The organism is Streptomyces sp. S.PNR 29, assembly GCF_030386795.1.
Lineage (GTDB): Bacteria > Actinomycetota > Actinomycetes > Streptomycetales > Streptomycetaceae > Streptomyces.
This window is the reverse complement of the sequence record NZ_JANUQM010000003.1, coordinates 570331-626319: the sequence shown is the minus strand read 5'-3', so window position 1 is coordinate 626319 and position 55989 is coordinate 570331. Positions and strand designations below refer to the sequence as shown.

General features: G+C 69.9%; 56 protein-coding genes and 1 riboswitch (2 of these 57 cut by a window edge). Of the genes, 22 read left to right on the top strand and 34 right to left on the bottom strand.

All coding sequences use genetic code 11. From position 1 onward, the window contains the following. The 3 genes from NW895_RS11695 to NW895_RS11685 all read right to left on the bottom strand — a co-directional run. Window positions 1–128 carry the 5' portion of a helix-turn-helix domain-containing protein gene (locus tag NW895_RS11695; RefSeq protein ID WP_289935355.1) on the bottom strand. Its footprint begins 82 nt before the window's first position, so only the first 128 of its 210 coding nucleotides appear in the window; its start codon is at window positions 126–128; its stop codon lies beyond the left edge, outside the window. A 103-nt stretch (window positions 129–231) separates the two neighbouring features. Continuing rightward, a complete protein-coding gene (locus NW895_RS11690; RefSeq protein ID WP_289935354.1) occupies window positions 232–1197 on the bottom strand; it encodes a zinc-binding dehydrogenase in 966 nt (321 codons plus the stop codon). 522 nt (window positions 1198–1719) lie between these two features. After that, window positions 1720–2952, bottom strand: a complete 1233-nt coding sequence (locus NW895_RS11685) for an NADP-dependent malic enzyme (protein WP_289935353.1) — start codon at window positions 2950–2952, stop codon at window positions 1720–1722. Window positions 2953–3717: 765 nt separating this feature from the next. Between NW895_RS11685 and NW895_RS11680 the strand changes: the two genes are divergently transcribed. The 3 genes from NW895_RS11680 to NW895_RS11670 are packed head-to-tail and all read left to right on the top strand — an operon-like array spanning window position 3718 to window position 6417. Continuing rightward, window positions 3718–4677 (top strand): ABC transporter substrate-binding protein, encoded by a 960-nt coding sequence (locus NW895_RS11680; protein ID WP_289935352.1) that lies wholly within the window; start codon window positions 3718–3720, stop codon window positions 4675–4677. A 34-nt stretch (window positions 4678–4711) separates the two neighbouring features. Further along, window positions 4712–5659: an amino acid ABC transporter permease gene (locus NW895_RS11675; RefSeq protein WP_289935351.1), complete on the top strand. Its 948-nt coding sequence runs from the start codon at window positions 4712–4714 to the stop codon at window positions 5657–5659. Continuing rightward, window positions 5656–6417 (top strand): amino acid ABC transporter ATP-binding protein, encoded by a 762-nt coding sequence (locus tag NW895_RS11670; protein WP_289935350.1) that lies wholly within the window; start codon window positions 5656–5658, stop codon window positions 6415–6417. The genes NW895_RS11675 and NW895_RS11670 overlap by 4 nt, the downstream gene beginning before the upstream one ends. 64 nt (window positions 6418–6481) lie before the next feature. Here NW895_RS11670 and NW895_RS11665 read toward each other — a convergent pair whose 3' ends face one another. Continuing rightward, the gene (locus NW895_RS11665; RefSeq protein ID WP_289935349.1) at window positions 6482–7252 is read right to left on the bottom strand and encodes a class I SAM-dependent methyltransferase; all 771 of its coding nucleotides are present in this window, start codon (window positions 7250–7252) and stop codon (window positions 6482–6484) included. Window positions 7253–7352: 100 nt separating this feature from the next. Between NW895_RS11665 and NW895_RS11660 the strand changes: the two genes are divergently transcribed. Continuing rightward, window positions 7353–7982: a CGNR zinc finger domain-containing protein gene (locus NW895_RS11660; RefSeq protein WP_289935348.1), complete on the top strand. Its 630-nt coding sequence runs from the start codon at window positions 7353–7355 to the stop codon at window positions 7980–7982. On the opposite strand, the gene sodX is transcribed toward NW895_RS11660, so the two are convergent. Continuing rightward, window positions 7886–8320, bottom strand: coding sequence for a nickel-type superoxide dismutase maturation protease (gene sodX / locus NW895_RS11655; RefSeq protein ID WP_289935347.1), 435 nt, complete (start codon window positions 8318–8320; stop codon window positions 7886–7888). The two genes, NW895_RS11660 and sodX, sit on opposite strands and share 97 nt — an antisense overlap. A gap of 145 nt (window positions 8321–8465) precedes the next feature. Here sodX and sodN point away from each other — a divergent pair, with 145 nt between their 5' ends. After that, window positions 8466–8861, top strand: coding sequence for a superoxide dismutase, Ni (gene sodN / locus NW895_RS11650; protein WP_289935346.1), 396 nt, complete (start codon window positions 8466–8468; stop codon window positions 8859–8861). A 160-nt stretch (window positions 8862–9021) separates the two neighbouring features. Here sodN and NW895_RS11645 read toward each other — a convergent pair whose 3' ends face one another. Both NW895_RS11645 and NW895_RS11640 read right to left on the bottom strand, forming a co-directional pair. Then, window positions 9022–9255: a hypothetical protein gene (locus tag NW895_RS11645; protein ID WP_289935345.1), complete on the bottom strand. Its 234-nt coding sequence runs from the start codon at window positions 9253–9255 to the stop codon at window positions 9022–9024. A 53-nt stretch (window positions 9256–9308) separates the two neighbouring features. Beyond that, window positions 9309–10466, bottom strand: coding sequence for an inorganic phosphate transporter (locus NW895_RS11640; protein WP_289935344.1), 1158 nt, complete (start codon window positions 10464–10466; stop codon window positions 9309–9311). 134 nt (window positions 10467–10600) lie between these two features. Between NW895_RS11640 and NW895_RS11635 the strand changes: the two genes are divergently transcribed. Next, window positions 10601–11344: a VOC family protein gene (locus NW895_RS11635; RefSeq protein ID WP_289935343.1), complete on the top strand. Its 744-nt coding sequence runs from the start codon at window positions 10601–10603 to the stop codon at window positions 11342–11344. Here the strand turns inward: NW895_RS11635 and NW895_RS11630 are convergent. The 7 genes from NW895_RS11630 to NW895_RS11600 all read right to left on the bottom strand — a co-directional run bounded on the left by NW895_RS11630 (window position 11331) and on the right by NW895_RS11600 (window position 16254). Next, on the bottom strand, window positions 11331–11594 hold the full coding sequence (locus NW895_RS11630) for a hypothetical protein (RefSeq protein ID WP_289935342.1): 264 nt from the start codon (window positions 11592–11594) through the stop codon (window positions 11331–11333). The genes NW895_RS11635 and NW895_RS11630 overlap by 14 nt on opposite strands. A gap of 10 nt (window positions 11595–11604) precedes the next feature. Next, window positions 11605–11760 carry a hypothetical protein gene (locus tag NW895_RS11625; RefSeq protein WP_289935531.1) on the bottom strand — a complete coding sequence of 52 codons (156 nt, stop codon included), beginning with the start codon at window positions 11758–11760 and terminating at the stop codon, window positions 11605–11607. Window positions 11761–11767: 7 nt separating this feature from the next. After that, window positions 11768–12181, bottom strand: a complete 414-nt coding sequence (locus NW895_RS11620) for a YciI family protein (RefSeq protein ID WP_289935341.1) — start codon at window positions 12179–12181, stop codon at window positions 11768–11770. An 84-nt stretch (window positions 12182–12265) separates the two neighbouring features. After that, complete coding sequence (locus tag NW895_RS11615) at window positions 12266–12511, bottom strand: hypothetical protein (protein ID WP_289935340.1); 246 nt, start codon at window positions 12509–12511, stop codon at window positions 12266–12268. A 150-nt stretch (window positions 12512–12661) separates the two neighbouring features. Beyond that, entirely contained in the window at window positions 12662–13270 is a 609-nt protein-coding gene (locus NW895_RS11610; protein ID WP_289935339.1) for a GNAT family N-acetyltransferase, read from the bottom strand. Window positions 13271–13646: 376 nt separating this feature from the next. After that, window positions 13647–14813 (bottom strand): family 2 encapsulin nanocompartment cargo protein polyprenyl transferase, encoded by a 1167-nt coding sequence (locus NW895_RS11605; RefSeq protein ID WP_289935338.1) that lies wholly within the window; start codon window positions 14811–14813, stop codon window positions 13647–13649. Window positions 14814–14847: 34 nt separating this feature from the next. Then, the gene (locus NW895_RS11600) at window positions 14848–16254 is read right to left on the bottom strand and encodes a family 2B encapsulin nanocompartment shell protein (RefSeq protein WP_289935337.1); all 1407 of its coding nucleotides are present in this window, start codon (window positions 16252–16254) and stop codon (window positions 14848–14850) included. A 291-nt stretch (window positions 16255–16545) separates the two neighbouring features. Between NW895_RS11600 and NW895_RS11595 the strand changes: the two genes are divergently transcribed. Both NW895_RS11595 and NW895_RS11590 read left to right on the top strand, forming a co-directional pair. Next, window positions 16546–17136 carry an N-acetylmuramoyl-L-alanine amidase gene (locus NW895_RS11595; RefSeq protein WP_289935336.1) on the top strand — a complete coding sequence of 197 codons (591 nt, stop codon included), beginning with the start codon at window positions 16546–16548 and terminating at the stop codon, window positions 17134–17136. Window positions 17137–17209: 73 nt separating this feature from the next. Next, a complete protein-coding gene (locus NW895_RS11590; RefSeq protein WP_289935335.1) occupies window positions 17210–18160 on the top strand; it encodes a pyridoxal-phosphate dependent enzyme in 951 nt (316 codons plus the stop codon). Here NW895_RS11590 and NW895_RS11585 read toward each other — a convergent pair whose 3' ends face one another. Continuing rightward, the gene (locus NW895_RS11585) at window positions 18161–19756 is read right to left on the bottom strand and encodes a Na+/H+ antiporter (protein ID WP_289935334.1); all 1596 of its coding nucleotides are present in this window, start codon (window positions 19754–19756) and stop codon (window positions 18161–18163) included. Between the two features lie 63 nt (window positions 19757–19819). Between NW895_RS11585 and NW895_RS11580 the strand changes: the two genes are divergently transcribed. The 3 genes from NW895_RS11580 to NW895_RS11570 all read left to right on the top strand — a co-directional run bounded on the left by NW895_RS11580 (window position 19820) and on the right by NW895_RS11570 (window position 21899). Continuing rightward, window positions 19820–20080, top strand: coding sequence for a UBP-type zinc finger domain-containing protein (locus tag NW895_RS11580; protein WP_289935333.1), 261 nt, complete (start codon window positions 19820–19822; stop codon window positions 20078–20080). A gap of 251 nt (window positions 20081–20331) precedes the next feature. Continuing rightward, window positions 20332–20745 carry an anti-sigma regulatory factor gene (locus tag NW895_RS11575; protein WP_004925829.1) on the top strand — a complete coding sequence of 138 codons (414 nt, stop codon included), beginning with the start codon at window positions 20332–20334 and terminating at the stop codon, window positions 20743–20745. A 17-nt stretch (window positions 20746–20762) separates the two neighbouring features. Continuing rightward, a complete protein-coding gene (locus NW895_RS11570) occupies window positions 20763–21899 on the top strand; it encodes an RNA polymerase sigma factor SigF (protein WP_289935523.1) in 1137 nt (378 codons plus the stop codon). 3 nt (window positions 21900–21902) lie between these two features. Here NW895_RS11570 and NW895_RS11565 read toward each other — a convergent pair whose 3' ends face one another. Next, window positions 21903–22349, bottom strand: coding sequence for a hypothetical protein (locus NW895_RS11565; protein ID WP_289935332.1), 447 nt, complete (start codon window positions 22347–22349; stop codon window positions 21903–21905). Window positions 22350–22465: 116 nt separating this feature from the next. Here NW895_RS11565 and NW895_RS11560 point away from each other — a divergent pair, with 116 nt between their 5' ends. Both NW895_RS11560 and NW895_RS11555 read left to right on the top strand, forming a co-directional pair. Beyond that, window positions 22466–23434, top strand: a complete 969-nt coding sequence (locus NW895_RS11560) for a diacylglycerol kinase family protein (RefSeq protein WP_289935331.1) — start codon at window positions 22466–22468, stop codon at window positions 23432–23434. 321 nt (window positions 23435–23755) lie between these two features. Next, window positions 23756–24013, top strand: coding sequence for a WhiB family transcriptional regulator (locus NW895_RS11555; RefSeq protein ID WP_003992873.1), 258 nt, complete (start codon window positions 23756–23758; stop codon window positions 24011–24013). A 219-nt stretch (window positions 24014–24232) separates the two neighbouring features. Here the strand turns inward: NW895_RS11555 and NW895_RS11550 are convergent, their stop codons facing one another. Together NW895_RS11550 and NW895_RS11545 are read right to left on the bottom strand one after the other, a co-directional pair. Next, window positions 24233–25699 (bottom strand): PAS domain-containing sensor histidine kinase, encoded by a 1467-nt coding sequence (locus NW895_RS11550; protein ID WP_289935522.1) that lies wholly within the window; start codon window positions 25697–25699, stop codon window positions 24233–24235. A gap of 420 nt (window positions 25700–26119) precedes the next feature. Then, window positions 26120–26857, bottom strand: a complete 738-nt coding sequence (locus tag NW895_RS11545) for a TetR/AcrR family transcriptional regulator (protein ID WP_289935330.1) — start codon at window positions 26855–26857, stop codon at window positions 26120–26122. Window positions 26858–26952: 95 nt separating this feature from the next. Here NW895_RS11545 and NW895_RS11540 point away from each other — a divergent pair, with 95 nt between their 5' ends. Beyond that, window positions 26953–27705 carry an SDR family oxidoreductase gene (locus tag NW895_RS11540; protein ID WP_289935329.1) on the top strand — a complete coding sequence of 251 codons (753 nt, stop codon included), beginning with the start codon at window positions 26953–26955 and terminating at the stop codon, window positions 27703–27705. A 156-nt stretch (window positions 27706–27861) separates the two neighbouring features. Beyond that, window positions 27862–28647, top strand: coding sequence for a glucosamine-6-phosphate deaminase (nagB, locus tag NW895_RS11535; protein ID WP_289935328.1), 786 nt, complete (start codon window positions 27862–27864; stop codon window positions 28645–28647). A 382-nt stretch (window positions 28648–29029) separates the two neighbouring features. Here nagB and NW895_RS11530 read toward each other — a convergent pair whose 3' ends face one another. The 4 genes from NW895_RS11530 to NW895_RS11515 all read right to left on the bottom strand — a co-directional run bounded on the left by NW895_RS11530 (window position 29030) and on the right by NW895_RS11515 (window position 34071). Further along, window positions 29030–30862 (bottom strand): glycoside hydrolase family 3 protein, encoded by a 1833-nt coding sequence (locus NW895_RS11530; protein WP_289935327.1) that lies wholly within the window; start codon window positions 30860–30862, stop codon window positions 29030–29032. Between the two features lie 9 nt (window positions 30863–30871). Next, on the bottom strand, window positions 30872–31720 hold the full coding sequence (locus NW895_RS11525; protein WP_289935326.1) for a carbohydrate ABC transporter permease: 849 nt from the start codon (window positions 31718–31720) through the stop codon (window positions 30872–30874). A 5-nt stretch (window positions 31721–31725) separates the two neighbouring features. Continuing rightward, window positions 31726–32712, bottom strand: coding sequence for a sugar ABC transporter permease (locus NW895_RS11520; RefSeq protein WP_289935325.1), 987 nt, complete (start codon window positions 32710–32712; stop codon window positions 31726–31728). 72 nt (window positions 32713–32784) lie between these two features. Beyond that, window positions 32785–34071, bottom strand: a complete 1287-nt coding sequence (locus NW895_RS11515) for an extracellular solute-binding protein (RefSeq protein WP_289935324.1) — start codon at window positions 34069–34071, stop codon at window positions 32785–32787. Between the two features lie 333 nt (window positions 34072–34404). Between NW895_RS11515 and NW895_RS11510 the strand changes: the two genes are divergently transcribed. From NW895_RS11510 to mctP, 3 genes are all read left to right on the top strand, one after another. Beyond that, window positions 34405–35169, top strand: a complete 765-nt coding sequence (locus NW895_RS11510; RefSeq protein ID WP_289935323.1) for a GntR family transcriptional regulator — start codon at window positions 34405–34407, stop codon at window positions 35167–35169. A gap of 110 nt (window positions 35170–35279) precedes the next feature. After that, entirely contained in the window at window positions 35280–35537 is a 258-nt protein-coding gene (locus NW895_RS11505; protein ID WP_289935322.1) for a DUF3311 domain-containing protein, read from the top strand. Continuing rightward, window positions 35534–37162 carry a monocarboxylate uptake permease MctP gene (gene mctP, locus NW895_RS11500; protein WP_289935321.1) on the top strand — a complete coding sequence of 543 codons (1629 nt, stop codon included), beginning with the start codon at window positions 35534–35536 and terminating at the stop codon, window positions 37160–37162. The genes NW895_RS11505 and mctP overlap by 4 nt, the downstream gene beginning before the upstream one ends. Before the next feature lie 100 nt (window positions 37163–37262). Here the strand turns inward: mctP and NW895_RS11495 are convergent, their stop codons facing one another. Beyond that, window positions 37263–40886: an ATP-binding protein gene (locus tag NW895_RS11495; protein WP_289935320.1), complete on the bottom strand. Its 3624-nt coding sequence runs from the start codon at window positions 40884–40886 to the stop codon at window positions 37263–37265. 140 nt (window positions 40887–41026) lie between these two features. Between NW895_RS11495 and NW895_RS11490 the strand changes: the two genes are divergently transcribed. The 3 genes from NW895_RS11490 (at window position 41027) to NW895_RS11480 (ending at window position 45221) form a co-directional block, all read left to right on the top strand. Continuing rightward, window positions 41027–41533, top strand: a complete 507-nt coding sequence (locus NW895_RS11490; protein ID WP_289935319.1) for a GNAT family N-acetyltransferase — start codon at window positions 41027–41029, stop codon at window positions 41531–41533. A 77-nt stretch (window positions 41534–41610) separates the two neighbouring features. After that, a riboswitch (cobalamin riboswitch) is annotated at window positions 41611–41700 on the top strand. A 144-nt stretch (window positions 41701–41844) separates the two neighbouring features. Beyond that, window positions 41845–44208 (top strand): ribonucleoside-diphosphate reductase subunit alpha, encoded by a 2364-nt coding sequence (locus tag NW895_RS11485; protein ID WP_289935318.1) that lies wholly within the window; start codon window positions 41845–41847, stop codon window positions 44206–44208. Next, window positions 44208–45221, top strand: a complete 1014-nt coding sequence (locus tag NW895_RS11480) for a ribonucleotide-diphosphate reductase subunit beta (protein ID WP_289935317.1) — start codon at window positions 44208–44210, stop codon at window positions 45219–45221. Before NW895_RS11485 ends, NW895_RS11480 begins: the two co-directional genes overlap by 1 nt. On the opposite strand, the gene NW895_RS11475 is transcribed toward NW895_RS11480, so the two are convergent. Then, entirely contained in the window at window positions 45134–45340 is a 207-nt protein-coding gene (locus NW895_RS11475; RefSeq protein ID WP_289935316.1) for a hypothetical protein, read from the bottom strand. The two genes, NW895_RS11480 and NW895_RS11475, sit on opposite strands and share 88 nt — an antisense overlap. A 92-nt stretch (window positions 45341–45432) precedes the next feature. Between NW895_RS11475 and NW895_RS11470 the strand changes: the two genes are divergently transcribed. Beyond that, complete coding sequence (locus NW895_RS11470) at window positions 45433–46398, top strand: helix-turn-helix domain-containing protein (RefSeq protein WP_289935315.1); 966 nt, start codon at window positions 45433–45435, stop codon at window positions 46396–46398. Between the two features lie 13 nt (window positions 46399–46411). On the opposite strand, the gene NW895_RS11465 is transcribed toward NW895_RS11470, so the two are convergent. The 10 genes from NW895_RS11465 to NW895_RS11420 all read right to left on the bottom strand — a co-directional run. Continuing rightward, the gene (locus tag NW895_RS11465; RefSeq protein ID WP_289935314.1) at window positions 46412–47782 is read right to left on the bottom strand and encodes a cytochrome P450; all 1371 of its coding nucleotides are present in this window, start codon (window positions 47780–47782) and stop codon (window positions 46412–46414) included. Beyond that, a complete protein-coding gene (gene cyc1 / locus NW895_RS11460; protein ID WP_289935313.1) occupies window positions 47779–48864 on the bottom strand; it encodes an epi-isozizaene synthase in 1086 nt (361 codons plus the stop codon). The genes NW895_RS11465 and cyc1 overlap by 4 nt, the downstream gene beginning before the upstream one ends. 299 nt (window positions 48865–49163) lie before the next feature. Next, entirely contained in the window at window positions 49164–49814 is a 651-nt protein-coding gene (gene def, locus NW895_RS11455; RefSeq protein WP_289935312.1) for a peptide deformylase, read from the bottom strand. A gap of 61 nt (window positions 49815–49875) precedes the next feature. Further along, entirely contained in the window at window positions 49876–50856 is a 981-nt protein-coding gene (locus NW895_RS11450; RefSeq protein ID WP_289935311.1) for a hypothetical protein, read from the bottom strand. A gap of 114 nt (window positions 50857–50970) precedes the next feature. Beyond that, complete coding sequence (locus tag NW895_RS11445; protein ID WP_289935310.1) at window positions 50971–52257, bottom strand: HD domain-containing protein; 1287 nt, start codon at window positions 52255–52257, stop codon at window positions 50971–50973. Further along, window positions 52254–53579 carry an HD-GYP domain-containing protein gene (locus tag NW895_RS11440; protein WP_289935309.1) on the bottom strand — a complete coding sequence of 442 codons (1326 nt, stop codon included), beginning with the start codon at window positions 53577–53579 and terminating at the stop codon, window positions 52254–52256. Before NW895_RS11440 ends, NW895_RS11445 begins: the two co-directional genes overlap by 4 nt. Before the next feature lie 152 nt (window positions 53580–53731). After that, window positions 53732–54043 carry a mycothiol system anti-sigma-R factor gene (gene rsrA / locus NW895_RS11435; RefSeq protein WP_289935308.1) on the bottom strand — a complete coding sequence of 104 codons (312 nt, stop codon included), beginning with the start codon at window positions 54041–54043 and terminating at the stop codon, window positions 53732–53734. Then, window positions 54040–54726 (bottom strand): RNA polymerase sigma factor SigR, encoded by a 687-nt coding sequence (gene sigR / locus NW895_RS11430; RefSeq protein WP_289935307.1) that lies wholly within the window; start codon window positions 54724–54726, stop codon window positions 54040–54042. The genes rsrA and sigR overlap by 4 nt, the downstream gene beginning before the upstream one ends. Window positions 54727–55002: 276 nt before the next feature. Then, the gene (locus NW895_RS11425; RefSeq protein WP_289935306.1) at window positions 55003–55632 is read right to left on the bottom strand and encodes an alpha/beta family hydrolase; all 630 of its coding nucleotides are present in this window, start codon (window positions 55630–55632) and stop codon (window positions 55003–55005) included. 119 nt (window positions 55633–55751) lie between these two features. Continuing rightward, window positions 55752–55989, bottom strand: partial view of an SOS response-associated peptidase gene (locus NW895_RS11420; RefSeq protein ID WP_289935304.1) — the final stretch only. It continues 578 nt past the right edge of the window; 238 of the gene's 816 nt are visible here — the last part of the coding sequence; its start codon lies off the right edge, out of view; it ends in the stop codon at window positions 55752–55754.

Below are 55989 nucleotides of genomic sequence, written 5' to 3'. Positions count from 1 at the left end.
TGACGCGCACTGCGCACCTGCACCGCCTCCAGCTGCTCCAGCAGCCTCCGCAGCGCGGCGACGGCCCGCAGCCCGACCCGCGGATCGCGGTCGCCGGCACGCTCGGCGAGATCTGTAGCTTCGGTCATACCGTCAACCTACGTTGACACACTTCAACAGTCAACCCCAGTTGACACACGCATGGCCGGCCCGGAGAGCCCGGACCGGCCATGAGCAGCAAGCAGTACGACGTCAGCCGTGGGTGAGCACGATCTTCCCGAACTGGTCCCCGGACGCCAGCCGTTCGAAGCCCTCACGGGCCCGCTCCAACGGCAGCACCTCATCGATCACGGGACGCACACCGGTGGCGGCGCAGAACGACAGCAGATCCTCCAGCTCGTCCTTCGTCCCCATCGTGGACCCGACAATCTTGAGCTCCAGGAAATAGATCCTGGTCAGTTCGGCGTGCGAGGGCCGGTCACCGCTCGTGGCACCGGAGATGACGAGCGTTCCGCCGGGCCGCAGCGACTTCACCGAGTGCGACCAGGTGGCGGCCCCCACCGTCTCGATCACGGCGTCCACACGCTGCGGCAGCCGCGCCCCCGGCTCCAGCGCCTCCACCGCACCCAGCTCCACGGCCCGCTTCCGCTTGGCCTCGTCCCGGCTGGTGGCGAAGACCCGCAGCCCCGCCGCCTTACCGAGCACGATCGCGGCCGTGGCGACACCCCCGCCGGCCCCCTGCACGAGCACCGAGTCACCGGGCCGTACTCCGGCGTTCGTGAACAGCATCCGATAGGCGGTCAGCCATGCGGTGGGCAGACAGGCGGCCTCCTCGAAGGAGAGCTCCTTGGGCTTGGGCAGGATGTTCCAGGTCGGCACGGCGACCTGCTCGGCGAACGTCCCCTGATAGCGCTCGGTCAGGATCGAGCGCGGCTCCTTGGGGCCGACCCCGTGCCCACTCTGTCCGACCACGGAGTGCAGGACGACCTCGTTGCCGTCCTCGTCGACGCCGGCGGCGTCACAGCCCAGGATCATCGGCAGCCGGTCCTCTGCGAGGCCGACGCCGCGCAGGGACCACAGGTCGTGGTGGTTGAGGGAGGCGGCCCTGACGTTGACGACACTCCAGCCGGGACGGGCCTCGGGGGCCGGGCGTTCCCCCAACTCCAGACCGGACAGCGGCTGGTCGCGGTCGATTCGGGCGGCGTAGACAGCGAACATGACCTTGACGATAGGGTCCGCGTCCGGCAACCGGAACCATGGAGCTCTGTGACACTCGCCCTCTTGTCAGCGCCGACGGTCACTGCCCGGGGAACGTCACCTGGTCCGGCGTGGCACCGCGGTGCCACCCGCACCCGCCCACGGCGAGAAGGGGCCGTGTCGGGGGGTGTCCGCCCGCAGCGGCCGGCGTCCCTCACCGCCCACCCTCCAGCAGACAGCCCCGCCGGACCGAGGACGGACACCCCCCGGCGCGGCCCCGACCCACCCCCCACCCGTAGGCGCAACGCGCACCCCCACCGAACCCACACAGGCCGCCGCAGGCATCCGCACCCCCACCGACCCCGCACAGGCCGCCGCAGGCATCCGCACCCCCACCGGCCCCGCACAGGCCGCCGCAGGCACCACATCCGCACCCCCCGCCCGCCCAAGCCCAGCCCAGCCCCCAGCCTCGCGTCTCGCCCCAGCCCAGCGCCCAGACACAAAAATGGCCCCGCCCCCACAGGGACGGGGCCACCCAACCCGTCACCGACGAGCAACGCCCTCCGCCCGAGCGGCCGCGGCCACCGCCGCAGTCACCGCCGGCGCGACCCGCTCGTCGAACGGCGACGGAATGACGTAGTCCGGCGCGAGGTCATCCCCCACCACGGCCGCCAGCGCCTCAGCCGCCGCGATCTTCATCCCCTCGGTGATCCGAGACGCCCGCACCTGCAACGCCCCCGCGAAGATCCCCGGAAACGCCAGCACGTTGTTGATCTGGTTGGGGAAGTCCGACCGCCCGGTCGCCACAACGGCCGCGTACTTGTGCGCGACCTCGGGGTGCACCTCAGGATTCGGGTTGGCCATCGCGAACACGAAGGCCCCCTCGGCCATCGAGGCCACGGCCGACTCCGGCACCGTACCGCCGGAGACCCCGATGAACACGTCCGCACCTTCCAGAGCCGCCTCCAGCGACCCGGTGATGCCCGCCTTGTTCGTGAACTCCGTCAGTTCCCGCTTGACCGGCGTCAGATCCTCCCGGTCCCGCGACACCACACCCTTGCGGTCCGCGACGGCGACGTCCCCGATCCCGGCCTCGACCAGCATCTTCGCGATGGCGACCCCAGCCGCCCCCGCACCGGAGATCACCGCCCGCAGCTCCCCGAGCGCCCGCCCGCTCAGCCGCGCGGCGTTCCGCAGCGCCGCCAGCGTCACGACAGCCGTACCGTGCTGGTCGTCGTGGAAGACCGGGATGTCCAGCCGCTCCTGCAGCTTCCGCTCGACCTCGAAGCACCGCGGCGCCGAGATGTCCTCAAGGTTCACGCCCCCGAAGGACGGCGCGAACCGGACCACGGTCTCCACGATCTCGTCGACGTCGGTGCAGTCGAGCGCGATCGGCACCGCGTCCACGCCCCCGAACTGCTTGAACAGGATCGCCTTCCCCTCCATCACCGGAAGGGAGGCCTCCGGCCCGATGTCCCCGAGCCCGAGCACCGCCGTACCGTCCGTCACGACGGCGACGACCGACGACTTCCACGTGTAGTCGTGGACCAGCTCCGGCTGCTCGGCGATCGCGCTGCACACCTTCGCGACGCCGGGCGTGTAAGCCAGGGACAGGTCGTCCTTGTCGCGGACCGGCACGGTGGCCTGCACAGCCATTTTGCCGCCGCGATGCAGCGCGAACGCAGGGTCGACCGGATCGAAGGAATCGAGGGGCTCTGCCCCGCTCTCCTGCTCCGTACTGCTGTCGCTGCGAGGATTGACGATCTCCGCTGCCACTTCGTTTTACCCCTTAAGTGTTCATTGGTTGAGGGTGGCCACTCCTGGTGAGGGGTGGGCGGGCACCGCGTACGGCCCTGGTCGTGACACGTACGGGATACGTACGGGCACATACGCGTCGGGCGCGCCGCACACGCGCCCTGAGCCCCGGATGAGGGGTGTAAAGAACCTTCTTACCCGACGGACGCCCCCGACGACGAGTCGAATAAGCGCAAGCTCACATGACGGACCCCGACAAACACCGAGACGCCCCCAGGACACACCCGGACCAAGCCCTCCCCACCCCCGGACCGAGGGCGCCCCACTCCCCAAATCGGACATGACCACCCCCAAGGCGCACACACGCCGCGCCCTGGACGGGCACCAAAAGATCACAACCGGTGACATGACTCATAGCTCAGCATCCGGACGCCCCTCGACAACGCCTTGACAGGTACTCAAGCAGTCGGGACACATCGGGCGCCGCCCGCCTCCGTCCCCGGATTCGCCGAAGATCTTCCGGCCGGAAGGGATGATTCCCGCAAACATTCGGTCGCGATCTACCGACCTACTGTGACGTAAGGGTCACCTGTTATCCGATTTTGACATGGCAGGCCCCCTGAATGGATCCGTCCGAATGGCAAGATGCCGTAATCACACGAGGTCGCGACACTCGAAGGTGTGTGTTCCGTCGACCCGCAAAACCCACGGCACCTGCCGAACCCATCGGCCGGAGCCCCCCCCTGCCCCATCGGCAACTCCACCCATCCGCCGGAGGAACCCACCATGACCGCACGCTCCACCCGTCGTACCACCGCCGCGCACTCACGGCTAGCAGCGGTCGGTGCGATCGCGGTCGCAGGCACTCTGCTGCTCACCGGATGCGGTGACCAGACCAAGGACAGCGGCTCGGACGGCGAAACGGCGACGACGACCTCGGCGCCGCTGGCCGACAAGCTGCCGAAGTCCATCCGTGACAAGGGCGTCATCAAGGTCGGTTCCGACATCGCCTACGCGCCGGTCGAGTTCAAGGACAGTTCCGGCAAGACGGTCGGTATCGACCCGGACCTGGCGGCAGCCATGGGCAAGCAGCTCGGTGTGACGTTCCAGTTCGAGAACGGCACCTTCGACACCCTGATCACGGGTCTGCGCTCCAAGCGCTACGACATCGCGATGTCCGCGATGACCGACACCAAGGACCGCCAGGAGGGCATCGACTCGGACACCGGCAAGAAGGTCGGTGAGGGTGTCGACTTCGTCGACTACTTCACCGCCGGTGTCTCGATCTACACCAAGAAGGGCGACGACCAGGGCATCAAGACCTGGTCGGACCTGTGCGGCAAGAAGATCGTGCTGCAGCGCGGCACGGTCTCGGAGGATCTGGCCAAGGCCGAGGCGAAGAAGTGCCCGGCGAACAAGAAGCTGTCCATCGAGGCCTTCGACAACGACCAGCAGGCCCAGACCCGCCTGCGCGCGGGCGGCGCCGACGCCGGCTCCTCCGACTTCCCCGTCGCCGCGTACGCCGTGAAGACCTCCGGCGGCGGCAAGGACTTCCAGATCGTCGGCGACCAGGTCGAGGCCGCCCCGTACGGCATCGCGGTCGCCAAGGACCAGACGCAGCTGCGGGACGCGCTGAAGGCGGCGCTGGACGCGGTGATCGACAACGGCGAGTACGAGAAGATCCTGCAGAAGTGGGGCGTCACGGACGGCGCCGTGAAGGAAGCCACCATCAACGGCGGCAAGTGACCGCGATCCCTGCGGGCACTGAAAGGCAACACCCGTGACTGTTGACATCGACAAGACGACGGGCCCGGCCGACACACCCCCGGCCGGGCCGGAGGCCATCAAGGCCATCCCGGTCCGGCACTACGGCCGGTACGTCTCCGCCGTCATCGCTCTCGCCCTGCTGGGCGGCATCGTCTACGCGTTCTCCCAGGGCAAGATCAACTGGGGCGCGATCCCGGACTACTTCTTCGACAACCGTGTCCTCGACGGTGTGGGCAAGACGCTCCTGCTGACCGTCCTGTCCATGGTGATCGGCATCGTCGGCGGCATCCTGCTCGCCGTCATGCGCCTGTCGAAGAACCCGGTGACCTCGTCGATCGCGTGGTTCTACATCTGGTTCTTCCGCGGCACCCCGGTCCTCGTGCAGCTCGTGGTCTGGTTCAACCTGGGCCTGGTCTTCGAGTACATCAACCTCGGGCCGTTCTACAAGGACGAGTGGTCGGACTTCATGACCCCGTTCCTGACGGCGCTGCTGGGCCTCGGCCTCAACGAGGCCGCGTACATGGCGGAGATCTGCCGCGCCGGCCTGCTCTCGGTCGACGAGGGCCAGACCGAGGCGTCGGCGGCGCTGGGCATGAGCCACGCCAAGACGCTGCGGCGGATCGTCATCCCGCAGGCGATGCGCGTGATCGTGCCGCCCACGGGCAACGAGGTCATCAACATGCTGAAGACGACCTCGCTGGTCTCGGTCGTCCAGTACTCCGAGCTGTTCCGCGTGGCCCAGGACATCGGCCAGACCTCCGGCGCCCCCGCCGAGATGCTGTTCCTCGCGGCCGCCTGGTACCTGCTGCTGACCTCGGTCTTCAGCGTCGGCCAGTACTACCTGGAGAGGTACTACGCCCGGGGTTCGAGCCGGTCGCTCCCGGCCACCCCGTTCCAGAAGATCAAGGCGAACCTGCTGTCCCTGTCCAACCGTTCGGCGTCGACGGGAGGCACCGCATGACCCCCATGGTCAAGGCCGAAGGCGTCCACAAGTCGTTCGGCCCTGTCGAGGTCCTCAAGGGCATCGATCTGGAGGTGAAGTCCGGCGAGGTCTTCTGCCTCATCGGCCCCTCCGGCTCGGGCAAGTCGACCTTCCTCCGCTGCATCAACCACCTGGAGAAGATCAACGCCGGCCGTCTGTACGTCGACGGTGAGCTGGTCGGCTACCGCCAGAAGGGCGACAAACTCTACGAGCTCAAGGACAGCGAGGTCGCGCTGAAGCGCCGGGACATCGGCATGGTCTTCCAGCGCTTCAACCTGTTCCCGCACATGACCGCGCTGGAGAACGTCATCGAGGCGCCGGTGCAGGTCAAGGGCATGAGCAGGGCCCAGGCCAGGGAACGCGCCCGGCAGCTGCTGGAGCGCGTGGGCCTGGCCGACAAGGCGGGCAACTACCCCTCGCAGCTGTCCGGCGGCCAGCAGCAGCGCGTGGCGATCGCCCGGGCCCTCGCCATGGACCCCAAGCTGATGCTGTTCGACGAGCCGACCTCGGCCCTCGACCCGGAGCTGGTCGGTGACGTCCTCGACGTCATGCGCGACCTCGCCGAGTCCGGCATGACGATGATCGTCGTCACCCATGAGATGGGCTTCGCCCGCGAGGTCGGCGACAGCCTGGTCTTCATGGACGGCGGCGTGGTGGTCGAATCGGGCCACCCGCGCGAGGTGCTGACGAACCCCCAGCACGAGCGGACGAAGTCCTTCCTGTCGAAGGTCCTCTGAGCACAGGCAGCGCGAGAAGGGGCGGTACGGAGTCTTTCGTACCGCCCCTTCCCATGTCACCCGCCTACTTCAGCGCCAGCAGCAAGGTGTCCGACGGCGAGCACCACACCGGCCGCGCCTCACCGAAGCCCTTCTCCCGCAGCACGCGCGCGTGCCACGCCGCCGACGGCATGTCCCCGTCCGCGTGATCGCCGTAGATCTCGAAGCGGCGAGCGGTCGGCTCCGCCAGCACCGGGTCCTTGGCCGCCAGCTGCCACCACTCGGACCAGTCCGGCACGCCGCTCTCCTTGGCCCGGTCCATCCGGGCGTGCCGCAGCGCGCGCTCCGCGGCGTTGATCCGGGGCGTCTTCTCGTCGATCATGTGGTCCGCGTTCATGAAGACACCGCCGTCGCGGACGAGCTCCGCGACCTGACCGTAGAGGGCCGCAAGGGGTTCGCTGTGCAGCCAGTGCAGGGCCGTGGCGGTCAGGACGGCGTCGTAGGAGTCGTACGGCAGCCTCGCCGGCCAGTCGGGGTCCTTGAGGTCGGCGGTGACGAAGGAGACCCGCTCGTCGCCCGCGAAGGTGCCCTCGGCGATGGCGAGGAGGGCGGGGTCCAGGTCGACGCCGGTGCTGACGGCCTCCGGGAACCGGGCGAGCAGCCGGGCCGTGATACTTCCCGTGCCGCACGCGAGGTCGAGCACGCGCGGTGCGGTGCCGACCAGGGCCTCGACCATGTCCAGCATGATCCGGAAGCGTTCCTCGCGGTCGGGCATGTACCACTCCTGCTGCCGGTCCCAGCTCTCCTGCCAGGCGTGCCAGTCGGCGGTGGCCGTGGTGGTGTCCGCGTCCGTCATCGAGCCCCTCCCTCATGTACGTCACGTAATACCCTGAAAGCACGATCAGCTGTTACCAGACCGCACCCATGACCATAGAGCCCCTCCGTAAGGACTACAAGTGGAACTGGCCTATTACTCGGACTACGCCGTACGTCTCGTCAACACCGAGGAACCGGCCCGGGGCAAGGACTCCCTGACCTCGATCGAGGCCGTCCGCGACCTGTTCGGCGTCAACCAGTCGGCGGCCCGGCGCGCCACCGACGCGGACGTGACGCGTTTCCGTTCGGTCCGGGCACGGCTGCGCGCGGTCTTCGAGGCGGCGGACGGCGGTGACGAGACACTGGCGGTGGACCTGCTGAACTCCCTGCTGCTGGAGTTCCCGGTGAGCCCGCAGATCTCCGGGCACGACTTCCGTGACGACGACGGCCGCCCCCTGTGGCACATGCACCTGGCGGACCACCCGTCCAACGCGACCGCGGGCTACGCGGCGATCGCGGCGATGGGCCTGGCCTTCCACCTCACCGAGTACGGCGTGGACCGTCTGGGCCTGTGCGAGGCGTCCCCGTGCCGCAACGCCTACCTGGACACGTCCACGAACCGCTCCCGCCGCTACTGTTCCGACCGCTGCGCGACCCGCGCCAACGTGGCGGCCTACCGTGCCCGCAAGCGCTTGGAGGCCGACCGGTCGGAGAAGACCGGCCTGGCGGCGGAGAGCGCCCAGCGGACCAGCCCGAACGGCGAGCGCTGATCGCCTCTGAGCGGCCGGTACCGGAACCTGACCTTGCCGAGGACCAGATCCTCGGGGACGACCCCGTAGTCCGTACTGTCGCCACCCGCGTACGCGTTGTCCCCGAGCACCCACCAGCCGCCCTCGCGCCGCTGTGCGGCCCGCTTGACGACCAGCAGGTCCTGCTGGAAGGGATGCCGCAGAACGACCACGTCACCCGGCCTGATCCGGGCTCCCCAGTGCACCACGAGCCGGTCCCCGTGCTGCAGCGTGGGCACCATGGACGGCCCGGTCACCTCGGCCGGCCCGAACGGCAGCAGCGCCCTCGCGCGCTCGTTCTCCTGCGACAGCTCCGGCATCCCCGGTACCTCCCCGGTCCGATCCTCCACCAGTCTCAGTCTCACCCCGGACTTTTGTCCTAAGCCCGTGGGGGCACTAGCGAAAACCGATCCCTCGAAGAGTAATGTCCCCCCTGAGAAGACGATCACGAGGAAGGAATGCTTCATGCTTTCCCGCCTGTTTGCCCCCAAGGTCAGGGTCAGCGCGCACTGCGACCTGCCCTGCGGTGTGTACGACCCCGCCCAGGCCCGCATCGAGGCGGAGTCGGTGAAGGCCATCCAGGAGAAGATGGCCGGCAACGACGACCCGCACTTCCAGGCGCGCGCCACCACCATCAAGGAGCAGCGTGCGGAGCTCGCGAAGCACCACGTCTCCGTGCTGTGGAGCGACTACTTCAAGCCGCCGCACTTCGAGAAGTACCCGGAGCTGCACCAGCTGGTCAACGACACCCTGAAGGCCCTGTCGGCCGCCAAGGGCTCGACCGACCCGGCCACCGGCCAGAAGGCGCTGGACTACATCGCCCAGATCGACAAGATCTTCTGGGAGACCAAGAAGGCCTGATCTTCGATCACGCCGATCGACCTACGGTCTCTTCGATCGCTTGGTCGTTCTGACCCGCACCCGGTCCGTATACCGCCGAGCACGGCGCCCATCACGGACCGGGTGCGGTCGTCTTCCCCCGCCGCCCCTCGGCGGCACCGCCCGCCGTGATCAGGGCTGCTCAGCGGAACTGCGGCACGATCAGATGGATCCCGTACGCCACCACGGCCGCGCACGCCAGGAAGCACAGGGCGGCCTGGACGACGGCGACGGCCGGAGTGCCGCCGCTGCGTTCGCGGGCTTCGTCGACCCGGGCGAGGCCCAGGATCCCGATGGCGAAGACGATGACGACGGCGACGGTGACGCCGATGCTCACCGCGGTGACCTGGCCGAGAGCGGTCCAGTCGAGATGCATTGCTTCAACTCTCCGTAACGCTGGGGGAACAGGGCTGCGTAGGGCTGCCGGTGTCAGGCGGCGGCCGCGCCGACCTCGGCCGGTGGTGCGGCGCTGAGGGTGACCTCGTGGGCGTCATTGACGTTGCGCGCGTGAACGGGGCTGCGGCGGGAGAGGGCCACGATGCCCGCGGCGAGGGCGACGCCGACCAGCGCGACGACCGCCGTGCCGAGGTCGCCGCCGTGCGTGACCACGCTCGCGGAGACGCCACCGACCAGCGCGGCGGCGGGCAGCGTGATCAGCCAGGCGACCACCATGCGGCCCGCGACGCCCCAGCGCACCTCGGCCAGCCGCCGGCCCAGCCCCGCGCCGAGGATGCCGCCGGAGGCGACCTGGGTGGTCGACAGGGCGAAGCCGAGGTGGGCGGAGGTGAGGATGACGGTCGTGGAGGCCGTCTCGGCGGCGAATCCCTGTGGCGACTGGATCTCCGTCAGGCCCTTGCCCATGGTGCGGATGATCCGCCAGCCGCCCAGATAGGTGCCGAGGCCGATGGCGAGGCCCGCGGAGGCGATGACCCACAGCGGCGGTTCGGCGGCGTTGCCGAGCGCACCCGCCGAGATCAGGGTCAGCGTGATGACGCCCATGGTCTTCTGCGCGTCGTTCGTGCCGTGCGCGAGGGAGACGAGGGACGCCGAGGCGATCTGCCCGATCCGGAAGCCCTTGGTCACGGACTGCTTGCGGGCGCGATCGGTCAGCCGGTACGCGAGGTAGGTGGCGAACAGCGCGGCGACACCGGCCACGACCGGCGAGGCCACCGCCGGGACCAGCACCTTCTCGACCACCTTGGCGAAGTGCACGCCGTGGGAGCCGGCGCCGACCCACACGGCCCCGATCAGCCCGCCGAACAGGGCGTGCGACGAACTCGACGGCAGCCCGACCAGCCAGGTCAGCAGATTCCACAGGATCGCCCCGACCAGCCCCGCGAAGATCATCCCCGGGGTGACCAGGGCGTCGTCGACGATGCCGCCGGAGATCGTCCTGGCGACCTCGGTGGACAGGAAGGCGCCGACGACGTTGAGGACCCCGCTCACCACAACCGCGGTTCTCGGTGTGAGCGCGCCGGTGGCGATGGACGTCGCCATCGCGTTCGCCGTGTCGTGGAATCCGTTGGTGAAGTCGAAAGCGAGGGCCGTGACGATGACGACCGCCACCAGGAAGGTGATGTGGTCCATTCCTGAATGCAAACAAGCGCAGGCCAATGCACGGCGAACCGAGGGCAAAGGCCGCTCCAGGATCACGCGCACGGCCGATGTGCATGGTGCGACGCCGGTGTGGAGAACGCCCGGACGATCTACGATCGCTGCCCATGGGCATCCGCTGGACCTACGCCTTCACAGACCGTCCCGCCGGGCTCGCCGACCGGACCCGGGAGTTCTGGACGGCCGTCACGGACACCCGGCTGTCCGAACCGCGCGGCGAGCAGGGCGAGTTCGTGACCCTGCTGCCGGACGGGGCCGACCCGTGCGTGAAGGTGCAGGCGGTCGCGGCGGGCGACGGCGGCGCGCACCTCGACTTCTGCGCCGACGACGTACCGGAGTTCGTGGCGTCGGCGCTGCGGCTCGGGGCGAGCGTGGTGGCCGGGCACGACGGCTGGTCCGTGCTGCGGTCACCGGCGGGGCAGTTGTTCTGTGCGGTGCCGTGGCACGGGGAGTCGGCCCGGCCCCCCGTCGTGCGCGGCAGCCGGCTGGACCAGGTGTGCCTCGACCTCGCGCCGTCGTCCTACGACGCCGAAGTCGCCTTCTGGAGCGCCCTGTTGCCGGACTGGGACTCCCTGCCCGGCGCGCTCCCCGAATACCACGTGGTCAAGCCGCCGCCCGGACTGCCCGTACGCATCCTGCTGCAGCGGCTCGGCGAGGACCGGCCCGCCTCGGCCCACCTCGACCTGGCCTGCGCCGACATCGACGCGACCCGCGCCGACCACGAACGGCTCGGCGCGGCCCTCGCCACCCCCGGCGTCCACTGGACGGTGATGCGCGACCCGGCGGGCGGGGTGTACTGCCTGACCGGGCGCGATCCGGAGACGGGCGGGCTGTCTCTCAGCGGGTCGTGACGATCAGACAGGCGATCGCCACCGGGCCGTCCTCGTCGGCTCCGGCCGAGGGGGTCGGGCACTGCGTCTCCCACCCCTCCGGCAGAGAAGGCGTCGAAGTGGCCTCCGCCTGCTCCCACCGGTACGGCCCCGGCGGCTTCACCGAGTCCTGCAGCCAGAGGGTGAACCCGCCCCCGACGATCACGGCGACCGCCCACACGGCCACGGCCCACCGCCACACCCGACGACGCCTCTCCCCCGTCATGCCCATGCCTGACAGGCTAGCCTCTGAGCCGCGCCGCCCGCGTCTGCAGATAGCGTCGCTCCGGGAGGCTGAGGGGCGCGGCGTCGAAGTGCCCGTACCGTCTGACCAGCGCCCCGAGGACCTGCGGCGCGTGCCGGCGCAGCAGGGCCTCGACGTCGGTCGGCTTGCGCACGGCCGTCTCAGATGTCCCCGGCCCCGTCCATCACGGGCCGGATCACCACGCCGTAGTCGGTGCTGCCCTCGGGGACGGGGCAGCGGCTGACCCGCTCGGCGATCTTTGTGACCCGCTCCAGGCTCTCGCACTCCAGGAGCCAGTAGCCGGCCATGACCTCCTTGGTCTCGCCGTACGGCCCGTCGGTGATCACCGGCTCGCCGTCCTCTCCCCGGCGCACCAGCCGGGTCTGCGCGGGCTCGCTCAGCCCCTGGGCGTCGATCAGCTCACCGGACTCGGCGAGGTCGTCGTTGATGGCGCCCATGTGGGCGTACATGGCCTGGATCTGCTCCTCGCTCCACGCAGGGGCCCCGGGCGACGCCTTGCCCTGCATCGCCTCGTAGTCCGCCTGGGTGCCCTGCACCATGACCAGGTACTTCATCAGTCCGCTCCTTCGGCTCGGGCCGCCCTTCGCGGTCGGTTCTCACAGGGAACGTCGGAGCCGGGCCGGGGTTCTCGACGCGGTTCAGGCATTTTCCGCGGTGGTTTTCCGGCGTTCGGCGCTTCCGCGCCGGGCATCGGGCTCGGTGCCTTCCGGGCCCACCACGCCCGCTGCGCCTTCCACGCCCTCCTCGCCGAATGCCTCGCACTCCGGATTGCGGCACGGGCCGGCGACCCATACCGGGACCCACGCGCCCAGCGTCTTGTGGCGCCGGACGACCGTTTCGACTGGCTGTCCGCAGACGGGACAGACGTGTGGTTCGCTGCCCATGCCCTCAGCGTAGGCCGGTCAGCGCTTGCGCGCTCAGGTACGGACCAGCGCGCCGGTGCCGGAGTGCGGACGTCCTGGAGGGCGAAGTCGGTGGCGGCCGGGCGACTGTCGCGGAGTGCGCGAGGCGAGGTACGGGCGCAGGCTGGTCCTTCAGCCCCTGTCGGCGGCCTGCGGCTCGCGCCACATCGGCCACATCTGCGGTCCGTCCGGCAGGTTCACCGCCTGGCCGGTGAACTCGAAGCCCAGCCGTTCGTAGAGCTTGCGGCTGCGGAGGTTGCTCGCCTCCAGGTAGGCGGGCAGCCCCTCCCGGTCGCAGCGGTCCAGAACCGACGCGATGAGCGCGGTGCCGAGGCCCTCGCCCTGCCGTCCGGGGGCCACGGCGATCATCCACAGGTACTCGTGGGCGCGGCCGGAGGGATGGACCTCCGCAGTGAGCCGTCCGATCAGCTCGGCACGCTGATTGTCCGGACCGACGGCCTCGCGCACCAGGGCCGGGCCGTCGCCCTCGGCGTCGTCGTGATCGTCCGCCGGTACGGACAACCACAGCGCACAGGCCGAGCCGTCCGCAGTGATGTCGATACGCCCCGCTGCGAGCACGATGTCGGTGAACGCGCCCATGAGCCTCGGGTGCGTGGTACGGAGGTACTCGTCGCCGGGGAGCACCCAGCGGCTGACCGGATCGTCCCGGAAGGCCTCGTCCAGCAGCCGGACGACCAGCTCCCGATCGCCCTCCCCCGCCGTCCGGATCGCCACGCCCATGTCCCGCCCCTTCGTCCCAACCGGCGCCCTGTATATGGCCGTTGCAGCCTAACCGGTGAGCGTGACAGGGACGTCGAGATCCTGCCGGTACCCGTGGGAGGCGGGCCCCGCACACCGTGGGGGATGCGCGGGACCCACCGAACCGGAGCCCTCGGGTACGGCCCGCGCGGGGTCAGGAACCGCACGGACCAACGAGGGCTCCGGGGTCTTCGTGCGCCCGGCGGGGGGCGACGGGCGGGCAGGCGGTTGGGAGCGCCCGGTTGCGGTGACGGGGCAGACGGCCGCGGGCGGCAGTGGCGGGGTGCGGCGCTGCGGCCCGTTATGTACCGCGCCCCCAGAACCGGCCAATGCCGCAGCACGCCCCGACAGCCAGCCCTCACCTGCTGCGCCGCGTGACGAACTCGGCCAGCGCGAGCAGGCCGCCCGCCGCCTCCGGCTCTGGCACCGCGCGGGCCAGCTCCTGCATCGCCCGGGCCATTCGGTCGGCCGCCTGGGCCTGGGCCCAGTCCCGGCCGCCCGCCCGCTCCACGGCCAGTGCCATGCGCTCCAGGTCCTCCTTCTCCGGCGGGTTCTCGTACAGCTCGGCGAGTTCCGCCGCAGCCGGCGTTCCGGAGGCGAGCGCGGCGACGACCGGCAGCGACTTCTTGCGGGCGGCGAGGTCCGCGCCGGCCGGCTTACCGGTGCGGTGCGGGTCGCCCCAGATGCCGATGACGTCGTCGATGAGCTGGAAGGCCAGCCCGGCCTGGCGTCCGAACGCGTCCAGCGCCTCGACGTCCTCCTCCGCCGCGCCCGCACACAGCGCGCCGAGGGCGCAGGCGCACCCCAGCAACGCGCCCGTCTTGGCCTCGGCCATGGCGAGTACCTCCTCCAGGGTGACCTCGGCGGGGCTGCGTCGCTCCAGCGCCGTGTCCGCGTGCTGACCGGCGCACAGCTCCACGATGCAGTCGGCGAGCCGCGCGGCAGCCGCCGGGGACGCCGGTCGCGGGTCCTCGGCGAGCAGCCGCAGGGCCAGCGCCTGGAGGGCGTCACCCGCGAGGATCGCACCGGCCTCACCGAACACGGTCCACGCGGTGGGCCGATGCCGGCGAGTGGTGTCCCGGTCCATCACGTCGTCGTGCAGCAGGGTGAAGTTGTGCACCAGCTCCACCGCCGTGGCCGCCCGCACCGCCGCCGCCCGCGCCGGGGCCCCGCCGAGCGCGGCGGCCGAGGCGAGGACGAGCGCCGGGCGGATCGCCTTGCCCGCGTTGCCCGCCGCGGGTGTGCCGTCGGCATGCTCCCAGCCGAAGTGGTAGAGCGCGATCCGGCGCATCGAGCCCGGCAGCGACATCAGCGCGGCACGCAGTTCCGGGTCGACCGACGCCCGGGCACGTTCCAGGAGTGCCGCCGCCTCGTGCCCGTCGGGCGGCCCCGGTCGGCTGTCCCCGTGCGTCCCGATGGCGCTCGCCCTTTCGCACGTGTCCGACGTTCCGGTGGGGCGCCGCCTCCCGGTGGAACGCCGGGTCTCGATGGTGCCCTGCTCCTGCTCCGTCAGGGGCTCGCCCATGGGACCGCCTCGGTCAGTGAGCGGATGGGGAGGATCATCGCCAGCGGCCGATCTCGACGTTCTCCAGGACGCCGAGCGCGTCCGGTACGAGAACCGCGGCCGAGTAGTAGGCCGTCACCAGGTACTTGATGATGGCCTGTTCGTTGATGCCCATGAAGCGCACGGACAGGCTCGGTTCGATCTCGTCCGGGAGGCCGGTGGCCCGCAGGCCGATGACGCCCTGGTCCGCCTCGCCGGTACGCATCGCGATGATCGAGGTCGTGCGGGCCTCGGTGACCGGGATCTTGTTGCACGGGAAGATCGGCACACCGCGCCAGGTGGGGATGCGGTTGCCGCCGACGTCGATGGTCTCAGGGACGAGTCCCCGCTTGTTGAGCTCGCGGCCGATCGCCGAGATCGCGCGCGGGTGGGCGAGCAGCAGCCTGGTGCCACGCCGCCTGCTGAGCAGCTCGTCCAGGTCGTCCGGACCGGGAACGCCGTCGTGCGGCTGGATCCGCTGGTCGTACTCGCAGTTGTGGAGCAGTCCGAAGTCGCGGTTGTTGATGAGCTCGTGCTCCTGGCGCTCCTTCAGCGCCTCGACCGTCAGCCGGATCTGCTGCTCGGTCTGGTTCATCGGCTGGTTGTAGAGGTCGGCCACGCGCGTGTGGATGCGCAGCACGGTCTGGGCGACACTCAGCTCGTACTCACGGGGCTTGGCCTCGTAGTCGACGAAGGTGTGCGGGATGTCCGGCTCGCCGGTGTGGCCGGCCGCGAGGTCGATCTCCTTCTCGCCGTACTTGTTGGTGCGCTGGGCGGGGATCGACCGCCGCTGCTGGAGGTGCTCGCGCAGGGAGTCGGTGCGCTCCGCGACCTGCTCGACGTCCTGGCGGGACAGCACGAGCACCGTGCAGGCGGTGACCGCGCGGGCGGTGTACTCCCAGATGGCGTCGGAGTCGAGCAGCGCCTGGTCGCCGAGGTAGGCGCCGTCGGCGAGGACGCCGAGGGACTCGTCCTCGCCGTACGGGCCTGTGCCGATCTTCTCCACCCGGCCGTGTGCCAGCAGGTACACCTCGTCGGTCTGGCTGCCGAAGGAGGCGATCACCTCCCCGGCGGCGAACTCACGCTGCTCGCAGCGCCGGGCGAGTTCCGTGAGCACCTCCTCGTCCTCGTACGACCGCAGCGCCGGCAGCTCGCCCAGCTCGACCGGCACGACCTCGACGCGGTCACCGGTCTTCACGAACGTCACCCGGCCGTCCCCCACGGCGAACGAAAGTCGCCGGTTCACCCGGTACGTACCGCCCTGCACGTCCACCCAGGGCAGCATGCGCAGCAGCCAGCGAGAGCTGATCTCCTGCATCTGAGGCGCGGACTTGGTCGTGGTGGCCAGGTTCCGCGCGGCCGCAGTGCCGAGGCTCTGCTGCGGCCTGGACTGCTCGGTGCGGACCTCTTCGCCTACCGACATAGAGAAATGCCCTCCCGTTTTGCCCCGGAGCCGGTCTGCGCCGGGGCATCGATGTGCACGGCCAAGCCTTCCTCACGGAGCGTGTTGGTGCTATTACCCGAAAGAGCGGGAATGGATCATCGACGGCCGGGGCACATATGGGTGCCCGCCCAGCCGTTCACGCGGACGAACATTGTCCGGATCGGCTCGTACAAGGCCCGAACGATTAGTCGCGGGCGCTCCGTTTCGGTACAAGCAGCGGTACGAGGCGGCCGCAACGGGCGACCGTCGCGCAGCATGAAGGAGCCGGCCATGGCATCACCCATGTCCGCGGGCAGCTTCTTGAAGGCGCTGAAGGCGGAGGGCCTCACCGTCGTCGAAGTCGGCGACTGGCAGACCCACAATCGCAACCACAAGGGCCCGTGGGGACCCGTCCACGGCGTGATGATCCACCACACCGTGACCAAGGGCAGCGCGCGGACCGTCGAGCTCTGCCGGAAGGGCTACGCGGACCTGCCGGGACCGCTGTGCCACGGTGTGATCACCAAGGACGGCACCGTCCACCTGGTCGGGTACGGCCGGGCCAACCACGCCGGGCTCGGCGACGACGAGGTACTGCGTGCGGTGATCGCCGAGAAGGGGCTGCCGAAGGACAACGAGGCCAACACCGACGGCAACCGGCACTTCTACGGCTTCGAGTGCGAGAACCTGGGCGACGGCGAGGATCCCTGGCCGGCGGCCCAGCTGGAGGCCATCGAGAGAGCCGCCGCCGCGGTCTGCCGCCACCACGGGTGGACGGAACGGTCCGTCATCGGGCACCTGGAGTGGCAGCCGGGGAAGGTCGACCCGCGGGGCTTCACGATGGCAGGGATGCGGGAGCGCATCCGGGAACGGCTGAAGTGATGGTGTGCCGCGGCTGGTGACGGATGACCGAGCGGGCCCGGTCCGCGTCCCACGGACGGCCCACAATGGTGTCGTGACCAGCACCGAATCCCCCGACCTCACCGCCCTGCGCCCGCGGCTGCCCTCGCCTTCGCAGGAGGTCCCGGACGAGCGCTTCGCCCGGCGGGGCGTCCGCCTGGTGCTGAAGCGGGACGATCTGATCCACCCGGAGTTGGTCGGCAACAAGTGGCGCAAGCTCGCGCCGAACCTCGCGGCGGCGGGTGGCCGGACCGTCGCCACCTTCGGCGGCGCGTACTCCAACCACCTGCGCGCCACGGCCGCCGCCGGGCGGCTGCTCGGTGTGCCCACGGTCGGCGTGGTGCGGGGCCAGGAGCTGGCCGACCGCCCGCTGAACCCCTCCCTGGCCCGGTGCGCGGCCGACGGCATGCGGCTGCATTTCGTCGACCGGTCGACGTATCGCCGCAAGACCGAGCCGGAGACCCTGGCGGCCGTCCTGCGGGCGGCGGGCGCCGAGGACGCGTACGTCGTTCCGGAGGGCGGCAGCAATGCCGACGCCGTCCGCGGCTGCCGTGCGCTCGGTGCGGAGCTGCGGGGCCGGGCCGACGTCGTCGCCGTCGCCTGCGGCACGGGCGGCACCTTCGCCGGGATGGCCGCCGGGCTCGCCGCAGATCAGCGAGCGCTGGGCATACCCGTCCTCAAGGGCGGCTTCCTGAGCGCCGACATACGGCGGCTCCAGGAACTGGCCTTCGGCGGTCCGCGCGGCGACTGGTGCCTGGTCGACCGCTTCCACTTCGGCGGCTACGCGCGCACCACCCCCGCACTCGACGCCTTCGCCGAGGACTTCGAGCACCGCCACGGCCTGCCCGTGGAGCGTCTCTATGTCGCCAAGTTGCTGTACGGCCTGGTGGCCCTCGTGGAGGAAGACGCCTTCCCACGCGGGACGACGATCGCGGCCGTCATCACCGGGCGCCCCTTCCCGGAGCCGGAGCGCCGCTGGACAGGCCCCAGGGCGGAGACCCCCTAGCTAGGCAGCTTCCCGGTAGATCGCCGCCTCCTCCAGGTCCAGCCTGCGCAGCAACGTCCGCAGCATCTCGTCGTCGATGTAGCGGCCGTTGCGCAGCTTGACGAAGACCTCGCGCTCGGCGCCGATCATCTCCCGGGACAGTCGCCGGTAGGTGTCGTCGACGGTCTCGCCGGTGACCGGGTTGACCTGGCCGAGGCGTTCCCAGACGGCGTTGCGGCGGCGCTCCAGGACTTGGCGGAGACGGTCGGCGAGCGGTGCCGGAAGGGCGTTGCGCTCATCGGTCAGGAGCTCGTCCAGGCGCTGCTCGGCGGCCCGGGAGGCCTGCGCCTGGGCGTTCGCCTCCGCGAGCGTCTCCGCCTGCGTGTCGCGCCCGGGGAACTTCAGGACGCGGATCAGCGGGGGCAGCGTCAGCCCCTGCACGACCAGCGTGCCGATGACCGTCGTGAAGGTCAGGAAGAGGATGAGATTGCGGTGCGGGAAAGGCTCGCCGCCGTTCACGGTGAGCGGGACCGAGAAGGCGATGGCCAGCGAGACGACGCCTCTCATGCCGGCCCAGCCGACCGTGACCGGCCCCCTCCAGGTGGGGTTCTCCTCACGCGCGCGGATGCGGGCCGACAGCGCGCGCGGCAGGAAGGTCGCCGGGAACACCCACACGAACCGGGCCGCCACCACCACCAGGAAGAGGGCGAGCGCGTACCAGGCGGCGTCGGCGCCCTCGTACTCCCCGAGTCCTCTCAGGACCACCGGCAGTTGCAGTCCGATGAGCGCGAACACGGACGACTCCAGGACGAACGCGACCATCCTCCACACCGCGTCCTCCTGGAGCCGGGTGGCGAAATCGACCTCCCACGCGCGGTGACCGAGGTGGAGTGCGACGACGACCACCGCCAGCACCCCGGAGGCGTGCACCTGCTCGGCCGCCGCGTAGGCCACGAAGGGGATCAGCAGGGAGAGGGTGTTCTGCAGCAGCGCTTCTTTCAGGTGGGTGCGCAACCAGTGGATCGGCACCATCAGCACCAGTCCGACACCGACCCCGCCGACCGCGGCGACCAGGAACTCGGTTATCCCGCCGGCCCACGTGGCGCCCTCCCCGACGGCGGCCGCGAGCGCCACCTTGTAGGCGGTGATCGCGGTGGCGTCGTTCAGCAGGGACTCGCCCTGGAGGATCGTGGTGATGCGCGACGGCAGGCCCACCCGGCGCGCGATCGCCGTGGCCGCGACGGCGTCCGGCGGCGCCACCACCGCGCCGAGCACCAGCGCCGCGGTCAGCGGCAGGCCGGGCACGATCAGATACGCGGCCCAGCCGACGGCGAAGGTCGCGAAGAGCACGTATCCCACCGACAGCAGTGCCACGGGGCGTGTCTGCGCCCGCAGGTCGAGGTAGGAGCTGTCGATGGCCGCCGTGTACAGCAGCGGGGGCAGCAGCAGCGGCAGGACGACGTGCGGATCCAGGGTGTAGTCGGGCACTCCGGGGACGTACGACACGACGAGCCCGGCCGCGACCAGCAGCAGCGGCGCCGGCACGGGGGTGCGCCGGGCGGCCGCGGCGATGGCGGCACTGCCCGCCACCAGCAACAGCAGTGGCATCACGTCCATCGGTTCTCGCCCGCCCCTCTTTTTTCGCGCGGTCATCCGCACAAGCGTCGTAATCTGGCAATCATGAAACAGTGCACGCACGCCGACGCGCTGCCGCACCCGGAACCACAGCCGCTGAGCGAGACATGTCCGGAGTGTCTGGCCGACGGCATGGATCCGGTGCAGCTGCGGCTCTGCCTCAGCTGCGGTCACGTCGGCTGCTGCGACTCCTCGCCGGGACGGCACGCAACGGAGCACCACAAGGACTCCGGCCACCCGGTGATGAGGACCTTCGAGCCCGGTGAGACCTGGCGCTGGTGCTTCGTCGATCACGTGCTCGTCTGAGACCCGGGAGCCGGACGGTTCGACCGTCTGACGTCTGGGTACGTCAATCCGGCGCGCGCTCTTCCCATTTGGGCCCGGCAAACCCCTAGCCACTGTGCGTATATGTATGTTTACTATGAGTGACAGCAGGGGGCTGGGGTCCCGGGGACAGTAACGTTCAGAGCGCGATAGCGTCACGCTGAACCACGTATCGCGTTCCCCGAGGGGGCGACCCTCGGCCCTGAAACGCTTGTACCACCTTGGAGGTGAGGGTGTCCCAGATCGCAGGCGAGCCCGCGACCCAGGACTTCGTGGAAGTCCGGCTGCCGGCTGCGGGTGCCTACCTGTCGGTGCTGCGTACGGCGACCGCCGGCCTCGCGGCCCGTTTGGACTTCACCCTCGACGAGATCGAGGACCTGCGCATCGCGGTGGACGAGGCGTGCGCGATCCTGCTCCAGCAGGCCGTGCCCGGCTCGGTACTCAGCTGCGTCTTCCGACTCGTCGACGACTCGCTCGAGGTCACCGTCTCGGCCCCGACCACGGACGGCCACGCCCCCTCGCGCGACACCTTCGCCTGGACGGTGCTGTCCGCCCTGGCGGGCAAGGTCTCCTCCGCCGTGGACGAAGACAAAACCGTTTCGATCAGCCTCTACAAACAGCGCGGCGCGGGACCCGGGCCGGCGTGAGGAACGGGGACGGGCCGGTGCGGGACGAAGAGCGCGGCACACGGGAACTGCCGGCCGAGGGCACGAGCAGCAGCAGCTCAAGCACATCCCGACGCATGGCGGACGGCATCGACGGCATCCCCGAGCAGGCCCGGCCGCATCCGGAGGACGCCTCCACGGCGAACGGACCTACGGATGCCGGCCGGCGGGATCGGGACGATGCCGTGCAGAGCACGCCTCCGGACGTACGGATCGGGGTCTCCCCCGTCCGTGGGGGCCCTCCCACCCGGGCGAAGCCGGGAGCGGGGGCGGAGGCGAGGGCTCGGGGAAGGGCGACGGGCGGGACGATGAGCGAGCACGAGCGATACGCCGGGGATGACGCGCTGGGCGCACAGAGCGTGCAGGGCACGCCGCACGGACCGCAGGATCGCAGCGGCGCACGCGCCATGTTCACCGAGCTGCGCGCCCTGAACCAGGGCAGCCCGGAGTACGCGGAGCTGCGCAACCAGCTGGTCCGGATGCATCTGCCGCTCGTCGAGCACCTCGCACGCCGCTTCCGCAACCGCGGCGAGCCGCTGGACGACCTCACCCAGGTCGCCACCATCGGCCTGATCAAGTCGGTCGACCGCTTCGACCCCGACCGCGGGGTGGAGTTCTCGACGTACGCGACTCCGACGGTCGTCGGCGAGATCAAGCGGCACTTCCGCGACAAGGGCTGGGCGGTGCGGGTGCCGCGACGGCTGCAGGAGCTGCGGCTGGCGCTGACGACGGCGACCGCGGAGCTCTCACAGCTGCACGGCCGCTCCCCCACGGTCCACGAGCTCGCCGAGAAGCTGTCGATCTCGGAGGAGGAGGTCCTGGAGGGCCTGGAGTCCGCCAACGCGTACTCCACGCTGTCCCTGGACGTTCCGGACACGGACGACGAGTCCCCGGCGGTCGCGGACACTCTCGGCGCCGAGGACGAGGCACTGGAGGGTGTCGAGTACCGGGAGTCGCTCAAGCCGCTGCTTGAGGATCTGCCACCGCGCGAGAAGCGGATCCTGCTGCTGCGCTTCTTCGGCAACATGACCCAGTCGCAGATCGCACAGGAGGTCGGGATCTCGCAGATGCACGTGTCGCGCCTGCTGGCGCGCACGCTGGCGCAGCTGCGGGAGAAGCTGCTCGTCGAGGAGTAGCGGTCACTTCTGCACGTTGCCGGGCCCCCGGATCCCGAGGGCCCTGGTCGTCTCGGGGTTGACGAGCAGGACGAGCGCCGTGACGGCCACGACCGCGAGCACGATCCCCGCCGGGATCGCCACGCTGTCGGCCTGCAGCAGGTTGTAGGCCACCGGCAGCGCCATGATCTGCGTGATGACGGCGGGTCCGCGACTCCAGCTTCGCCGGCCGAGCAGCCCGCGGGCGGCGAGCAGCGGCAGCAGCGCGAGGACGACGAGGGTGATGCCGCCAGTGACGGCCGAGGTCCGGTCGTCCGGGTGGCCGGTGAGGCCCCGGACGAGCATCCAGACGCCGCCGGCGACGAGCGCCAATCCCTCGAACGCGGCGAGCCCCGCCGCTGCGGTCAGCCGCACAGGACGGGGGCCCGCCTCTTCGGCGGCTTCGGGGGCGGGAGTCTGCTCACTGCTCACCCTTGAAGAGTAGCCCTCGCCGTTCAGACCCCCGTGGTGAGCCTCACGCGGCGATCTCTTACCCGATCCCTACCTCGCCCTGTGCCCGGTACCGCCCAGTAGGTACTCTGCACACCATGCGTGCACTTCTCGTGGTCAACCCGGCGGCAACCACCACAAGCGCACGTACGCGCGAAGTCCTGATTCACGCGCTCGCGAGCGAGATGAAGCTGGAGGCGGTCACCACCGAGTACCGCGGCCACGCGCGCGACCTGGGCCGGCAGGCGGCGGAGAGCGAGGACATAGACCTGGTCGTGGCCCTCGGCGGCGACGGCACGGTCAACGAGGTGGTCAACGGCCTGCTGCACGCCGGCCCCGACCCGGCACACCTGCCGGGGCTCGCCGTGGTTCCCGGCGGCTCCACCAACGTCTTCGCCCGCGCGCTGGGTCTGCCCAATGACGCCGTCGAGGCCACCGGCGCCCTGCTCGACGCGCTGCGTGAGAGCAGCGAACGTACGGTCGGGCTGGGCCTGGCCTCGGGCACGCCGGGCACGGACGACGAGGCGGTCCCGGCCCGCTGGTTCACCTTCAACGCGGGGCTGGGCTTCGACGCCGGGGTGGTCGGGCGGGTGGAGCAGCACCGCGAGCGCGGCAAGAAATCCACACACGCTCTTTACGTACGCCAGGTAGTGCGTCAACTGCTCGGCGAGCCGAACCGCCGGCACGGCACGATCACGTTGGAGCGGGCCGGTGAGGAACCGATCACCGATCTCGTCCTGTCCATAGTCTCGAACACCTCGCCCTGGACGTTTCTGGGTAATCGCCCGATCTACGCGTCGCCTAAGGCCTCGTTCGATACCGGCCTCGACATCTTCGGTCTCAGCCGCCTCTCCTCGGCCGCGGTTGCCCGGTATGGCACCCAGTTGCTCACTTCGTCCCCCGAGCGTGGCCCCCGGGGCAGGCACGCGGTCTCGCTGCACGACCTCACCGAGTTCACCTTGCATTCGAAGGCTCCGCTGCCCCTCCAGATGGACGGTGACCACCTCGGACTGCGTACCAGCGTGACGTTCACAGGCGTACGCCGTGCACTGCGTGTGATTGTGTGAGCAGAAGGGGCTAAAGTCCTTTCACTCGAACGTTTAGGCCAGGATCCACCCCATGGAAGTACGGCTGTGACCTAGTCGACACCGAAGAATCAAAAAAAACTTTCCGGAAGGGCTTGTATCCGCCGCTGAGGTTTGCGAGTCTCTACGTGGCGATCGGGACGGCCCGCACCACCGGCCTCCACAGATCACCGGAACCCCTCTTCACATCACAGGACCACGCCAGGGCTACCTGGTGGTCGGCCCTTCACTTGTTGAGGGATTCGTGAAAGCGTTCACATTCACAAGCAACCTGCACGTAATATCCAAGGAGAGGTAGCAGCCATGGACTGGCGTCACAACGCCGTTTGCCGCGAGGAAGACCCCGAGCTCTTCTTCCCCATCGGCAACACCGGTCCTGCGCTGCTGCAGATCGAGGAAGCCAAGGCTGTTTGCCGTCGCTGCCCGGTTATCGAGCAGTGCCTGCAGTGGGCGCTCGAGTCCGGTCAGGACTCCGGCGTCTGGGGTGGTCTCAGCGAGGACGAGCGCCGTGCCATGAAGCGCCGCGCCGCCCGCAACCGGGCCCGTCAGGCCTCCGCCTGACCTACCCACCCAACAGCCTGAGCTTGGCGGCGCGTACAGCGAGTACGCATCTCCCGCCCCCGAGCCGCAGCGCGCAGTACCCCCGATGCGCCGCTTAGACAGAGCAGCAGCGAGCACTGGCCTCGGACCATCTGGTCCGGGGCTCTTTGCTTTTCCCGGGCGTTTCCCGCTTCCCGCTTCCCGCTTCCCGCTTCCGGCGGTGCTCGCTCGCCTTGTGCGCTATTTGTGTGTCCGCACCGGGATGTCGAGGATCACCCGGGTCCCGCGCTCCGGTGCCGGGACCATGTCGAAGGTGCCGCCCAACTCGCCTTCCACCAGGGTCCGCACGATCTGCAGGCCGAGGTTGCCGGCGGTGTGCGGATCGAAGCCCTCCGGCAGACCGACGCCGTCGTCCTGGACGGTGACCAGGAGCCGGGCCTCCTTCGTCGTACCGCCCCGGACGGCGGAGACCTCGACCGTACCGGTGTCGCCCTCCCGGAAGCCGTGCTCCAGGGCGTTCTGCAGGATCTCGGTCAGCACCATCGACAGCGGTGTGGCGACCTCGGCGTCCAGGATGCCGAAGCGGCCGGTGCGACGGCCGGTGACCTTGCCCGGCGAGATCTCGGCGACCATCGCCAGCACCCGGTCGGCGATCTCGTCGAACTCCACGCGCTCGTCCAGGTTCTGGGAGAGCGTCTCGTGCACGATCGCGATCGACCCGACCCGGCGCACGGCCTCTTCGAGGGCCTCACGGCCGCGATCGGAGCCGATGCGGCGGGCCTGGAGGCGAAGCAGGGCCGCCACCGTCTGGAGGTTGTTCTTCACCCGGTGGTGGATCTCGCGGATGGTCGCGTCCTTGGTGATCAACTCACGCTCGCGTCGCCTCAGTTCGGTGACGTCGCGGAGCAGGACGAGCGAACCGATGCGTGTGCCCTTGGGCTTGAGCGGGATCGCACGGAACTGGATCACCCCGTCGTTCGCCTCGATCTCGAACTCGCGGGGCGCCCAGCCGCTGGCGACCTTGGCGAGCGCCTCGTCCACCGGGCCACGGGAGGGCGCGAGTTCGGCGGTCGTCTTGCCGAGGTGGTGGCCGACCAGGTCGGCGGCGAGGCCCATGCGGTGGTAGGCGGACAGGGCGTTCGGGGAGGCGTACTGGACGATGCCGTCCGCGTCGACCCTGATCAGGCCGTCGCCCACGCGTGGCGCGGCGTCCATGTCCTTCTGCTGGTTCGCGAACGGGAAGGCGCCGGCCGCGATCATCTGCGCGAGGTCCGAGGCGCTCTGCAGGTAGGTGAGCTCCAGGCGGCTCGGGGTGCGCACGGTGAGGAGGTTGGTGTTGCGCGCGATGACGCCGAGCACGCGGCCCTCGCGGCGTACGGGGATCGACTCGACACGGACCGGAACCTCCTCGCGCCACTCCGGGTCACCCTCGCGCACGATGCGGCCCTCGTCCAGGGCGGCGTCCAGCATGGGACGGCGGCCGCGAGGGACGAGATGGCCCACCATGTCGTCCTGGTACGAGGTCGGGCCGGTGTTGGGACGCATCTGGGCGACGGAAACGTACCGCGTGCCGTCGCGGGTGGGGACCCACAGGACGAGGTCGGCGAAGGAGAGATCGGAGAGGAGTTGCCACTCCGAAACCAGCAGGTGGAGCCACTCGAGGTCGGAGTCGTCGAGGGCGGTGTGCTGGCGTACGAGTTCGTTCATGGAGGGCACGTCTGTGAGCGTACCTGGGGGTATGTGCGAGTCCGAAAATCGCCGGCACCCCTACGACCCCGAAAACACCCGCGGGCCGCGGCGCCTGAGAGGGACCCTCAACCCTCCCGGCACCGCAGCCCGGAGCAATATCGGCCGTGGGGTGTGCGGTCCCGGTCGGCCGAAGGATGAGGACCCGGGGCAGTCAGGGCAGAGAGCTCCGGTTCCTCGGTCCGCCCTCCTGTGCGGGGAAGGCGGAAGCCTGACGTTCACCTTGCGTGAGGTGCTGCGCGGGGCGCCGCACAAGGCGCCTCGTGGACATTGTGGACTAGACCACTGTCCGTGTCCATGCGTTGGGGGATGTTTGTTGTTGTCACTTTCCGCCCACTACTCGGACGTCCGAGCACCAGGAAGAAGACTAACCCTGTTGGCTCATGAGCGGGGCCAGATGGACATGGCAATTTCCGCGAGAGCCTTCAGTTCCTCGCGGCTCGCGCCGTCGCGCGCCTGTTGGGACATCCCCTGGATCATCGCGCCGGCATGCCGGGCGAGGGCGGCGGCGTCGGTGTCCGGGGGCAGCACCCCGGCGGCGACGTCGGCTGCGATACGGCTCTCGAAAGCGGCGATGTTGGCGTTGCGCCGCTCCCGCAGGGACTCCTCGACCTCGGGAGTCGAGCAGTTGGTGGCCGCGTGGATGACGAGGCAGCCGTGCGGACGGCCGGGGACCGTGTACTCGACGGCGGCCTCGTGCAACATCCGCTCTATGGCGGCTCGGGCGGTGGGCTCCTCGGCGAGGGCACGGTCACCGAAGGAGCCGTACTTCGCGCCGTACTCCCGTACGACCTCCTCGAACAGCGAGCGCTTGTCGCCGAAGGCCGCATAGAGGCTCGGGGTGCCAATGTCCATGACACGGGTGAGATCGGAGACGGAGGTCGCCTCGTAGCCGTGCTCCCAGAAGGCCATGAGGGCCTTCTCCAGGGCGGTGGCGCGATCGAAGGAGCGGGGACGGCCACGGGGCTTGGCGGCGGACCGGCCTGGCTTCGACCTGGCCTGAACCTCGACCTTCGCGTCGACGTCCGGCCTTCGCTCAGCGCCCGGGCTTCGCTCGACGTCCGGCTCCGGCCGCGCCGCTGCCGAGGGACTCACCCCGGTCTCCTCACTGCTCACCATGGAGTGCATTTTATAGCGGGCACTAGAGAAATGTCTGCGGGGTGCTGTACGGTCCTTTCTGTAGCGACCGCTAGGAAATTGGAAGGGGCGCAGGCATGGGCGTGCTCACGGGCAGGACGGCTCTCGTCACGGGGGCGAGCAGGGGGATCGGGCGAGGGATCGCCGAGCGACTGGGGCGCGACGGGGCGCGGGTCGCGGTGCACTACGGCAGGAACGAGACGGCGGCGAAGGAGACGGTCACCGCGATCGAGGCGGCGGGCGGTTCGGCGTTCACCATCGGCGTGGAGCTGGGCGTTCCCGGCGACGCCGAGGCGCTATGGGAGGAGTTCGACCGGCACGCGGACGGGCTGGACATCCTGGTGAACAACGCGGGGATCGGCAACACCCGGCCGATCGAGGAGATCGAGGAGCGGGAGTACGACAAGGTCTTCGCGGTGAACGTGAAGGCACCCTTCTTCATCCTCAAGCACGGCATGGGGCGATTGCGGGACGGCGGCCGGGTCATCAACATCTCGTCGGGGCTCGCCCGGACCGCGGTGATGCCGGACAACATGGCGTACGCGATGACGAAGGGCGCCCTGGACGTCTTCTCCCGGGACCTGTCCAAGGTGCTGGGACGCCGAGGCATCACGGTGAACTCGGTGGCGCCCGGCATCATCGACACGGACAACACGGCGGAGCTGCTGCACGGGAGCGCGGAGGGCTGGGCCAAGGCCGCGGCGATATCCGCTCTGGGCGGGGTGGGCAGCCCGGCCGACGTCGCAGACGTGGTGGCGTTCCTGGCCTCGGACGGCGGCCGGTGGGTCACGGGAAGCTGGGTGGATGCGACGGGCGGTTCCCTGACGTGATCCGCGGTGATCCGAAAGGGGAGAATTCGACCTTTCGTTGCCCTTCCGTTGCGCAGGCTCAACACGCTCACACCATGCGACTCTGTTAGATTGGTCTAAACCACACAGCCCTCTCGGATACCGGTTGAGTTCCCTCTTCAGATCGGCAGGCCCAGCGTGGAAGTTGTCATCGTTCCGGACGCCAAGGCAGGTGGCGAGCTCATAGCCGACGCCATGGCGCAGCTGCTCGGGCGCAAGCCCGACGCCCTGCTCGGCGTGGCCACCGGCTCGACCCCGCTGCCCGTCTACGAGGCGCTGGCGGCCAAGGTGCGGTCGGGTGCCGTTGATGTCTCTCGGGCGCGGATAGCCCAGCTCGACGAGTACGTGGGGCTGCCCGCCGAGCATCCCGAGTCGTACCGCTCGGTGCTCCGACGCGAGGTGCTGGAGCCGCTCGGGATAGGGATGGCCGCGTTCATGGGGCCCGACGGGACCGCTGAGGACGTGCAGGGGGCGTGCGAGGCGTACGACAGGGCGTTGGCCGAGGCCGGCGGCGTGGATCTGCAGCTGCTCGGTATCGGGACGGACGGGCACATCGGGTTCAACGAGCCGTGCTCCTCGCTGGCCTCGCGGACCCGGATCAAGACGCTGACCGAGCAGACCCGGATCGACAACGCGCGCTTCTTCGACGGGGACATCGAGCAGGTGCCGCACCATGTGATCACGCAGGGCATCGGCACGATTCTGGAGGCCCGGCACCTCGTACTGCTCGCCACCGGCGAGGGCAAGGCGGACGCGGTCGCCGCGACCGTCGAAGGGCCGGTCGCGGCGGTCTGCCCGGCCTCCGCGCTACAGCTCCATCCGCACGCGACAGTGATCGTCGACGAGGCCGCCGCGTCCAAGCTGAAGCTCGCCGACTACTTCCGTTACACATACGCCAACAAGCCGGAGTGGCAGGGGATATAGCCCCCCCGCCCCCGGATACACGAAGGCCCCGGCCGCCCCGCGGGGTGACCGGCACCTTCGCGACGCGGGTGCAGCGTGTCGGCCGGGGAAGGGCAGTCGGGCCGTGGCCCTGCCGAGGCCCTGCCTGCCTGAGGCGGGTCGGGCACCACGGCCGTGCCTGACATGAGCGGTGGGGCGATACGGCCATGAGAACGATGCCCCGCCTGGGCCGGCCCGCCAGCCGTGCCGCGAGCCGTGGCCGGCCAGAAGAACGGTGAGGTGCCATACCCCGCCCGGCTGGAGCCCAGCTCCGCCCGCGCCGGCCCACGAACCGTGACCGACGCGAGTGGTGGTGCCATGCCCCACGGAAGCCCGCGCCTGGCGTGAGCGCCCTGGCCGCCGGCTACACCCCCGCGATGACTTCCGCCGCCGCCCGGCCGCAGACCCGGGCCGCACCGTGGGTGGCGATGTGGAGGGCGCCTCGGGATGGGGCGTGTGGGACGCCCATCTCGACGACGATGGTGTCCGGGCGGGCTGAGAGGAGGGTGTCGAGGGCGGTGCTCATCCAGGGGTGACGGTGTTCGTCACGGACGACGGCGACGATTCGCCGCTCCCCCGCCGCCGCCAGCGCCGTGATCCCCGCGTCCTCGCCCACGAAGCTGCCCGTCTCCGTGCCGGGGATCAGGCGGAGGAGTTCCGCGGCCACGCCCCAAGGGGTCTCGTGACCGACAGCGATGTTGGCGACGGGGGTGAGGGCGGCGACGTACGGCGGCTCGGTGAGCGGGGTGAAGCCGTCCGCGCCGGCGCCCACCGCACCGGTGACCCTCCCGCCGACGCCCATCTCATCGGTGGCCCTCCCGGCGGTGCCCACCGCATCGGCGGCCCCGTCGCTGGTGCCCACCGCACCGGCGGCCCTCCCGCCGACGCCCTTGGCGCTTGCGCCTTTCGCGCCGGTGTCCTTCCCGCCGGTGCCCCTGCTGGCGCCCGCCGCCTTCGCGCCGGGGTCCTCCCCGCCAGTGCCCCTGGCGCCCGCCGCCTTCGCGCCGGTGTCCTTGGCGCCGATGTCCTTGGCGTCGGTGCCCCCGGCATCCGCCCCGTTCGCGTCGGTGTCCTCCCCGCCAGTGCTCCGCGTGCCCGTGCCCGTCGGCCCCGTGACCTTCAGCGCTCGTCGCGCCGCGCGCAGGCCCACCTCGTCGTCGGCGGTGTCCGGGGACGGGCGCCCGGCTGTGGTGGTCCAGTGGGCCAGTGCCCGTACGCGGGCCGCCGCGTCGGCGAGGCGTTCCTCCGGCAGCTCGCCCGAGCGGACCGCCGCGACCAGGGCGTCGCGCAGCCGCCGTACCGTCTCGTCGTCCGCCAGGCCGCCGCCCACGCAGATGGCGTCGGCGCCGGCCGCGATGGCGAGGACGCTGCCGCGTTCGATGCCGTAGGTGGCGGCGACGGCCTGCATCTCCATGCCGTCGGTGACGATCAGGCCGTCGTAGCCGAGTTCGCCGCGGAGCAGCTCGGTCAGGATCCGGCGGGACAGGGTCGCCGGGCGGTCGGAGTCCAGGGCGGGGACCAGGATGTGGGCGCTCATCATCGCGCGGGTGCCGGCGGCTATCGCCGCGCGGAACGGGGCCAGTTCCCGTTCGGCCAGCACCGAGGGGTCCACGCCGATGCGGGGCAGGGCATGGTGGGAGTCGACGGCCGTGTCGCCGTGGCCCGGGAAGTGTTTGGTGCAGGCCGCGACTCCGGCGGACTGCAGGCCGGTGACATAGGCGGCGGTGTGGCGCGCGACGAGGTCGGGGTCGGCGCCGAAGGAGCGGACGCCGATCACCGGGTTCTCCGGGTCGGAGTTCACGTCGGCGGACGGGGCCCAGTTGAGGTTCACCCCGCAGGCAGCCAGACGCCGGCCGAGTTCGAAGGCAACGTCCCTGGTCAGCTCCACGTCGTCCACCGCGCCCAGCGCGTGGTTGCCGGGGAAGGAGGAACCGGTCCGTACCTCCAGGCGCGTGACGTCGCCGCCCTCCTCGTCGATCGCGACCAGGACGTCGTCGCGTTCGGCACGCAGCTGTGCCGTCAGGGCGGCCAGTTGCTCGGGCGAGGCGATGTTGCGGCCGAACAGGCCGACGGAGGCCAGGCCCTCGCCGAGCCGGCGCAGCAGCCAGTCGGGGGCGGTGGTGCCGGTGAAGCCGGGTTGGAGGACCGTCAGCGCGTCGCGCGTGAGGGTGTCGGTGCCGCTGGCGAATGTCGTCATCGGGGTGCGTTATCCCTTCACGGCGCCCGCGGTCAGGCCCGCGGCCATCTTGCGCTGGACGAGGAGGAACAGGACGACGATCGGTACCGCCATCATCGTGGCGCCGGCCATCATCGGGGCGTACTCGGTGCCGTGCTTGGTGGTGAAGTTCCCGAGCCACACGGTCGCGGTCTGGTTCTTCTGGCTGAGCAGCATCAGGGCGTACAGGTACTCGTTCCAGGCCTGGATGAAACCGTAGACCGAGGTGGCGACCATGCCGGGGGCGAGGAGGGGGAAGACGACCCGGACGAAGGCAGCCGTGCGGCTGCATCCGTCGACCATCGCAGCCTCCTCCAGTTCCTTCGGGATGTTGACGATGAAGCCGCGCAGCGTCCACACCGTGAAGGGGAGGATGAAGGTCAGGTAGGTGATGACCAGGCCGGAGAGCTTGTCGTACTGACCGAGGTCGTTCAGCAGCAGGAAGACCGGGATGATCATGGCGACGAGCGGGACCATCTGGACCGCCAGGATGCCCACGATCACGGCCTTGCGGCCGCGGAAGGCGAAGCGGGAGATGGCGAGGGCCGCCAGCATGCCGACGGCCATGCCGATCACGACCACCGCCAGCGACACGACGAGGCTGCGGCCCACCGGTCCCCAGAAGTCGGCGATGTCCAGCGCCCGGCGGAAGTTGGACAGCGTCAGCCCCGTGGGGAGCAGGCTCGGGTCCGGGTCGATGGCGTCCTTGGCGGGCTTGAACGCGGTGTTGAGCATCCAGTAGAGCGGGAAGCCCGCGGTGACGAAGACGAACAGACCCAGGAGGTTCCAGCCCAGCCGGGATTTCCGGCGGCCCGCGCTCACGACCGTACTCGTGCTCATGCTGCTCACTCGACGTCCCCGATCTTCAGCATCTGACGCATGTAGACGGCCACCACACCGAGCAGCAACAGCACGGTCAGCAGCGCGATCGCCGAGCCCTGCGCGTAGTCGTTGACCACGAACGCCCGGTCGTAGGAGTAGGTGTTGAGGACCTGGAACCCGGGCTCCGGGTGGCCGTTCCGCATCACGAAGACCTGCGGGAAGACGCCCATGTCCCAGATCACCGACAGGGTCGTGAGCATCACGATGATCGGCTTCAGGACGGGCAGGGTGACATAGCGGAAGACACCCCAGGAGCCGGCGCCGTCCAGCCGGGCGGCCTCCTCCAGTTCCCTGGGGACCTGGGTGAGACCGGCGCTCAAGGTGATCACGACGAAGGGCACCGCGCCCCACACCACCAGCAGCATGATCACGGCCAGGCCCTCCGGTCCGCTCGCGAACCAGTTGTGGCCGATCATCTCGACCCCGGGCAGCCTGCTGAGCAGCGCGTTGAAAACGCCGTAGTCCGAGTCGAAGAGCCACTTGAAGACGGTGGTGGCCACGATCACGGGCATGCCCCAGCCGGCCACCAGCACGATGTTGATCAGGACCTTCAGCCATCCGGAGACCCGTTGCAGCAGCAGCGCGATCGCCATGCCGGCGACCATCGTGAAGACGACGGCCCCGCCCGCGAAGACGAGGGTGCGCAGGACGACCGCCCAGAACTCGCCGTCGCCCAGCACCTTGCCGAAGTTGGCGAGCCCTACCCATTCGGCCGGCCGGAAGCCCCACAGCTGGGACTGGCCGAACGTCTGGAAGGACAGGGTGACCAGGCGGATCAGCGGATAGCCCATCACCAGGACGAGGATCAGCAGACAGGGCGCGAGCAACAGCCAGGGGGCCGCGGCCCCGCTCGACGGCCGCCTCATGCGCGGTGTCACAGGGGAGGGGGGTGGCGGCGCCTGCCGCGGCGGCGGCACCTGGACGGGGGTGGTGGTGTCTGCGGCACTCATCGCGCGCTCCTCGGCGGTCCCTGGGTGGTACGGGCCGCGGGGCTCCGCCGGCGACGGAGCCCCGCTCGCGGGTCACTTGGTGTTGATGACCTTGTCGATCGCGGCGTCCGCGTCCTTCGCGGCGGCCTCGACCGGCTTCTTGCCGGTGCCGATGTCCTGCAGCAGGTTCTGCAGGATCTGGGCCTTCTCGACCTGGCCCCAGCCCGGGGCCATCGGGACGAACCAGTTGGACTCGGCCGCGATGGCGGGGACCGCCGTCGCCGGGTCGTTCTTCAGCGTCGCGAGGTCGGTCTTGTTGTTGGGCAGGTTGCCCTTGGCCATCAGGCCCTTCTGCCCGGCGGGGCCGGTGAACGCGTTGATCCACTCGGCGGCGACGGCCTGCGCGTCGGACTTCACCGGGATGGCGAGGTCCGAACCGCCCAGGAAGACGGGCATGTTCCTGCCGGACGGGCCGGGCATCACGAAGGTCTCAAGGTTGTTCTTCAGCTTGCCGGTCTTGTCGTTCTTCGGGTCGGCCGCGGACGCGCCCTCCCAGGCGGCACCGAAGATCATGGCGGACTTGCCCTGGCCGTAGACGATGTAGCGGTCGGACTCGTCCTTGGTCTTGTCGCCGTGCATGTACTTGTCGACGACCTTCTTGAACTCCTTCAGGCCCTTGAGGGACTCGGGAGAGGAGAGGTTCGCCTTCCACTGGCCGCCCGACTCGACGGCGATGGAGCCACCGGCGTCGTAGACGAAGGACATGGCCGCGTACCAGTCGCGGGTGGGCTGGTACCAGGCGCTGAACTTGCCGCCCTCCTTCTTCTGGATCTTGCTCAGGGCGGCGGTGAGCTCCTTGTACGTCTTCGGGGGCGTCTTCACGCCGACCGAAGCGGCGATGTCCTTGCGCCAGTTGGCGACGCGGCCGCCGGCGTAGTAGGGGACGCCGTAGGTCTTGCCCTGGTACGTCACCGAGGCCTTGAGACCGTCGAGCCACTCGGCGGAGTTGGTGAACTCGGCGGGGTCGACAGGGGCGAAGGCGCCCTTGACCATGTAGCCGAGCATCTCGGTGTTGCCCATCTCGACCACATCGGGAACCTTGTCGGTGGCGAGGACGGCGTCGAGCTTGGTGTTCTTGTCCGGCCAGCCGTAGTACTCGTGGTTGATCTTGATGCCGGGGTGCTTCTTCTGCACCGCCGCGTCGGCGGCCTTCACCAGTTCCGGCCAGTTGTTCTGGGCGTCGACGGTGAGCCACACGGTCAGCTCCTTGGCGTCCGCGCCGCCCTTGCCCGAACCCCCGCTGCCGCTGTCGTTCCCACATGCCGCGATGGAGACCATCATGCCCGCGATACCGATCGCGGCTGTCAGCTTGCGCTTCACGCCATCCTCCTCAGGGATGCCACAAACCCCCCTGCTCCCGCGGTGACCGGCGTCGCAGCACGTACCGCCCGTGGGGCCAGGACCTGGACCAATGGTGTAGACCAGTACGGCGAGATTGGACCAGACCACCAGACCTGTCAAGACTCCCGAAGCGCCCCCGACCAGCTGTTATGCGACCTACATATGCAGGAACCTTTAAGTAAGAACCCGTCGAAAACCCGGCCGGACACGGCATACTCCGGGTAGACCACATGGAGTCGTGGACTAGACCAAAAGAAGCGCCGACGGTATACAAGTGGGATCGGTCGGCAGACGGAGCCGGGAAGGCGGAGCATGAGCACCGACATCAGCAGTGCGGAGAACGAGAACGGGACGACCGTCCGTACCGCACGTGTGCCCAAGTACTACCGCCTGAAGAAGCACCTGCTCGACATGACGGAGACACAGGCGCCCGGCACGCCGGTCCCGCCCGAGCGGACCCTCGCCGCGGAGTTCGACACCTCCCGCACGACCGTGCGCCAGGCCCTGCAGGAGCTGGTCGTCGAAGGCCGGCTGGAGCGCATCCAGGGCAAGGGCACCTTCGTCGCCAAGCCGAAGGTCTCGCAGGCGCTGCAACTCACCTCGTACACCGAGGACATGCGCGCCCAGGGGCTCGAACCCACCTCGCAGCTGCTGGACATCGGCTACATCACCGCGGACGACCGGCTCGCGGAGCTCCTCGACATCACGCCGGGCGGGCGGGTGCTGCGCATTGAGCGTCTACGCATGGCCAACGGCGAGCCGATGGCGATCGAGACGACCCATCTGTCCGCCAAGCGCTTCCCGGCGCTGCGCAGGTCCCTGGTCAAGTACACGTCCCTCTACACCGCGCTGGCCGAGGTGTACGACATCCATCTCGCCGAGGCCGAGGAGACCATCGAGACCTCACTCGCCACCCCGCGCGAGGCGGGACTGCTCGGCACCGACGTGGGCCTGCCGATGCTGCTGCTGTCCCGGCACTCGTTCGACAAGCAGGGCGCTCCGGTGGAGTGGGTCAGGTCCGTGTACCGGGGCGACAGGTACAAGTTCGTGGCCCGGCTGAAGCGACCGGCCGAGTAACACCGGAGCAATGCCGGACCGTTATACGGACGAGGGGTTCCGTTCCTGTGACGCGGTGACCTAGATTGCCTGCGCATTACAGGTGATCAGTGAGGGGACGGAACCGCCAGATGTCACAATCCCCAGAAGTCAACAGAGCCCCGGTGGTGACGCCCTTGCGCGTCGTCATCGCCCTCTGCCTCGTAGCCCCCTTCGTGGCCATGCTGTGGGTCGGTTCGTACGCCAAGACCGACCCGGCCTTCATAGGCATCCCGTTCTTCTACTGGTACCAGATGGCCTGGGTGCTGATCTCCACGGCACTCACCGGCGTCGCATACAAGCTGTGGCAGCGTGACCAGCGCGCACGCCGGGGAGGTGCCGGAGAATGAAGGACGGCGTGAACGGCGTCGCGCTCGGCGTCTTCATCTTCTTCTTCCTGCTCGTCACCGTCATGGGCTTCCTGGCCGCGCGCTGGCGCAGGGCCGAGAACGAGCACAGTCTCGACGAATGGGGCCTCGGCGGCCGGTCGTTCGGCACCTGGATCACATGGTTCCTGCTCGGCGGCGACCTGTACACGGCGTACACCTTCGTGGCCGTCCCGGCGGCGATCTACGCGGCCGGCGCGGCCGGCTTCTTCGCCGTGCCGTACACGATCCTGGTCTACCCGCTGATCTTCACCTTCCTGCCTCGGCTGTGGTCGGTCTCGCACCGGCACGGCTATGTGACGACCTCGGACTTCGTGCGCGGCCGGTTCGGGTCGAAGGGCCTGTCGCTGGCGGTGGCCCTGACCGGCATCCTGGCGACGATGCCGTACATCGCGCTCCAGCTCGTCGGCATCCAGGCCGTGCTGGACGTGATGGGGGTCGGCGGCGGCGAGAACACCAACTGGTTCGTCAAGGACCTGCCGCTGCTGATCGCCTTCGGTGTGCTGGCGGCGTACACGTACTCGTCGGGTCTGCGGGCCCCCGCGCTGATCGCCTTCGTCAAGGACACGCTGATCTACATCGTCATCGCGGTGGCGATCATCTACATCCCGATCAAGCTGGGCGGTTTCGACGACATCTTCGCCAAGGCGGGCGAGGCGTTCAGCCAGACCAACCCGGCGACGGGCGCGCCGCGCGGTGCGCTGGTCCCGGCGGAGGCGGGGCAGTGGACGTATGCCACGCTGGCGTTGGGCTCCGCGCTCGCGCTCTTCATGTACCCGCACTCGATCACGGCGACGCTGTCCTCGCGCAGCCGTGAGGTGATCCGCCGCAACACCACCATCCTGCCGCTGTACTCGCTGATGCTCGGCCTGCTGGCGCTGCTGGGCTTCATGGCGATCGCGGCCGGGGTCAAGGTCACCAACGGACAGCTGGCCATCCCGCAGCTCTTCGAGACCATGTTCCCGGACTGGTTCGCGGGCGTCGCCTTCGCGGCGATCGGCATCGGCGCGCTGGTGCCGGCGGCGATCATGTCGATCGCGGCCGCGAACCTCTTCACCCGCAACATCTACAAGGACTTCATCAAGCCGGACGCCACGCCGGAGCAGGAGACCAAGGTCTCCAAGCTCGTCTCGCTGCTGGTGAAGGTGGGCGCGCTGGCCTTCGTCCTGACCATGGACAAGACCGTAGCCATCAACTTCCAGCTGCTCGGCGGCATCTGGATCCTGCAGACCTTCCCGGCCCTGGTCGGCGGCCTGTTCACCCGCTGGTTCCACCGCTGGGCGCTGCTCGCGGGCTGGGCGGTCGGCATGGTCTACGGCACGGTCGCCGCGTACGGCGTCGCCTCGCCGACGCAGAAGCACTTCGGCGGCTCCGCGAAGGAGATTCCCGGCATCGGCGAGATCGGCTACATCGGCCTGACGGCGTTCGTGCTGAACGTGGTGGTGACGGTGGTCCTGACCTTCGTCCTGAAGGCGGTGAAGGCCCCGGACGGCATCGACGAGACCCGTCCGGAGGACTACACGGCGGACGCGGGCGACCCGGGTGTGCAGGTGGAGCTGCCGCCGGCCACGGCGGGCACCTCGCACTGAGCGTTGCGCAGGGACGGGCCGCCGGAGAACGTCCGGCGGCCCGTCGGCGTATCCGGCACCGCCGGCGGTACTTCAGCGCCGACGCCGCCGCGGCGGCACCCTAGTCGCGGGTGCGCCCGGCCATCGCGTGCCAGAAGCGGTCCAGCTCACGGACGCGCATGCTGACCCAGGGCGGTGTCTTCCTGCGCAGTACCCGGGGGAAGCAGCGGCGGACGCGTCCGGGCAGCAGGGCCTGCTGCTGGCGGCAGAACGGCTCGCGGATCTCTCCCCGCAGCACACCGCGGGGCGGGTACGGGCAGAACTGGAACTTGCAATCGGGCAGGCAGGTGGAGCCGGGCGCTGGCGGGGCCGAGGTACTGGCCCGCGAACCGGGCCGCAGCGGCTCACGGTCCGTGCGGATGCAGGGCGGGAGCGGCATGCCGGGTTGTTCCGCGCGAGCCATGCGCTCCTCGACCTCGTCCGGATGCCCGCCCCGTTCGACGAGGTTCAGCATCACCAGAACGTCGGCGACCAGGCGTTGGGCCCGCCCGTCGAGGGTGCTCCAGCCGACCGAGGGCGGGATCCACAGGTTGTGCTTGCGGTATCCACCGGCGTCGCCGGTGCGGGAGCCGATGGTGTCGGCAACGCCCTTCTCGTCGATCCAGAGGAAGCGTTCGGGTTGCCCGGTCTCCAGAGCGAGGGCCACCAGGTCGCCCGCCTCGGAGACGAACGGGTGCAGGTACCGCCGTGGTGAGTCACCGTTCACCCCGGACCGGCCGGACGCCGTGTTCACCGTACCGGCCATCGACAGCCAGCGTTCCACGGTCCGCACGGCGGTGGTCCCGCCGATCGCCGCAGGCGGCCTGCGTGTTCCGTCGTGGTGGTCGTCCTGGCCCGCCATGGAGTCGCCGTTCCGGTCTCGGTGGCCCACGCTGTCCGGAAGCTCCCACAGGCACAGCGCCTGGAGCAGGTTGAGCTGTGCATACCAGCACCGGGACTGCTGGAGCACGGTCTCCGCCTGCCGGATCAGATCGTCGCGGCTGCCCGCATAGGTGTGGGGGTGACGTTTGCGCCGGTTGGCCGCGAACTTGAAGCCCTGGGCCAGCGCGGTCTCCAGCGCGAGCGGCATATCGGGGTTGCCGCCGGTGCGTCGCGGATCGAGGTGACGCAGCCACTTGATGAGACGTTCCCGGGCCTCATCCCGGTGGGAGTCGTCGACGGACCCCAGGAGCATGGGGAGCATCCAGGCCCGCATCACGAACTCCCGGAGCAGTTGCACCCGTTGCTCGCGGTACTCCCGCTTGAGCTCGTGCCGTTGGCGTTGCAACTGTTCGATGAGCTCGGAGGACGCGGCCGGTGAGTACGCGCGGGTGCTCCTCGCCTGTCTCATGGCCGCGGCCCACTCCTCGAACCTGCTCGTCCTCCAGGCTTTCAGCTCACTGATCGTCTCGTCGTACTCCTGCATGGGGTCGCGGTGGAGACGACCGACGCGCTCACGGATCACGGCGAACGCCGCGTTGCCGCCGGCGCCGAACTCCTGGGCGACGGCCAGGCGTATGGAGTACGAGGGCTCTTCCCTGCCCATCTCGAAGAGCTGGTGGTACAGCGGTGTGGTGTCGACCCTGTCGGAGGTCGCGCGCAGCGCCGCGCCGAGTTGCTTGAGAAGTCCGAGCTTCGCGTCCTCAAGAGAGCGCCGGTCCCCCTTGATGGCGGGCCAGCGGTCGTGCACCGCGCCGACGATGCCGCCCAGCAGGCCCGGCTTGCGTTCCACGCTCTCGATTTCGAGGGCCGCCGCGTAGAGGTCGAGGGCCTTCGGGTCGTCGGTACGGCGGTTCGCGGCCGCGCACAGCCGCTGGGCCATGATCCGGCCCCGCACGGGGACCTGCCGCCGCAACTCCTTCATCTGCTTCCTGATCTCGGCCCTGACACTGCCTCCCTCGGCCGAGGCCTCGGCCCACCGCCGGCGGGACAGCAGCACCAGGGCGGTGAGCAGCTCCCGGCTGGGACCCGGCGGGCGCAGTGCCTGCTCGATCAGCTCTCCGGCATCGGGCTCCCCCAGGTGATACAGCATGCGGAAGCCGAAGTAGGCCTGCATGATGCTGTGCGGGAAGCGGACCTTCTTCTCCTGGCCCTCCACCAGCTTCAGCCTGTTCGCGTTGCTCGCGAAGCGGGCGAGCGTGGCGTGGCACTGAGCCATGTTCCCCTCGCGCAGCCGCTTGCTCTCCTCATCGCTCAGCCGGGCGCAGAGCGCGTTCCAGATCTGTTCCCGGTGCCACTCGGAGAAGGTGTTCCCCCGTTTGCCGTACCGATCGAAGGTGCGTGCCTTGACCCACAGGTGCTCGGCGTGGGCCATCGTCCGCCGCGCCGCGTTGGGGTGGACGTCCTGGTCCAGCAGCTCCGCGAAGCCGACCTCCAGCTTGTCCTGGAGCAGTCCGATGCACGCGAGTGCGGAGACCACCTCGATGGTGTCGCACCGCTCCTGCGGGCCCAACGCGACGTCATCGCGCAGCCGGCCGTCCCACAGGGCGCGTTCCCAGGTCTCGAGAAGCCACAGCCGCAGCGTGCTGCGGTCCAGGCTTCGGGTGTCCAGCCGAAGCGGGTCGTTGCGCGGACGGTCCTGTTCCAGAGCGCCGTGGTCATGCAGTTCACGAGCGATCTGCAGGTAGATGGGCGACTCGGTGACCTCCGCGGTCTCCACGATCCAGTCGATGCGGCGCTCGTCCGTGTCCGGTGCGCGCGCCTCGACGAAGTGCAGCGCCTCCTCCTCGCTGAGCGGTTCCAGCTCGACGATGGCGGCGGGTGTGGTCTCCAGCGGACTGTGCGGGCGGGACGCGATGACGAGCGGCAGTCTCTCCCCGTGGGCGCGCTCGATGGCCTGCCGGATGATGTTGTCCCGGTCCTCCTGCAGGCTCTCGTCGAGAACGGCCTCCTCCAGGCCGTCGGCGATGACGACCACCTTGTCGTCGGCGAGCAGCTGCTGCCAGACCCGCTCGTTCTTGGTGCGTGCCAGGATGCCCTGGGGGGCCTCCTCGAAGAAGCGCTGTTTGGCCATGCGCTCGAAGTTCAGGTCGGCTCCGTCCGCGTCTCTCAGCCGGATGGGCACGGGAACGGCATGCTGCCGGGCCAGCAGTTCGGTGAGCCGCACCAGGACGGCGGTCTTCCCCGTGCCGACGCCGCCGACGAGCAGATAGGGCCTGCGGGTGTCGCGCTTGCGCAGGCGCTGGGCGATGACCTGGGCGACCTCCTCGCGGCCCACGATCTCGGCGATGTCCGGCCCGGCGGTGAGCACCAGTCTGCGGGGATGCCTGCGCGCCTTGCGGAGGTAGCGCCGCTTGGTCCAGCTGTACCAGAAGAACAGGAAGAGCGCGGCGGCGATCGATGCGGTGAGGATCGGACCGACGAAACGGACGACGGCTTCGAACCCCTCGTTGTTCTTCCGCCACGTCTCGAACGAGGTCGTCTCCTGCGTGGCCAGGATCCACAGGCCCTCCCCGCACCAGGCGAGGACCGCGAGCGCGGCGATCAACCAGACGATCCTGGTGGCGTTGGTGTAGGAGAACCATCTGCGCCACTTCCTGGAACGCGTGGTGTCCCGGCGGGCCTCCAGACGCATCGTCAGCGTGTGCCAGTAGCCCAGGAAGACGCGGCGCACATGGCTCCCCGCCCGTCTCAGATTCAGGGTCGCCATCGGCGCGTTGCGCGGCCGCTCCTTGCCCGGGGGGTGACGGACAACCCTGGTCATCATGCGTTCTCCCTCCGAGAGCGATTCCCGGTACGGAGGACCCGCAGGCGCCGGCACCTACTTCCATGGAAACACTCGACGAACCTCCTGCAACTCGAAAACCCGGAGGCCCGTCTCCGCCGCCCTCCGGCAGACTCGGCCCCATGGACATCGACATCCGGCAGGCGGAACCCGGCGACTACGAGACCGTCGGTGAGATCACCGCGCAGGCCTACCTCCAGGACGGCCTCCTCGACTTCGGTGAGAGCGACGAGTACCTCGGCGCGTTGAGGGACGTGGCCGGGCGCGCGGCCGCGGCCGAGGTCCTGGTCGCCACGGAGCACGGCAGGCTTCTCGGCGGCGTCACCTTCGTACCGTCCGGCGGCCCCATGGCCGACATCGCCGGTCCGGGCGAGGCCGAGATCCGCATGCTGGCGGTCGCCCACGAAGCCCGCGGCCGGGGCGTCGGCGAGGCCCTCGTCCGCGCCTGCGTGGACCGCGCCCGGTCCGTGGAGGGCTGCGTCCGCATCGTGCTGTCGACCCAGCGCACGATGCACACCGCCCACCGCATCTACGAACGCCTGGGTTTCGTCCGCACGCCCGAGCGGGACTGGAATCCGCTTCCGGAGCTGGACGACATCACTCTCCTCACCTACCAGTTGACGCTCTGAAACCGGCGAGACACAACATCTGGGGGCGTCACTCGAACCCGGCACAAGATGTATGCTCATGCTCGCTGTCGCCGCAGGGGAATCCGGTGCGAATCCGGAACTGTCCCGCAACGGTGTACTCATGCCCGTATGCCCGCATACCGGCATCGAGCGTCAGTCCGAGGACCTGCCGACAGCGCGCCCGGCCGTCCGGTCCGGGTGCCCCGACGTCCGGGCCTCGTGGAATAGGCCGGTGGGCGCGACGCCGCGTGCGCTCGTGAGCCTCCCCTGCCCTCCGCCAGGCCCCCGTGCCGAGCGAGGGAGAGCCCCACGTGACCATCGCGCCAGCAGATCCGGCCTCAGCAGCCCTGGTGGAAACCGACGGTCCCGGTGCCGCGCTGCTGCGGACCCTGACCGAGCTGACCGCCGATCTCCCCGACGCCGACCCCGGCCGGGTCGCCGCCGCCGCGCTGCGCGGCCGGTCCGCGCGCGCCGACGAGGCGGAACTGCGCGAGCTGGCCACGGAGGCGGCGGCCGGCCTCATCTCGGAGGACCCCGCCTACTCCCGGCTCGCCGCCCGGCTGCTGACGATCAGCATCCGCGCCGAGGCCGCCTCCCAGGGCGTCACGTCCTTCACCGAGTCCGTCGCCGTGGGGCACCGCGAAGGGCTCATCGCCGACCGCACCGCCGAGTTCGTACGCCTCCACGGCGACCGTCTCGACGCGCTGGTCGACCCTCAGGCGGACGACCGCTTCGGCTACTTCGGCCTGCGGACACTGCACAGCCGGTACCTGCTCCGACACCCGATCACCCGCCGGGTCGTGGAGACGCCCCAGCACTTCATGCTGCGCGTCGCAGCCGGTCTCGCCGAGGACGACACCATCCGCTCGGTGGACGAAGTCGCCGCGCTCTACGGGCTCATGAGCCGCCTCGACTACCTCCCCTCCTCCCCCACCCTCTTCAACTCCGGCACGCGGCACCCCCAGATGTCGTCCTGCTACCTCCTCGACTCCCCCAAGGACGAGCTGGACTCCATCTACGACCGCTACCACCAGGTCGCCCGCCTCTCCAAGCACGCCGGCGGCATCGGTATCGCCTACTCCCGCATCCGCGCCCGCGGTTCGCTCATCCGCGGCACCAACGGGCACTCCAACGGCATCGTCCCGTTCCTGAAGACGCTCGACGCCTCGGTCGCCGCCGTGAACCAGGGCGGCCGGCGCAAGGGCGCGGCGGCGGTCTACCTGGAGACCTGGCACTCGGACATCGAGGAGTTCCTGGAGCTGCGGGACAACACCGGTGAGGACGCCCGCCGTACGCACAACCTGAACCTCGCCCACTGGGTCCCGGACGAGTTCATGCGCCGCGTCAACGCCGACGAGCAGTGGTCGCTGTTCTCGCCCGCCGACGTGCCCGAGCTGGTCGACCTGTGGGGCGAGAAGTTCGACGCCGCCTACCGGGCGGCCGAGGCGAAGGGCCTCGCCAGGAAGACCATCCCGGCCCGTGACCTGTACGGCCGCATGATGCGCACCCTGGCGCAGACCGGCAACGGCTGGATGACCTTCAAGGACGCCGCCAACCGCACCGCCAACCAGACCGCGGAGCCGGGCCACGTCATCCACTCCTCCAACCTCTGCACGGAGATCCTGGAGGTCACCAGCGACGGGGAGACGGCGGTCTGCAACCTGGGGTCCGTCAACCTGGGCGCCTTTGTCGACAAGGCGACTCGTGACATCGACTGGGAGCGGCTGGACGCCACCGTCCGCACCGCCGTGACCTTCCTCGACCGCGTCGTCGACATCAACTTCTACCCGACCGAGCAGGCGGGCCGGTCGAACGCCAAGTGGCGTCCCGTCGGCCTCGGTGCCATGGGCCTGCAGGACGTCTTCTTCCAGCTGCGCCTGCCCTTCGACTCACCGGAGGCGAGGGAACTCTCCACCCGGATCGCCGAGCGCATCATGCTCGCCGCCTACGAGGCCTCCGCCGACCTGGCCGAGCGCAGCGGCCCGCTTCCCGCCTGGGAGAAGACCCGTACGGCCAAGGGTGTCCTCCACCCCGACCACTACGGCGTCGAGCTGACCTGGCCCGAGCGCTGGGCGGCCCTGCGGGAGCGCATCGCGACCACCGGCATGCGCAACTCCCTGCTCCTCGCCATCGCCCCCACGGCCACCATCGCCTCCATCGCGGGCGTGTACGAGTGCATCGAGCCGCAGGTGTCCAACCTGTTCAAGCGCGAGACGCTGTCCGGCGAGTTCCTCCAGGTCAACTCCTACCTGGTGAACGACCTCAAGAAGCTGGGCGTCTGGGACGCCCGCACCCGTGAGGCGCTGCGCGACGCGAACGGCTCGGTGCAGGACTTCGCCTGGATCCCGGAGGACGTACGGAAGCTGTACCGCACCGCCTGGGAGATCCCGCAGCGCGGCCTGATCGACATGGCCGCCGCCCGCACGCCGTTCCTCGACCAGTCCCAGTCCCTGAACCTGTTCCTGGAGACGCCGACCATCGGCAAGCTCTCCTCGATGTACGCGTACGCCTGGAAGTCGGGGCTGAAGACCACGTACTACCTGCGCTCGCGCCCGGCGACCCGCATCGCCCGCGCCGCACAGGCCCAAGCCACCGTCCCCGTCCAGCAGGCCGCCGACCCCGACGCGGTCGCCTGCTCCCTGGAAAACCCCGAGTCCTGCGAGGCCTGCCAGTAATGACCACCCGAAACCAGAACCTCCTCGACCCGGGCTTCGAGCTCACCCTGCGCCCCATGCGCTACCCCGACTTCTACGAGCGCTACCGGGACGCCATCAAGAACACCTGGACCGTCGAGGAGGTCGACCTCCACTCGGACGTCGCCGACCTCGCCAAGCTCAGCCCGGCCGAACAGCACCTGATCGGCCGTCTGGTGGCCTTCTTCGCGACGGGCGACTCGATCGTCGCGAACAACCTCGTGCTGACCCTCTACAAGCACATCAACTCCCCCGAGGCGCGTCTGTACCTGAGCAGGCAGCTCTTCGAGGAGGCCGTCCACGTCCAGTTCTATCTGACGCTCCTGGACACCTACCTCCCCGACCACGACGACCGGGCGGCGGCCTTCGCGGCCGTCGAGAACATCCCCTCGATCCGCGAGAAGGCGGAGTTCTGCTTCAAGTGGATCAACGAGGTGGAGAAGCTGGAGCGGCTGGAGACCCAGGCCGACCGGCGCCGTTTCCTGCTCAACCTGATCTGCTTCGCCGCGTGCATCGAGGGCCTGTTCTTCTACGGCGCCTTCGCCTACGTCTACTGGTTCCGCAGCCGGGGTCTGCTGCACGGCCTGGCGACCGGCACCAACTGGGTGTTCCGCGACGAGACCATGCACATGAGCTTCGCGTTCGACGTCGTCGACACCGTCCGCAAGGAAGAGCCGGAGCTCTTCGACGACCAGCTCCAGCAGCAGGTCACCGACATGCTCAGGGAGGCCGTCGAGGCAGAGCTGCAGTTCGCGCGCGACCTGTGCGGTGACGGCCTCCCGGGCATGAACACCGACTCGATGCGGCAGTACCTGGAGTGCGTCGCCGACCAGCGCCTGACGCGCCTCGGCTTCGCCCCGGTGTACGGCTCCGAGAACCCCTTCTCCTTCATGGAGCTGCAGGGCGTTCAGGAACTCACCAACTTCTTCGAGCGGCGTCCTTCGGCGTACCAGGTCGCGGTGGAGGGCACCGTCGACCTGGACGAGGACTTCTGACGCTGCGCCGCCCTCAACTGGCGGTCGATCCGGCGCTCGTGGAGGAGACCCACGAGCGCCGGACCCGCGAGGAGGACGAAGAGGACCAGGACGGTCACGAAACCGAGGAATGTGTTCATGCGGTAAGTCTCGTTCGGGCCGGACACTCCTGACAGTGGCAGGACTGCCGCACACCCTCGATTTACTGCCACTTCCGGGGCACACTGGCGGCATGCTGCGCAACGTGGCCGCCGTCCTGCTCGACGGCGTGCATCCCTTCGAACTCGGCGTCGTCTGCGAGGTCTTCGGCCTCGACCGCAGCGACGACGGTCTGCCGGTGTACGACTTCGGGGTGGTCTCGGCCGAGGGCCGGACGCTGAGCACCCATGTCGCCGGCTTCACGGTCTCGACCCCGTACGGCCTCGACCGGCTGGAGGAGGCCGACCTGATCGCCGTGCCGGCCTCGGACGCGAACCTCTCCCGCGACTATCCCCCCGAGCTGCTGGCCGCCCTGCGCCGGGCCGTCGAGCGGGGCACCCGGGTGCTCAGCGTCTGCTCCGGCGTCTTCGTGCTGGGCGCGGCCGGGCTGCTCGACGGGCGGCGCTGCGCCGGCCACTGGCGGCATGCGGAACTGCTCGCCCGGCGTTTCCCACGGGCGATCGTCGAGCCGGACGTGCTCTACGTCGACGAGGACCCGGTCATCACCTCCGCCGGCACGGCCGCCGGCATCGACGCCTGCCTGCACATCGTGCGCAAGGAGCAGGGCCCGGAGGTCGCCAACGGGATCGCCCGGCGCATGGTCGTACCCCCGCACCGGGACGGCGGTCAGGCGCAGTTCATCGAACGCCCGCTGCCCAGGTCCTCCTGCGACACCATCGGCGGGGTGCTGGCGTGGATGGACCAGCACCTCGACCAGGAGGTCACCGTCGAGCAGCTCGCCGCCCGCGCCCACATGTCCCCGCGCACCTTCGCCCGCCGCTTCCAGCAGGAGACGGGTACGACTCCCTACCGCTGGATCCTGCGCCAGCGCGTACTGCTGGCCCAGCGGTTGCTGGAGGCGACGGACGAGACGGTGGACGCGATCGCGGGCCGGACCGGCTTCGGCACCGCGGCCGCGCTGCGCCACCAGTTCGTACGGGCCGTGGGGACGACCCCGAACGCCTACCGGCGGGCGTTCCGGGGGCCGGAAGCGGCCTGAGCCGTCCGGCCCGTCACCTCGGCACCGGCCTCAGCAGCAGCCGCTGCGGGCGGAGTGTGATGCCCACACGCGTGGCGTCGTCGGAGCCGGCCACCTGCTCGAAGCGGTACTTCGTGGCCAGCGCCGCCGTGATCAGGGTCAGCTGGGCCATCGAGAAGTGGTCGCTGGGGCACTTGCGGTTGCCGACGCTGAACGGGCTCATGGCGTACTTGGGCACGTCCTTGACGCGTTCGGGAAGCCAGCGGTCGGGGTCGAACTCCAGGTGGTGCGCGTAGGACTTCGCGTCGCGCTGGATCGCGTACGGGCTGTAGACGATGTCGGCCCCGGCCGGAATGCGGTACCCGCCGAGTTCGGTGTCGGTGACCGCGCGTCGCGTCAATATCCATACGGCGGGGCGCAAACGCATGGCCTCGACGACGACATTATTGGTGTGTGTGAGCCTCCGGACGTCCTCGAATGCCACGCGCCGCCCACCGGTTACGGCTTCGACTTCGTCGCGCACCCGGTCTGTGTGTTCCGGATGTTCGGCGAGCATATGCAGCAGCCACATGATGGTGGAGGCGACGGTTTCGCTGCCGGGGGTGAGGATCGCGACGACCTGGTCGTGGATCTCCTGTTCCCCGATGGGCTTGCCATTGTCGTCCTTCGCTTCCAGCAAGGCCGTCAGCAAATCGTCCGGCTTTCGACCGGATGCGCGGCGTTCGACGATGATCTCGTCGACCAGGAGATGCAAATCGGCCAGGGCGCGGTTGAATGTGCGGTTGGGTGGGAGCGGCAGCCGGTAGAGCGGTCCGAGCGGGAGCACCATCCTCCGGTACATGCCGCGGAAGACGGTGGCGAGGGCGACGCACAGCCGCTCGGCCCGCTCGTCCATGTAGTCGCCGCGCAACAGACAGCGGGCCGCGATCCGCACGGCGACGCGGAAGGACTCGGAAGTGCAGTCGATGGTCTCGCCGGGCTTCCAGCGCTCGGTCAGCGCGTGCGCCTCCTCCTCCATGACCGGCCCGTAGGCGGGGATCGCGTCGAGCCGGAAGGCGGGCTGGACGGTGCGCCGCTGACGGCGGTGGACCGGACCGTTGGCGGTGGCCACCCCCTCCTTGCCGAGCAGGCCTTCGAGGGACTCCCACAGCGGACCGGCGATGATGTAGTCCGGGCTCAGCGCCACGGCGCCGGTGAGGGCCGGGGTGGTGGGCACGTACACCGTCTTCGGGCCGAGCTTGATGCGGACGACGTCGCCGTGGTCGCGCAGCCGGGACATGAAGGCCAGCGGGTCGCTCAGCAGCCTCGGACCGTGGCCGAGGACCGGGACGCCACCTCCCGCGAGGGGCGGCTCGCGCAACTGCGACACCTCCGGTGCCGCGGGCTTCACCGACTCGACGGTCATTTCTCACCTGCCGCTTCGTTGTTGACGTACGGGGGCGTTGACCGGTCGTCCCAGCTGTCGACCCTGTACCGGCCGGACTCGTGGTGGAACCAGTAGACGGAACTGAACCAGTTCCGCATATTGCAGACGCAGGCCCTGACGGCGGCGCTCAGTTCCTTTCCCCGCACCGTGCCGTCGGCGAGGTCGTCGGCGAACCGTAATGCGTCCCGCTCCGCGACGAGGAATTCCGCTATGCAGGTCTCGACGCGTCGCCGTACTTCCGCGATCGCCTCTTCGAGAGTCAGCCCCTCATGGGTGATGAGACTGATTCCCAGATTGTGCACCTCGTCGCCCGCTATTTCCTTCGGCAGCGAGCAGAGGTCGTTGTACCAGGCGGCGAATTCCTGGCTCAGCAGCGCCGCCCGTCGATAGGCCGGGTTTTTCCGTACCGCATCCGGGAGTTCACAGTCGGCGCTCGGCTCCAGCAGGTCGGTCCAGATCCAGTGCGCGAAGGTGAGCCGGCGCAGCGCGAGGTATTCCTCGACGGACGGGATGATTCCGTGGGTGCGGTTGTGGAACTCACGGTCGTACGCCTCGATCACCGCATGGAAGTGCCGGGCGAACCGGAGGCTCCATGTCACCGGCAGGAACGCGTACAGCCGCACCACACTGTCCGCGAATCCGGCGACCATGGGATCCTCGTGGTGCAGATGGTTCCCGGGGGAGTCGAGTGCCGTGTGCAACCGGCCCCTGAGCCGTCGCCAGGCGACGGGGCGGCCGTGGACGATGTCACGGTCGTGACGGTCGTCCCAGACGAAGAACCACGCGCTGAAGTCCGCTATCGCCTGCAGGACCTCGTCGGCGGCACCTATGTAGTACCCCGCCATGAGGTCGGTGTAGCACAGGCCGTCGGCATATTCCTCGACCTTGTCCGCCGGCATGAGACGCTTTTCGAGCAGCCAGGTGCGGGTCTTCTCCTGGAGCCGTGGCCAATACGGGTGCAGTTGTCGCGGAAACGCCGCCTCGATCACCGGGAGAGCGAGCGAGGGTGGAACTGGAACCTTGGTCGGTGTCGATGTGGTGCCGTGTAAGAAAGCATGCACGAACAAACCCCTCTCAGCCGCCAGTAGGCGCACCCCTCCCGCTGTGCCGGGCGTGCGCCCGTGCGTATCCCCGCACTCCCCATTCAGCACCACAACTGACCGGTCTGGGAACGGATTTGCTGCATTCACCACCCCACGATGCCGGAATTCTCCCCTTGTGTGACTTGTTGTGGATCACCGGGGGAACGTGGACGATCGAATGTGCGACGGACAGACGAACGGCGCCTGTTCGCGCAGGGAAGCGTGAACAGGCGCCGTGCGTACGGGACTTGAGAGGCCCCAGTCGATCCCGGACGGTCTCAGTCGTTCGCGACCACGGGGTAGCGGGGCTCGTTCTCGGCCATCTGCCGCAGCGCGTCCTTGCGTTCGCGCTTGGAGAGCCGGTCGATGTAGAGGTAGCCGTACAGGTGGTCGGTCTCGTGCTGCAAACACCGCGCGAAGTAGCCGGTGCCGCGCACCTTGATCGGGTTGCCCTTCTCGTCCTGCCCGGTCACCTCGGCGTAGTCGGGGCGGGCGAGCGGCGCGTACGCGGTGGGCACGGACAGGCAGCCCTCGTTGCTGTCGTCGAGGCGGCGCTTGTCGGCGGGCAGCTCGACGAGCCTGGGGTTGCAGACCACGCCGACGTGCCGGACGCCCTCGTCGTCGGGGCAGTCGTAGACGAAGACCTTCAGGTCGACGCCGATCTGGTTGGCGGCCAGGCCCACGCCCTCGGCGGTGCGCTGGCTGGCGAACATGTCCGCGACCAGCTGCTGGAGCTCCTCGCCGAAGTCGGTGACGTCCTTGCACTCCTTGTGCAGCACCGGGTTCCCGACCACCGTGATCGGCCGCGAGGTGCCGCGCTCCCGCCAGGCCGTCTCGCGCTCCTCGCAGTCCTCCGTGTCGATGACGTACCCGTCGTCGTCGACGGGGAGCACGCCCGCGTGCTGCTGATCGGTGTCCTGCTGCGCCATGACCGACGTACGCCTTCCTGGAAAAACGGGGGTGTGATGCTGATACAGGGTACGGCGGCCGTCAGCAGACCTCTTCCAGATCCCGCCAATCCCGGGAATCCGGACTGTCCGCGACCCAGCCGTCCAGCAGCCCCCGCACCAGCGAGGCCGGCGCGGCCACCCCGCACTCCCGCTCCGGCACCCACAGCTGCCCGTCGGTCCGGTGACCGAGCGGCCCGGGATGCCCCGGCTCACTGTGGTCGTGCGGGTCGAGATGCTCCCCGTCGCCCTCGTCCGACGGCATCCGGGACTCCGAGCACATCCGGCACAGCAGCCGCACGGACGACGACCAGTCCTCCGCGGCGAAACCGGCGTCGGCGGCGAGCTGCTCCAGGGCGTCCCGGTCGGCCTCGGTGGCGGCCTCCAGCAGGACGACCCAGGTGGGCACGGGCGAGGGCGCCCACAGCTCGATCTCGTCGAACACCGGGTAGGTGTGTCCCGTGGCGGTGATCCGCTCCCCGTGGGGCACCCCGTCGTGCAGCACGACCTCGCCCCAGCGCCGCCCCGAGGACGGCAGCGGAATGGACAGCACCTCCATCCGCGCCGGATCCAGCCGCCGCCCCCACACGACCTCGGCCTCCCCCTCGGGGGACAGCCGTACGGCCGCGCTGCCGAGGTCCATGCCGACCGGCTCACCGGTCTCCGTCACGTCCCCCGGCACCCGCAGCCCGTAGGCCTGCCAGGCCCGCCGGGCCAGCGGCCAGTCCTGCAGGGCCGTGGCGGCGATGCCGACGTTCCACCAGTCGGGCGCCCCGGCGTCCCGGTCGAGCAGTGCGACCGCGCGCAGCCCGGCCGCCCGCGCCTGCTCCCAGTCGTGCCGGAACTTGTGCAGCAGGGCCAGGTTGAACCAGGACTCCGACAGCCAGGGCTCCAGATCGGCGGCCCGCGTCAACAGTGCCCCCGCGTCCTCGTACCGGCCGTCGCCGATGAGCGTGAACGCACGGTCCGTCGCCTGCCGCCAAGAGGCGGAGGGCCGGTGCCGTCCCTTGCCGAAGATCCTCACGATTCCCGCCTGCCAGTTCCGTGGAGTGGGCTGGCTGTGCCTTTCTGCGCCCCCGGACACCTGCTCAAGCGCATCAAACCACGTACGGCTTGAAGGGCGCTCATTACCCATGGGTTACCCAGCCTCGGGCAGAGTCAGACAACCTCTGGAGAGCACCCGGGCCAGCGATTCGACCACGTCCGGCGCGTACTCTCCCGCCGTGCCGAGCCGCAGCTCCTCCAGCGCCGTGAGCGCCCCGCCGGGCCCGGCGTTCCGGGCCTTCTCCTCGTACGCGTTGACGGCCCGCACGATCCGTGCGGCCAGTGGCTGTTCCCGGTAGGGGTCGGCCTGCCGCTCCACGACCACCGCGACCGCCCCGTCGACCCCGGTCTGCCGTACGACGGCCCCGCCGAGCAGCGCGATCCGCCGCTGTTCCTCGGCGGGCAGGCCGGCCGTGGCCCCGGCCGGGACCGGGTCGACCAGGCTGAGTTGCCCGATGTCGTGCATGAGGGCGGCGTACTCCAGCACGGTCAGTTCGGGACCGGACAGCCCCATGTCACGTCCTACGGCCTCGCTGAGGGCGGCGACGCGGCGGGCGTGCCCGGTCGGGGTGTACCCGGCGACCTCGGTGGCCCGGGCGAGGGAGGCGATGGTCTGCCGGTAGGTGGCGCGGACGGCGGCGTACCGCCGGTAGGAGAGCTGGGTGAGCAGCAGCGGCACGGAGAAGACGGGCAGCGCCCACAGCCCCACGACGGCCACCGCCAGCGCCATCACCGCGCCCGTCGCGCACACGGCGGACGCGATGCCGAGCATTCCCCGCAGTTCCTCGCGCAGCAGCGGCCCGAAGGGCCACCGGGTACGGGAGTGCGCCAGCGCGGCGGCGAGCACGGCGTCGCACAGGACGGTCAGGGCGAGGAGTGCCAGCAGCAGCAGTGCGTAGGCGTGGCCGCCCCACCCCTCGAACGTGCCCCGGGCGTACAGCGGCTGGAAGCACACGGCGGCGAAGGCGACGGTGAGCAGACGCCGGGCGACATGGTCGGCCGTCGGCCCCCGCCCGCGCGCGATGTGCGGCACGCTCCCGACGAGCACGCCGGCGAGGACGACGGTGACGGCCTGGCACACGCCGTGGTGCGTGGGCTGCGCGGCGTCCTCCCCCAGCAGGGCGTACGACAGCGCCCCGGCGGCACCCAGCGGCGCGGCCTCCCTTGCGTGCGCCCCCGGAAAGGGGGTCCCCCCGGCTCTGGCGACGCCGAGCGCCTGGGGGCGGATGAGCTCGCCGAGGGCGACGACACCACCGAAGGCGAGGGCGGCGGGCCGCTCCTGAAGACCGGTCCACAGCACGGTGGCGAACGAGCCGAGGCCCACGAGGGCGGCGGAGGCATGCACGAGGAGGAGCACGGCAGGGGCGCGGGACGCGGTCATGGAACACTCCGGTCGGCGCTCTGCCGGGCCCCGGCCGTGGGCACGGGACGCTCAGGAGCCCGAGGGCCCCCCTCCTCGTCGGCCGTCACCGCCGGACGCCACCCGCACCGCCCGACGGCCCGCCCCAGGGCCTGGACCATCCGCGGGTCGAACTGGGACCCCGCGCACCGCTCCAGTTCCTCCAGGGCGGCCGCGATGGGCCGGGCCCGGCGGTAGCACCGTGTGGACGTCATCGCGTCGAAGGCGTCGGCGACGGCCACGATCCGCGCCGACTCCGGGATCTGGTTGCCGACCAGCCCGTACGGGTAGCCGCTTCCGTCCAGCCGCTCGTGGTGGTGCAGCACCGCGGCCCGGGCCTCCCCGAGGAAGGAGATCCCGCGCACCATCTCGTGTCCGTACTCGGGATGCAGTTCGATCACGCGCCGCTCCTCGGGGGTGAGCGGTCCGTTCTTGCGCAGCAGCCGCGTGGGCACCCCCAGCTTCCCCACGTCGTGCAGGATCCCCGCGAACCGCAGCACCTCGACCCGCTCGTCCGGCATGCCCAGCTCGCGCGCGATCATCATCGAGGCCTGCCCGACCCGTTCGCTGTGCCCGCGCGTGTACTCGTCCTTGATGTCGACGGCCTGCACCAGCGCCCGGATGGTCGCCTGGTGCGCCGCCCGCTCCCGGTGGTACTGCGCGAACGCCCACCACGACACGCACATCGGCAGCAGGACGAGCAGCGCGGCGACGGGTCCGTACGGGCTGCGCCACAGCACGGCCATCATCAGCCCGGCGAGCCCGTGCACGGCCACCGGCGCCAGCGAGCGCAGGAACTGGCCCCGCCAGGCCCGCCACAGCGGCACCCGTTCGGCCAGGGCCAGGATGCCCCCGTCCAGCAGGGCCAGCACCACACAGAACGTGAGCACCGCGGCCCCGGCCGACACGAGCGCGTACGGGAAGTCGCACGCCACGACCGCGTCCCGGCCGTCGAGCGCCCTGTGCACCCGGGCCGCCGTCCACACCGCGACGGCGAGCTGGGCCGCCCGCCAGATCCGCCGCAGCGCGTAAGGCCGCTGCTCGACCGGGGACAGCAGCGCTCCCGGCAGCGGGACGAGCGCGGCGGCGGCCGGCGGCAGCAGGAAGGCCCCGGCGAGCAGCACGGGGTAGAAGGTCCCGACGAACCGGGACCGGGCGACGTACTCGCAGCCGGCGTACAGAGCGGCGAGCAGCGCGACCGCCCACCAGTGGGCGTGCGGCGCCGGCAGTGGGCGCAGACAGAGCAGGGCGACGAGCAGGACACCGGCGACGTACGCACGTGCCCGTGCCGGTACCGCCTCCATGAGCCCCTCCCCCGGCCGTGCTTGTCAGGCTCGGAGCCTAGGGTGGCCAGGGGGGCCTCCGCGGGCCGATAACCCGCGGATTAGCACGTTCGAGTGACGACTATCCGTTCACGCATGGGGAAAGCGCCCATACGGAGAGGTGGAGGGGGCGTTCAGGACTCCTGAGAAGCCGGCGGAGCCGCGGTGACGTCGTGTTCCGGCACGGCCTGCCCCGACCGGATCAGATCGATCCGCCCCATGACCTTGGCCCGCAGGTCGCCCGGCACGTCGTCATGCCCGCAGCACCGCTTGACGAGCTTCTTCACGGCCTGCTCAAGCCCGTACTTCTCCAGGCACGGCGAGCACTCCTCGAAGTGATGCTCGAACTTCACACAGTCGGCATCCGGCATCTCACGGTCGAGGAACTCGTAGAGATGATCGAGGATCTCGCTGCAATCCGTCTCGTGCGGCTCACCGCAGCTCATGACCCCGAGCCTTTCGCTTCGTTCGACTCTCCGGCCCCGGCCGGAACCAGCCCCCGCTCACGGGCGTAGTCCTGCAGCATGTCGCGCAGTTGACGGCGGCCCCGGTGCAGCCGGGACATGACCGTGCCGATGGGTGTCCCCATGATGTCGGCGATCTCCTTGTAGGCAAAGCCCTCGACGTCCGCGAGATACACGGCGATGCGGAACTCCTCGGGAATCGCCTGGAGCGCCTCCTTCACGTCCGAGTCGGGCAGATGGTCGAGCGCCTGCGACTCCGCGGAGCGCAGACCGGTCGACATGTGCGACTCGGCGCGGGCGAGCTGCCAGTCCTCGATCTCCTCGGCCGCGCTGCGCTGCGGTTCACGCTGCTTCTTGCGGTACGAGTTGATGAAGGTGTTGGTGAGGATCCGGTACAGCCACGCCTTGAGGTTGGTGCCCTCACGGAACTGGTGGAAGGACGCATACGCCTTGGCGTACGTCTCCTGCACCAGGTCCTCGGCGTCGGCGGGGTTGCGCGTCATGCGCAGGGCGGCCGAGTACATCTGGTCGAGGAACTCAAGCGCGTCCCGCTCGAAGCGCGCGCTGCGCTCGGCGGTCGTCTCCGCGCCCGTGCTGCCCTGGCCCTCGGGCTGCTCCGCCTGGCCGTTCTCGGTCCCTGCGTCGGTCCCAGTGACCGGACCCACCTCCTCCAGCGATCTCGTGAAACCGAAAGCGGTCTCACTCGAATCGGAGGATAGACGACCGGCGGTCGTGGACGCTTGCCGATTCGGTCCGCCCGCCGCCCGAACAGAGGCGGTCCTGGCCGCGTGCAGCACCGTCCAGTCCAGGTCGGCGCGGCTGCTGCGGCTCGGGCAGAAAATCGAACCCATGCGGCGGACTTCCTCTCCTAAGACGTGGGTGCTGGTCTCAGCACGTACGTCCGCCACAACAGCGCTCGGTGGCTCGGCATTCCCGGCGCTTCACCCCAGTGACCCGGTCCACTCGACGACGGCGTCGGTGACGACCGCCAGCGCCTGGTCCTGGGTGATGTCCGCCCTCTTCGGCACGGAGAGACCATGGTCGCCGTACGGCACCTCGACCAGCTCGTGGTCGCCGTCCGGGAACTCCTCCGGCTTCCCGAACGGGTCGTTCCCGCCCTGGACGACGAGGGTGGGCACCCCGGCGCCGAGCAGCTCCGTGGCGCGGGACTTCTCTGGCTTGCCCGGCGGGTGGAGCGGGAAGCTGAGCGCGAGGACGGCGCGCGCCCCCAGCTCGGCGGCGGTGCGGCAGGCGACGCGGGCCCCGGCGCTGCGGCCGCCGGAGATCACCGGCAGGCCCGGCTCGGCCAGCGCGGGCCAGACACCCCGCCATCCGGCGTCCAGGGTCTTCGGCGCGGGCGCCACCTTCTTGCCGGCCACCCGCCAGGGCTGCTCGACGAGGGCGACGGTCACGCCGTGGGCGGGCAGCACGGCCGCCAGCGCCTTGAGATCACGGGCCTCGATGCCACCGCCGGCGCCGTGGCTCGCCGCAAGCACGAGCCGGGGCTTGTGCGCCGGGTGCCAGGTGACGCGGGCGGTTCCCGCCTCGGTCTCGACGGTCTCGCTGGTCACGTCTGCCACCTCAGTCACCTGGGCCACCTGTCACTTCTGTCACATCGGTCACGCGTCACAGCAGTTCCGCAGTTCCGCAGTTCCGCAGTTCCGCAGTTACAGCAGTTACATCGGTCATCTCAGAAGAGTGTGCCCTCTTCCGGCGCCTCCAGCTCCTTGAGCAGTTCCGGGCCGTTGTTGCGGACGTTGCTCACGGCCGTGGTCACGGGGTACGCCCGCATCAGTCCGGCGGGCGGGGGTGCCAGCAGCGACGTCAGGTCGTCGGGGTCCGTGCGTGCCGGGTCCAGCCAGGCGTCCCACCGGTCCTGCGTCAGCATCAGCGGCATCCGGGGGTGGATGTCGGCCAGCGTCCGGGGC

Bases quoted from the DNA above. Each gene is read 5' to 3' on its own strand.
- NW895_RS11690 (WP_289935354.1), bottom strand. From the start codon at position 1,197: ATGTTCGCTGTCTACGCCGCCCGAATCGACCGCGACCAGCCGCTGTCC.
- NW895_RS11680 (WP_289935352.1), top strand. From the start codon at position 3,718: ATGACCGCACGCTCCACCCGTCGTACCACCGCCGCGCACTCACGGCTA.
- NW895_RS11670 (WP_289935350.1), top strand. From the start codon at position 5,656: ATGACCCCCATGGTCAAGGCCGAAGGCGTCCACAAGTCGTTCGGCCCT.
- NW895_RS11665 (WP_289935349.1), bottom strand. From the start codon at position 7,252: ATGACGGACGCGGACACCACCACGGCCACCGCCGACTGGCACGCCTGG.
- sodX (WP_289935347.1), bottom strand. From the start codon at position 8,320: ATGCCGGAGCTGTCGCAGGAGAACGAGCGCGCGAGGGCGCTGCTGCCG.
- sodN (WP_289935346.1), top strand. From the start codon at position 8,466: ATGCTTTCCCGCCTGTTTGCCCCCAAGGTCAGGGTCAGCGCGCACTGC.
- NW895_RS11645 (WP_289935345.1), bottom strand. From the start codon at position 9,255: ATGCATCTCGACTGGACCGCTCTCGGCCAGGTCACCGCGGTGAGCATC.
- NW895_RS11640 (WP_289935344.1), bottom strand. From the start codon at position 10,466: ATGGACCACATCACCTTCCTGGTGGCGGTCGTCATCGTCACGGCCCTC.
- NW895_RS11635 (WP_289935343.1), top strand. From the start codon at position 10,601: ATGGGCATCCGCTGGACCTACGCCTTCACAGACCGTCCCGCCGGGCTC.
- NW895_RS11630 (WP_289935342.1), bottom strand. From the start codon at position 11,594: ATGGGCATGACGGGGGAGAGGCGTCGTCGGGTGTGGCGGTGGGCCGTG.
- NW895_RS11620 (WP_289935341.1), bottom strand. From the start codon at position 12,181: ATGAAGTACCTGGTCATGGTGCAGGGCACCCAGGCGGACTACGAGGCG.
- NW895_RS11615 (WP_289935340.1), bottom strand. From the start codon at position 12,511: ATGGGCAGCGAACCACACGTCTGTCCCGTCTGCGGACAGCCAGTCGAA.
- NW895_RS11610 (WP_289935339.1), bottom strand. From the start codon at position 13,270: ATGGGCGTGGCGATCCGGACGGCGGGGGAGGGCGATCGGGAGCTGGTC.
- NW895_RS11605 (WP_289935338.1), bottom strand. From the start codon at position 14,813: ATGGGCGAGCCCCTGACGGAGCAGGAGCAGGGCACCATCGAGACCCGG.
- NW895_RS11600 (WP_289935337.1), bottom strand. From the start codon at position 16,254: ATGTCGGTAGGCGAAGAGGTCCGCACCGAGCAGTCCAGGCCGCAGCAG.
- NW895_RS11595 (WP_289935336.1), top strand. From the start codon at position 16,546: ATGGCATCACCCATGTCCGCGGGCAGCTTCTTGAAGGCGCTGAAGGCG.
- NW895_RS11585 (WP_289935334.1), bottom strand. From the start codon at position 19,756: ATGGACGTGATGCCACTGCTGTTGCTGGTGGCGGGCAGTGCCGCCATC.
- NW895_RS11580 (WP_289935333.1), top strand. From the start codon at position 19,820: ATGAAACAGTGCACGCACGCCGACGCGCTGCCGCACCCGGAACCACAG.
- NW895_RS11560 (WP_289935331.1), top strand. From the start codon at position 22,466: ATGCGTGCACTTCTCGTGGTCAACCCGGCGGCAACCACCACAAGCGCA.
- NW895_RS11555 (WP_003992873.1), top strand. From the start codon at position 23,756: ATGGACTGGCGTCACAACGCCGTTTGCCGCGAGGAAGACCCCGAGCTC.
- NW895_RS11550 (WP_289935522.1), bottom strand. From the start codon at position 25,699: ATGAACGAACTCGTACGCCAGCACACCGCCCTCGACGACTCCGACCTC.
- NW895_RS11545 (WP_289935330.1), bottom strand. From the start codon at position 26,857: ATGGTGAGCAGTGAGGAGACCGGGGTGAGTCCCTCGGCAGCGGCGCGG.
- NW895_RS11540 (WP_289935329.1), top strand. From the start codon at position 26,953: ATGGGCGTGCTCACGGGCAGGACGGCTCTCGTCACGGGGGCGAGCAGG.
- NW895_RS11530 (WP_289935327.1), bottom strand. From the start codon at position 30,862: ATGACGACATTCGCCAGCGGCACCGACACCCTCACGCGCGACGCGCTG.
- NW895_RS11525 (WP_289935326.1), bottom strand. From the start codon at position 31,720: ATGAGCACGAGTACGGTCGTGAGCGCGGGCCGCCGGAAATCCCGGCTG.
- NW895_RS11520 (WP_289935325.1), bottom strand. From the start codon at position 32,712: ATGAGTGCCGCAGACACCACCACCCCCGTCCAGGTGCCGCCGCCGCGG.
- NW895_RS11510 (WP_289935323.1), top strand. From the start codon at position 34,405: ATGAGCACCGACATCAGCAGTGCGGAGAACGAGAACGGGACGACCGTC.
- NW895_RS11505 (WP_289935322.1), top strand. From the start codon at position 35,280: ATGTCACAATCCCCAGAAGTCAACAGAGCCCCGGTGGTGACGCCCTTG.
- mctP (WP_289935321.1), top strand. From the start codon at position 35,534: ATGAAGGACGGCGTGAACGGCGTCGCGCTCGGCGTCTTCATCTTCTTC.
- NW895_RS11495 (WP_289935320.1), bottom strand. From the start codon at position 40,886: ATGATGACCAGGGTTGTCCGTCACCCCCCGGGCAAGGAGCGGCCGCGC.
- NW895_RS11490 (WP_289935319.1), top strand. From the start codon at position 41,027: ATGGACATCGACATCCGGCAGGCGGAACCCGGCGACTACGAGACCGTC.
- NW895_RS11480 (WP_289935317.1), top strand. From the start codon at position 44,208: ATGACCACCCGAAACCAGAACCTCCTCGACCCGGGCTTCGAGCTCACC.
- NW895_RS11475 (WP_289935316.1), bottom strand. From the start codon at position 45,340: ATGAACACATTCCTCGGTTTCGTGACCGTCCTGGTCCTCTTCGTCCTC.
- NW895_RS11470 (WP_289935315.1), top strand. From the start codon at position 45,433: ATGCTGCGCAACGTGGCCGCCGTCCTGCTCGACGGCGTGCATCCCTTC.
- NW895_RS11465 (WP_289935314.1), bottom strand. From the start codon at position 47,782: ATGACCGTCGAGTCGGTGAAGCCCGCGGCACCGGAGGTGTCGCAGTTG.
- def (WP_289935312.1), bottom strand. From the start codon at position 49,814: ATGGCGCAGCAGGACACCGATCAGCAGCACGCGGGCGTGCTCCCCGTC.
- NW895_RS11445 (WP_289935310.1), bottom strand. From the start codon at position 52,257: ATGACCGCGTCCCGCGCCCCTGCCGTGCTCCTCCTCGTGCATGCCTCC.
- NW895_RS11440 (WP_289935309.1), bottom strand. From the start codon at position 53,579: ATGGAGGCGGTACCGGCACGGGCACGTGCGTACGTCGCCGGTGTCCTG.
- rsrA (WP_289935308.1), bottom strand. From the start codon at position 54,043: ATGAGCTGCGGTGAGCCGCACGAGACGGATTGCAGCGAGATCCTCGAT.